The sequence below is a fragment of the Roseofilum sp. SBFL genome, assembly GCF_017746885.1.
GTDB lineage: Bacteria > Cyanobacteriota > Cyanobacteriia > Cyanobacteriales > Desertifilaceae > Roseofilum.
This window is the reverse complement of sequence record NZ_JAGHZH010000184.1, coordinates 1-56201: the sequence shown is the minus strand read 5'-3', so window position 1 is coordinate 56201 and position 56201 is coordinate 1. Positions and strand designations below refer to the sequence as shown.

Annotated in this window: 58 protein-coding genes, 1 other RNA gene and 3 pseudogenes (1 of these 62 running past the window's edge); 33 read left to right on the top strand and 29 right to left on the bottom strand. The window is 45.0% G+C overall.

What is annotated here, in order from left to right; all coding sequences use genetic code 11:
- The 3 genes from sufC to J7545_RS20250 all read right to left on the bottom strand — a co-directional run.
- Nucleotides 1-651, bottom strand: partial view of a Fe-S cluster assembly ATPase SufC gene (sufC, locus tag J7545_RS20260; protein WP_318701509.1) — the 5' portion only. Its footprint begins 117 nt before the window's first position; 651 of the gene's 768 nt are visible here — the first part of the coding sequence; the start codon lies at nt 649-651; its stop codon lies off the left edge, out of view.
- Nucleotides 652-653: 2 nt separating this feature from the next.
- The gene (gene sufB / locus J7545_RS20255) at nt 654-2090 is read right to left on the bottom strand and encodes a Fe-S cluster assembly protein SufB (protein ID WP_318701508.1); all 1437 of its coding nucleotides are present in this window, start codon (nt 2088-2090) and stop codon (nt 654-656) included.
- A gap of 147 nt (nt 2091-2237) precedes the next feature.
- Complete coding sequence (locus J7545_RS20250) at nt 2238-2609, bottom strand: ferredoxin-thioredoxin reductase catalytic domain-containing protein (protein ID WP_318701507.1); 372 nt, start codon at nt 2607-2609, stop codon at nt 2238-2240.
- 168 nt (nt 2610-2777) lie between these two features.
- On the opposite strand from J7545_RS20250, the gene sufR reads away from it, so the two are divergent.
- Both sufR and J7545_RS20240 read left to right on the top strand, forming a co-directional pair.
- On the top strand, nt 2778-3473 hold the full coding sequence (sufR, locus tag J7545_RS20245) for an iron-sulfur cluster biosynthesis transcriptional regulator SufR (RefSeq protein WP_318701506.1): 696 nt from the start codon (nt 2778-2780) through the stop codon (nt 3471-3473).
- A 114-nt stretch (nt 3474-3587) separates the two neighbouring features.
- Complete coding sequence (locus tag J7545_RS20240; RefSeq protein WP_318701504.1) at nt 3588-3968, top strand: hypothetical protein; 381 nt, start codon at nt 3588-3590, stop codon at nt 3966-3968.
- 28 nt (nt 3969-3996) lie between these two features.
- Here the strand turns inward: J7545_RS20240 and J7545_RS20235 are convergent, their stop codons facing one another.
- Nucleotides 3997-5253, bottom strand: coding sequence for an EAL domain-containing protein (locus J7545_RS20235; protein ID WP_318701503.1), 1257 nt, complete (start codon nt 5251-5253; stop codon nt 3997-3999).
- Between the two features lie 123 nt (nt 5254-5376).
- Between J7545_RS20235 and J7545_RS20230 the strand changes: the two genes are divergently transcribed.
- The 4 genes and pseudogenes from J7545_RS20230 (at nt 5377) to J7545_RS20215 (ending at nt 9911) form a co-directional block, all read left to right on the top strand.
- Nucleotides 5377-5943 (top strand): type II CAAX prenyl endopeptidase Rce1 family protein, encoded by a 567-nt coding sequence (locus J7545_RS20230; RefSeq protein ID WP_318701502.1) that lies wholly within the window; start codon nt 5377-5379, stop codon nt 5941-5943.
- A 23-nt stretch (nt 5944-5966) separates the two neighbouring features.
- Complete coding sequence (locus J7545_RS20225) at nt 5967-9098, top strand: DEAD/DEAH box helicase (RefSeq protein ID WP_318701500.1); 3132 nt, start codon at nt 5967-5969, stop codon at nt 9096-9098.
- A 73-nt stretch (nt 9099-9171) separates the two neighbouring features.
- Nucleotides 9172-9588: pseudogene (locus tag J7545_RS20220) on the top strand (XisH family protein).
- Complete coding sequence (locus tag J7545_RS20215) at nt 9576-9911, top strand: XisI protein (protein WP_318701499.1); 336 nt, start codon at nt 9576-9578, stop codon at nt 9909-9911. Before J7545_RS20220 ends, J7545_RS20215 begins: the two are co-directional and overlap by 13 nt.
- A gap of 71 nt (nt 9912-9982) precedes the next feature.
- Here the strand turns inward: J7545_RS20215 and J7545_RS20210 are convergent, their stop codons facing one another.
- Entirely contained in the window at nt 9983-10207 is a 225-nt protein-coding gene (locus tag J7545_RS20210; RefSeq protein ID WP_318701498.1) for a DUF4926 domain-containing protein, read from the bottom strand.
- A 120-nt stretch (nt 10208-10327) separates the two neighbouring features.
- Here J7545_RS20210 and J7545_RS20205 point away from each other — a divergent pair, with 120 nt between their 5' ends.
- The 5 genes from J7545_RS20205 to J7545_RS20185 all read left to right on the top strand — a co-directional run bounded on the left by J7545_RS20205 (nt 10328) and on the right by J7545_RS20185 (nt 12291).
- Nucleotides 10328-10618, top strand: coding sequence for a nucleotidyltransferase family protein (locus J7545_RS20205; RefSeq protein WP_413038710.1), 291 nt, complete (start codon nt 10328-10330; stop codon nt 10616-10618).
- Nucleotides 10619-10712: 94 nt separating this feature from the next.
- Nucleotides 10713-11129 (top strand): XisH family protein, encoded by a 417-nt coding sequence (locus J7545_RS20200; protein ID WP_318701496.1) that lies wholly within the window; start codon nt 10713-10715, stop codon nt 11127-11129.
- On the top strand, nt 11117-11470 hold the full coding sequence (locus J7545_RS20195) for a XisI protein (protein WP_318701495.1): 354 nt from the start codon (nt 11117-11119) through the stop codon (nt 11468-11470). Before J7545_RS20200 ends, J7545_RS20195 begins: the two co-directional genes overlap by 13 nt.
- 54 nt (nt 11471-11524) lie before the next feature.
- Complete coding sequence (locus J7545_RS20190) at nt 11525-11908, top strand: DUF433 domain-containing protein (protein WP_318701494.1); 384 nt, start codon at nt 11525-11527, stop codon at nt 11906-11908.
- The gene (locus tag J7545_RS20185) at nt 11896-12291 is read left to right on the top strand and encodes an ACP S-malonyltransferase (protein ID WP_318701493.1); all 396 of its coding nucleotides are present in this window, start codon (nt 11896-11898) and stop codon (nt 12289-12291) included. Before J7545_RS20190 ends, J7545_RS20185 begins: the two co-directional genes overlap by 13 nt.
- A 235-nt stretch (nt 12292-12526) precedes the next feature.
- Here the strand turns inward: J7545_RS20185 and J7545_RS20180 are convergent, their stop codons facing one another.
- Nucleotides 12527-12721 carry a hypothetical protein gene (locus J7545_RS20180; RefSeq protein ID WP_318701492.1) on the bottom strand — a complete coding sequence of 65 codons (195 nt, stop codon included), beginning with the start codon at nt 12719-12721 and terminating at the stop codon, nt 12527-12529.
- A 270-nt stretch (nt 12722-12991) separates the two neighbouring features.
- On the opposite strand from J7545_RS20180, the gene J7545_RS20175 reads away from it, so the two are divergent.
- From J7545_RS20175 to J7545_RS20160, 4 genes are all read left to right on the top strand, one after another.
- On the top strand, nt 12992-14365 hold the full coding sequence (locus J7545_RS20175; protein WP_318701491.1) for an NB-ARC domain-containing protein: 1374 nt from the start codon (nt 12992-12994) through the stop codon (nt 14363-14365).
- Nucleotides 14366-14417: 52 nt separating this feature from the next.
- On the top strand, nt 14418-15212 hold the full coding sequence (locus J7545_RS20170) for an SWIM zinc finger family protein (protein WP_318701490.1): 795 nt from the start codon (nt 14418-14420) through the stop codon (nt 15210-15212).
- Nucleotides 15213-15386: 174 nt separating this feature from the next.
- Nucleotides 15387-18614, top strand: coding sequence for an ATP-binding protein (locus J7545_RS20165; protein ID WP_318701489.1), 3228 nt, complete (start codon nt 15387-15389; stop codon nt 18612-18614).
- A 10-nt stretch (nt 18615-18624) separates the two neighbouring features.
- The gene (locus J7545_RS20160) at nt 18625-18858 is read left to right on the top strand and encodes a TIGR02450 family Trp-rich protein (protein WP_318701488.1); all 234 of its coding nucleotides are present in this window, start codon (nt 18625-18627) and stop codon (nt 18856-18858) included.
- Nucleotides 18859-18915: 57 nt separating this feature from the next.
- On the opposite strand, the gene J7545_RS20155 is transcribed toward J7545_RS20160, so the two are convergent.
- Nucleotides 18916-19569 (bottom strand): TIGR04282 family arsenosugar biosynthesis glycosyltransferase, encoded by a 654-nt coding sequence (locus J7545_RS20155; protein ID WP_318701487.1) that lies wholly within the window; start codon nt 19567-19569, stop codon nt 18916-18918.
- Between the two features lie 25 nt (nt 19570-19594).
- On the opposite strand from J7545_RS20155, the gene pgl reads away from it, so the two are divergent.
- From pgl to J7545_RS20130, 5 genes are all read left to right on the top strand, one after another.
- Nucleotides 19595-20320 (top strand): 6-phosphogluconolactonase, encoded by a 726-nt coding sequence (pgl, locus tag J7545_RS20150; RefSeq protein WP_318701486.1) that lies wholly within the window; start codon nt 19595-19597, stop codon nt 20318-20320.
- A gap of 56 nt (nt 20321-20376) precedes the next feature.
- The gene (locus J7545_RS20145; protein ID WP_318701485.1) at nt 20377-21051 is read left to right on the top strand and encodes an FHA domain-containing protein; all 675 of its coding nucleotides are present in this window, start codon (nt 20377-20379) and stop codon (nt 21049-21051) included.
- A gap of 76 nt (nt 21052-21127) precedes the next feature.
- Nucleotides 21128-21535, top strand: a complete 408-nt coding sequence (locus J7545_RS20140; RefSeq protein ID WP_318701484.1) for an FHA domain-containing protein — start codon at nt 21128-21130, stop codon at nt 21533-21535.
- Between the two features lie 104 nt (nt 21536-21639).
- Nucleotides 21640-21795 (top strand): hypothetical protein, encoded by a 156-nt coding sequence (locus tag J7545_RS20135; RefSeq protein ID WP_318701483.1) that lies wholly within the window; start codon nt 21640-21642, stop codon nt 21793-21795.
- Nucleotides 21796-22238: 443 nt separating this feature from the next.
- Nucleotides 22239-22667, top strand: a complete 429-nt coding sequence (locus tag J7545_RS20130; protein WP_318701482.1) for an FHA domain-containing protein — start codon at nt 22239-22241, stop codon at nt 22665-22667.
- Between the two features lie 62 nt (nt 22668-22729).
- Here J7545_RS20130 and pgeF read toward each other — a convergent pair whose 3' ends face one another.
- A complete protein-coding gene (gene pgeF, locus J7545_RS20125; RefSeq protein ID WP_318720064.1) occupies nt 22730-23503 on the bottom strand; it encodes a peptidoglycan editing factor PgeF in 774 nt (257 codons plus the stop codon).
- Between the two features lie 180 nt (nt 23504-23683).
- Here pgeF and J7545_RS20120 point away from each other — a divergent pair.
- Together J7545_RS20120 and J7545_RS20115 are read left to right on the top strand one after the other, a co-directional pair.
- Nucleotides 23684-24781, top strand: a pseudogene (locus J7545_RS20120) (IS4 family transposase).
- 26 nt (nt 24782-24807) lie between these two features.
- Nucleotides 24808-26064 carry a serpin family protein gene (locus tag J7545_RS20115; protein WP_318720063.1) on the top strand — a complete coding sequence of 419 codons (1257 nt, stop codon included), beginning with the start codon at nt 24808-24810 and terminating at the stop codon, nt 26062-26064.
- 188 nt (nt 26065-26252) lie between these two features.
- Here the strand turns inward: J7545_RS20115 and J7545_RS20110 are convergent, their stop codons facing one another.
- The 5 genes and pseudogenes from J7545_RS20110 to J7545_RS20090 form a co-directional block, all read right to left on the bottom strand.
- Nucleotides 26253-26669 carry a hypothetical protein gene (locus tag J7545_RS20110; RefSeq protein WP_318701633.1) on the bottom strand — a complete coding sequence of 139 codons (417 nt, stop codon included), beginning with the start codon at nt 26667-26669 and terminating at the stop codon, nt 26253-26255.
- 8 nt (nt 26670-26677) lie between these two features.
- The gene (locus J7545_RS20105) at nt 26678-27058 is read right to left on the bottom strand and encodes a phasin-related domain-containing protein (protein ID WP_318701635.1); all 381 of its coding nucleotides are present in this window, start codon (nt 27056-27058) and stop codon (nt 26678-26680) included.
- Between the two features lie 24 nt (nt 27059-27082).
- Nucleotides 27083-27179, bottom strand: an RNA gene (gene ffs, locus J7545_RS20100) — signal recognition particle sRNA small type.
- 113 nt (nt 27180-27292) lie between these two features.
- Nucleotides 27293-27427: pseudogene (locus J7545_RS20095) on the bottom strand (PKHD-type hydroxylase); the annotation flags it as partial.
- Complete coding sequence (locus tag J7545_RS20090; RefSeq protein ID WP_318701638.1) at nt 27399-28091, bottom strand: hypothetical protein; 693 nt, start codon at nt 28089-28091, stop codon at nt 27399-27401. The pseudogene J7545_RS20095 and the gene J7545_RS20090, both read right to left, overlap by 29 nt.
- A 339-nt stretch (nt 28092-28430) precedes the next feature.
- Here J7545_RS20090 and J7545_RS20085 point away from each other — a divergent pair, with 339 nt between their 5' ends.
- Nucleotides 28431-29129, top strand: a complete 699-nt coding sequence (locus tag J7545_RS20085) for a class I SAM-dependent methyltransferase (RefSeq protein WP_318701639.1) — start codon at nt 28431-28433, stop codon at nt 29127-29129.
- 89 nt (nt 29130-29218) lie between these two features.
- Here the strand turns inward: J7545_RS20085 and J7545_RS20080 are convergent, their stop codons facing one another.
- From J7545_RS20080 to J7545_RS20050, 7 genes are all read right to left on the bottom strand, one after another.
- Complete coding sequence (locus tag J7545_RS20080; RefSeq protein ID WP_318701640.1) at nt 29219-30421, bottom strand: ribulose bisphosphate carboxylase small subunit; 1203 nt, start codon at nt 30419-30421, stop codon at nt 29219-29221.
- A gap of 107 nt (nt 30422-30528) precedes the next feature.
- The gene (locus J7545_RS20075) at nt 30529-31347 is read right to left on the bottom strand and encodes a hypothetical protein (RefSeq protein ID WP_318701642.1); all 819 of its coding nucleotides are present in this window, start codon (nt 31345-31347) and stop codon (nt 30529-30531) included.
- A gap of 92 nt (nt 31348-31439) precedes the next feature.
- A complete protein-coding gene (locus J7545_RS20070; RefSeq protein ID WP_318720061.1) occupies nt 31440-33569 on the bottom strand; it encodes a tetratricopeptide repeat protein in 2130 nt (709 codons plus the stop codon).
- Complete coding sequence (locus J7545_RS20065; protein WP_318701646.1) at nt 33559-34914, bottom strand: P-loop NTPase fold protein; 1356 nt, start codon at nt 34912-34914, stop codon at nt 33559-33561. The genes J7545_RS20070 and J7545_RS20065 overlap by 11 nt, the downstream gene beginning before the upstream one ends.
- A 131-nt stretch (nt 34915-35045) precedes the next feature.
- A complete protein-coding gene (locus J7545_RS20060) occupies nt 35046-35387 on the bottom strand; it encodes a ribulose bisphosphate carboxylase small subunit (protein ID WP_271942267.1) in 342 nt (113 codons plus the stop codon).
- Nucleotides 35388-35439: 52 nt separating this feature from the next.
- The gene (rcbX, locus tag J7545_RS20055; RefSeq protein ID WP_318701650.1) at nt 35440-35826 is read right to left on the bottom strand and encodes a RuBisCO chaperone RbcX; all 387 of its coding nucleotides are present in this window, start codon (nt 35824-35826) and stop codon (nt 35440-35442) included.
- A 125-nt stretch (nt 35827-35951) separates the two neighbouring features.
- Nucleotides 35952-37382 carry a form I ribulose bisphosphate carboxylase large subunit gene (locus J7545_RS20050; protein WP_271942261.1) on the bottom strand — a complete coding sequence of 477 codons (1431 nt, stop codon included), beginning with the start codon at nt 37380-37382 and terminating at the stop codon, nt 35952-35954.
- 506 nt (nt 37383-37888) lie between these two features.
- Here J7545_RS20050 and gcvT point away from each other — a divergent pair.
- Nucleotides 37889-38986, top strand: coding sequence for a glycine cleavage system aminomethyltransferase GcvT (gene gcvT, locus J7545_RS20045; protein ID WP_318701652.1), 1098 nt, complete (start codon nt 37889-37891; stop codon nt 38984-38986).
- A 37-nt stretch (nt 38987-39023) separates the two neighbouring features.
- Here gcvT and J7545_RS20040 read toward each other — a convergent pair whose 3' ends face one another.
- Entirely contained in the window at nt 39024-40142 is a 1119-nt protein-coding gene (locus J7545_RS20040) for an aldo/keto reductase (protein ID WP_413038579.1), read from the bottom strand.
- Between the two features lie 158 nt (nt 40143-40300).
- Complete coding sequence (locus J7545_RS20035) at nt 40301-40807, bottom strand: bifunctional nuclease family protein (protein ID WP_318701656.1); 507 nt, start codon at nt 40805-40807, stop codon at nt 40301-40303.
- A 230-nt stretch (nt 40808-41037) separates the two neighbouring features.
- Between J7545_RS20035 and J7545_RS20030 the strand changes: the two genes are divergently transcribed.
- Nucleotides 41038-41700 carry a riboflavin synthase gene (locus J7545_RS20030; protein WP_318701658.1) on the top strand — a complete coding sequence of 221 codons (663 nt, stop codon included), beginning with the start codon at nt 41038-41040 and terminating at the stop codon, nt 41698-41700.
- 92 nt (nt 41701-41792) lie between these two features.
- On the opposite strand, the gene J7545_RS20025 is transcribed toward J7545_RS20030, so the two are convergent.
- Nucleotides 41793-43232, bottom strand: a complete 1440-nt coding sequence (locus J7545_RS20025) for a peptidoglycan DD-metalloendopeptidase family protein (protein ID WP_318720060.1) — start codon at nt 43230-43232, stop codon at nt 41793-41795.
- Nucleotides 43233-43322: 90 nt separating this feature from the next.
- Complete coding sequence (locus tag J7545_RS20020; RefSeq protein ID WP_318701662.1) at nt 43323-44153, bottom strand: biotin--[acetyl-CoA-carboxylase] ligase; 831 nt, start codon at nt 44151-44153, stop codon at nt 43323-43325.
- 240 nt (nt 44154-44393) lie between these two features.
- Here J7545_RS20020 and J7545_RS20015 point away from each other — a divergent pair, with 240 nt between their 5' ends.
- Nucleotides 44394-44603: a hypothetical protein gene (locus J7545_RS20015; protein WP_318720059.1), complete on the top strand. Its 210-nt coding sequence runs from the start codon at nt 44394-44396 to the stop codon at nt 44601-44603.
- Nucleotides 44604-44852: 249 nt separating this feature from the next.
- Here J7545_RS20015 and J7545_RS20010 read toward each other — a convergent pair whose 3' ends face one another.
- Both J7545_RS20010 and J7545_RS20005 read right to left on the bottom strand, forming a co-directional pair.
- Nucleotides 44853-45323 (bottom strand): adenylyltransferase/cytidyltransferase family protein, encoded by a 471-nt coding sequence (locus J7545_RS20010; RefSeq protein ID WP_413038580.1) that lies wholly within the window; start codon nt 45321-45323, stop codon nt 44853-44855.
- A 77-nt stretch (nt 45324-45400) separates the two neighbouring features.
- Nucleotides 45401-45733: a hypothetical protein gene (locus J7545_RS20005; protein WP_318701668.1), complete on the bottom strand. Its 333-nt coding sequence runs from the start codon at nt 45731-45733 to the stop codon at nt 45401-45403.
- A 116-nt stretch (nt 45734-45849) separates the two neighbouring features.
- On the opposite strand from J7545_RS20005, the gene J7545_RS20000 reads away from it, so the two are divergent.
- Nucleotides 45850-46128 (top strand): DUF6439 family protein, encoded by a 279-nt coding sequence (locus tag J7545_RS20000; protein WP_318701670.1) that lies wholly within the window; start codon nt 45850-45852, stop codon nt 46126-46128.
- Between the two features lie 8 nt (nt 46129-46136).
- Here J7545_RS20000 and J7545_RS19995 read toward each other — a convergent pair whose 3' ends face one another.
- Complete coding sequence (locus J7545_RS19995) at nt 46137-46571, bottom strand: anti-sigma regulatory factor (protein WP_318701672.1); 435 nt, start codon at nt 46569-46571, stop codon at nt 46137-46139.
- A 488-nt stretch (nt 46572-47059) separates the two neighbouring features.
- Between J7545_RS19995 and J7545_RS19990 the strand changes: the two genes are divergently transcribed.
- Nucleotides 47060-48283 (top strand): M20 family metallopeptidase, encoded by a 1224-nt coding sequence (locus J7545_RS19990; RefSeq protein ID WP_318701674.1) that lies wholly within the window; start codon nt 47060-47062, stop codon nt 48281-48283.
- A gap of 28 nt (nt 48284-48311) precedes the next feature.
- On the opposite strand, the gene tsaE is transcribed toward J7545_RS19990, so the two are convergent.
- Both tsaE and hisIE read right to left on the bottom strand, forming a co-directional pair.
- On the bottom strand, nt 48312-48827 hold the full coding sequence (gene tsaE, locus J7545_RS19985) for a tRNA (adenosine(37)-N6)-threonylcarbamoyltransferase complex ATPase subunit type 1 TsaE (RefSeq protein ID WP_318701676.1): 516 nt from the start codon (nt 48825-48827) through the stop codon (nt 48312-48314).
- A gap of 31 nt (nt 48828-48858) precedes the next feature.
- The gene (gene hisIE, locus J7545_RS19980) at nt 48859-49503 is read right to left on the bottom strand and encodes a bifunctional phosphoribosyl-AMP cyclohydrolase/phosphoribosyl-ATP diphosphatase HisIE (RefSeq protein WP_318701678.1); all 645 of its coding nucleotides are present in this window, start codon (nt 49501-49503) and stop codon (nt 48859-48861) included.
- A 204-nt stretch (nt 49504-49707) separates the two neighbouring features.
- On the opposite strand from hisIE, the gene hemL reads away from it, so the two are divergent.
- From hemL to J7545_RS24215, 5 genes are all read left to right on the top strand, one after another.
- Complete coding sequence (gene hemL, locus J7545_RS19975) at nt 49708-51006, top strand: glutamate-1-semialdehyde 2,1-aminomutase (RefSeq protein WP_318701679.1); 1299 nt, start codon at nt 49708-49710, stop codon at nt 51004-51006.
- A 145-nt stretch (nt 51007-51151) separates the two neighbouring features.
- On the top strand, nt 51152-52951 hold the full coding sequence (locus J7545_RS19970; RefSeq protein ID WP_318701680.1) for an ABC transporter ATP-binding protein: 1800 nt from the start codon (nt 51152-51154) through the stop codon (nt 52949-52951).
- 152 nt (nt 52952-53103) lie between these two features.
- Complete coding sequence (locus J7545_RS19965) at nt 53104-53832, top strand: hypothetical protein (RefSeq protein WP_318701681.1); 729 nt, start codon at nt 53104-53106, stop codon at nt 53830-53832.
- Between the two features lie 162 nt (nt 53833-53994).
- A complete protein-coding gene (pyk, locus tag J7545_RS19960; RefSeq protein ID WP_413038583.1) occupies nt 53995-55752 on the top strand; it encodes a pyruvate kinase in 1758 nt (585 codons plus the stop codon).
- 86 nt (nt 55753-55838) lie between these two features.
- A complete protein-coding gene (locus tag J7545_RS24215) occupies nt 55839-56054 on the top strand; it encodes an element excision factor XisH family protein (RefSeq protein ID WP_413038581.1) in 216 nt (71 codons plus the stop codon).
- The last annotated feature ends 147 nt before the right edge of the window (nt 56055-56201 follow it).

The window sequence follows — 56201 nt, the reverse complement described above, 5'->3', positions numbered from 1 at the left end:
ATAATCGGGGACAATATAATTCAACAACCGTTGATAGTGGGTAATCATCAACACTGCATTATCCGGACGCGTCAATTGATTAACCCCATTGGCAACAATTTTCAGCGCATCAATATCCAAGCCTGAATCCGTTTCATCTAAAATCGATAACGTCGGTTCTAGAAGGGCCATTTGCAGAATTTCATTCCGCTTTTTCTCCCCTCCAGAAAACCCTTCATTCACACTGCGGTCTAAAAATGCCGCATCCATTTTTACGACTTCTAACTTCTCTTCTACCAAGTCTTGGAAGTCGAACGTATCCAACTCGTCCAAACCCTCTTGTTTCCGTTTGGAATTATAGGCAACGCGCAAAAAGTCTAAATTACTCACGCCTGGAATTTCCAAGGGATACTGGAATGCCAGAAATACCCCAGAAGTTGCCCGATCTTCTGGTTCCATTTCCAACAAATTTTCACCTTTATAAATCACCTCGCCACCCGTGACTTCATAGGCAGGATGACCGGCAAGAATCTTAGAAAACGTACTTTTTCCAGACCCATTGGGTCCCATAATGGCATGGATTTCTCCCGCATTGATTTCCAGATTTAACCCTTTAAGAATCGATTGTCCCGCCACATTAGCGGTGAGGTTGCGTACTGATAAAATGCTCATCTTTAACCCACTGTTCCTTCTAATTTCAAACTCAATAACTTATCCGCTTCTACCGCAAATTCCATCGGCAGTTGATTAAACACATCCTTACAGAAGCCACTAATCATCATCGAGACGGCATCTTCGGCAGAAATTCCCCGTTGGGCAAAATAAAAGAGTTGGTCTTCCCCAATTTTGGAAGTCGAGGCTTCATGCTCCACTTTTCCAGAATTATTCTGCACCTGGATATACGGGAATGTATTGGCTTCGGCATTATCCCCAATCAGCATGGAATCACATTGGGAATAGTTTCTCGCCCCTTCTGCCTTCGGGTTAACCTTGACCAAACCCCGATAACTGTTGGCAGAACCACCGGCAGAAATGCCTTTAGAAATAATCCGGCTGCGGGTGTTTTTGCCCACATGAACCATCTTGGTTCCTGTATCGGCTTGCTGCTTATTGTTAGTGAGAGCAACCGAGTAAAATTCGCCGACGGAATTATCGCCGACTAACACGCAACTGGGATATTTCCAGGTAATTGCAGAACCGGTTTCCACTTGAGTCCAGGAAATCTTAGAATTGACTCCTTTACAAATTCCTCGTTTGGTCACGAAGTTATAAATTCCGCCTTTGCCGTTTTCGTCTCCTGCATACCAGTTTTGTACGGTGGAATATTTAATATCAGCATTATCTAACGCGACCAATTCCACGACTGCTGCGTGCAGTTGGTTCGTATCGTACATCGGAGCCGTACAGCCTTCCAGGTAGGAGACCTGAGACCCTTCATCAGCCACAATTAAGGTGCGCTCAAATTGTCCGGTATCTCCACTGTTAATCCGGAAATAGGTGGACAGTTCCATGGGGCATTGGGTATTTTTGGGAATATACACAAAGGAGCCATCACTAAATACGGCACTGTTGAGAGCCGCAAAGTAATTGTCTCCGACGGGAACTACGCTACCAAGATATTTTTCTACCAGTTCGGGATAGTCATGAACGGCTTCGGAAATGGAGCAGAAAATTACACCTTCTTTGGCGAGTTTTTCCCGGAAAGTTGTAGCAATAGAAACGCTATCAAAAACGGCATCAACGGCAACGTTAGAGAGGCGTTTTTGTTCGGACAGGGGAATACCGAGTTTCTCGAAGGTTTCTAGGAGAGCGGGGTCAACTTCATCGAGACTTTTCTTTTTATCTTGCTGTTTCGGTGCTGAATAATAGCTGATGTTTTGGTAGTCGATGGGGGGATATTGAAGATGGGGCCAATTCGGTTCCTTCATTTCTAGCCATCGACGGTAGGCTTTGAGACGGAAGTTGAGCATGAATTCCGGTTCGTTTTTCTTGGCGGAAATCAGGCGGACTACGTCTTCGTTTAGGCCGTTGGGGATTTTGTCGGTTTCAATGTCGGTGATGAAACCGTATTTGTAGGGTTGGTTGACTAGGGTTTTAACGCTAGTGGACATGGTGGGTGTTCTCTACTGACTGGTGGGACAAGGCTGGGTGTATTAAACTTCTTGCAGAAGTCAGGGAATAGGGATAAGAAGGCAAGATTAGTCCATTACTATTTATTTTCTACCCACTTATGCAAGAGGTCTATTCCTTGATGAGCTTTAGGATGTTGTGACGGAGTTGGTCGTACCACGAATTTGATCGATGCTGATATTTCTTTCTGTGCCAACAAAGGGATTATCTTCGGTGAGGAAGAGCATACAGTGGCATTCTTTGCGCTCGCGCATGGGGACGCAAGGGCAGTTCCAGTAAGCGGCTTTGGCTTCGGCTTCTTTGTCTTCATAGTGACGACAGGGGCATAGGGGAGCGCCAAGTTCGTCTTTGTGTTTGGCGAGTCCTTCGATGACGACGGCTGTGATGCTCAGGTCGGAACAAAAGTAAGTGCCGGTATTGTCCGCATATTTTTCGGAAAATTTCCGCATCGCTTCTAGACTATGCTCTGTGGCTTGTTGGGGTTGGGATGATAGGGTCATGGGCAAATTTTTAATGAACGAACAGAATTAAACTGAGTATAATGGGTTTAAACAACTTGATTGTTGCTTTACTTATGATTTTAGCGTAGTTTAGCAACAAGTTTGTTGTCAAATTCTAATTTTGGCATCATGTGTACGCTGTAGTGGTGATTAAGTTTTGTGATGATCATGGGAATCGCTCACCAAATCTCGACGAAACGGACCATTCTGGAGTACCTACTCAAGGATGGTCGAGCAACAGCTTTGGGCTTGGCCGAGGCGTTGGGGGTTAGTCCCCAAGCGATTCGGCGACACCTGAAGGACTTGGAAGGGGAGGAGTTGATTGAGTATGAGGTTGTGCATGGGGATAAGGAGGGAAATTCTTCGATGGGACGGCCCCAACATTGGTATTCCTTGAGTCGAAAGGGGCGCGATCGCTTCCCCAATAATCACGGTGAGTTTGCTGTGGCTCTTCTGGATACTTTAGCGGAAACGGTGGGCAAAGACCAAGTGAGGTCGATTTTACAGAAACAATGGCAGCGTAAGGCGCAAGTTTACCGCGATCGCCTCAGAAATGGAACGATCGCCGAACGAGTGGAGAAGTTGGTGGAACTCCGACAGCAAGAAGGCTATATGGCCCAATGGTATGCTGTAGAACCGGATGCCCAGAATCCGAATGGGGCGACTCGATTTATGCTAACTGAACATCATTGTGCCATTTCGGATGTAGCAGAATCGTTTCCGACGGTCTGTGGCCATGAATTGGAGATGTTTTCGGATCTGTTTCCTGATTGTGAGGTGGAACGCACCCATTGGATTATTGATGGAGAACATCGCTGTGGTTATTTAATTGCACCGCTGATGAATGCGGCTGAATCAGCTTAAGTTTGGGCGATCGTTCCAGAAATTTCAATTAAATAAACCTTACGTTTCTCAAGCTTCTGGGTTGGGTGGGAAAGAATAGTGTTGAATGCAAGCATTTTTAATTTTTAATCGATTATGAGTTCCCGCTTACCGGTCGAATTTCTCACTCAAGAAGAAGCGATGATGGTCGATTCAGCCTTATTATCGTCGGCTGATAAGTTTTCTACTCGACTAGCGATTTACGCCTGTCGCGCTCTGAGAGAGATTAGTCTACAGACCCATCAACCGGCAGAGTCGATTTCTGAGGAGGCGATCGCCGATTGGGTGAAACACGACTCCCATATTCAGAAGATTATCGATCTAGATGAGAGCTTTATCCATTTTTTTGCACGCTTGGTGAGTTCGGCACGGGTTCCCTTGAATGAAATTGCCCAGGAAATCCAAGTGAAGGTAACCGACTTAAAGGCGATCGATATTGTTTTCTGGTTTGAAAAAGACCGCCGCATTGAAGTCTAACCGCTCCCTATTCCCCATTCCCTATTCCCTATTCCCTAAACCGAGGGTCTTCAAAGAGGGCGATCGCCTGTTCCAAAGGAAGAGGTCGCGAAAAGAAATACCCTTGACCGTAAGTACAGCCAAAGGATTTTAGCGCTTGCAAATGCTCATAAGTCTCGATCCCTTCACCGACTACGGTCATGCCCAAGGTTTTAGATAAATCGACCATTGCTTGACAAATACTGCAACTTTTATTTTGCTCTTTGACATTCATTCCCTGGACAAATGACTTATCAATTTTTAGGCTATCGAGATGATATTCATTCAGATATTGCAAACTAGAATATCCTGTGCCAAAATCATCCAGAACTAAAGGAAATCCTAAAGCCTGGCATTGCTTCACCCAGGCAATCGCCCGCTCGCTATCAAATAAAGTCCGTTCTAAAATTTCTAGCTTTACTTGCTGATAATTGAGTCCATATTTATCGGTACAATTGAGTAAAAACTCTAGAAAATTAGGTTCTTCAATTTGACAATTAGCAATATTAAAACTCATGCTCACGGGATAGTTGACCCGTTTTTGAAGGGTCTTAAGTGCTTCTAACCCGGTTTCTATTACCCATTGACCAATGGGCACAATTAAAGAAGTCGATTCTGCCAAGGGAATGAATTCATCTGGAGAAACAAATCCTCGGTTGGGACTCTGCCAGCGAATTAAGGCTTCAAAACCGGTGATGGTGTGGGTTTCTAAATTAATGATGGGTTGATAAACTAGCTTAAATTGTTCTTCATCCAAGGCGGTGCGTAACTCATTTTCCATGCGGATCAAATCTACCGCTTCTGTGAGTCGAAAGGAGAGACCTTTTTGGGGATTGATGTTAGGGTAGAGTTTCTCTAGAAAAAATTTAGGGGCTAAAGAGTTAGTGCGCGATCGGAAATTTTGAGTTTCTGAGCGAAAATAGCGCATCACCATCAACAGTAACATTCGCAACAAAGGATCGGCTTCTTGAATGCGTCGGTTAACCTGTTCCTTGGTGACGACGGTGAGAATGACATCGGTTAAAGCGGTAGCGGAAGCAGAGCGGGGTTGACCATCAATTAGGGCAATTTCACCAAACATGGAGCCAGGATTAAGATGATTGAGAACCCGACGTTTTTCTTCTACCTGAGTCCAGATTTCTACCTCTCCCTCTTCGAGAATATAAGCGAAGTCTCCGCGATCGCCTTCATAAAAGATCGAGTCGCCGGACTGAACCCGGCGAGTTTGAAGCCGTTCGTAGAGTTTGGACTTCACGCTAAAGATCATGATGCTTCCCAAATATCGATCTGAGTTGGCTGGCAACTATTCATAAATTATAGTTTGCCCTGGACTATAGTTTTTGGGATCTTGGTCACCTAATTACCTTAAGAATTCATTACCTATTTAGAGATGATGATAGATACTATAGTCAGCGATCTTTCCCATCGGTTTAGTATAACCCTAATCCATTTACCGAGCCTGAGAAGTCTAGCGATCGCTGCCTTACTCCTAGGATTCTATGCTCTAATTGCCCTTCCCCTAGGATTTTATAGCCAATTTTTGAGTCGAACCCTGGTTAGGAATAAAAAAATCCAATTACAAGTTATGATTCAGGCGATCGCGACTCCCGCACTGTCCGAAGAAGTAGTCTTTCGGGTATTATTGTTGCCAAACCCTCAAAATTCTCCGACCTTAAGCCAATGGCTCCTTTGGGGAAGCATCAGCTTGATCCTATTTATTCTCTATCATCCCATTAACGGGTTGCTGTTCTTTCCTCCTGGACGAAAAGTCTTTCAACACCCCATATTTCTTACCCTAGCGGCTTTGTTGGGGGTAATCTGCACCCTATCCTATGCCTATAGTGGCTGTTTGTGGATACCCGCCCTGATCCATTGGGTCATTGTCGTGATATGGTTACTGAAATTAGGTGGCTATGAGAAATTGAGTGTAGTCGCCCCTGAAGTATCCTCACTTTGACTCAACTTTAAAAATACGATCGCATGGCAATTTTACACGGGAGTTGGTTAACTCAACATCAATTTGTGATTTGGGCAGAAACTTGGCGCAGAGTTGCCCCGGAAGAATGCACTCCCTCACCCTTTGCCATTTCGCCTCACCCTTTTGCCCTGAGTGCGACAGAACTGCAATCCTGGTTACAGTCAAGTCAGATCCTGGAGTCGGTGCCAAGGGCTTTACCTGATTTGGAGACAGTGGAGATCGCCCCCCTGCAACTGGCTTTACCCACCCTGCTCCAGTTTCCAGCATCTGCATCGAAATCAAAACGCAAGAAAACTCCCGGAATTATCTGTACTCCTCTATACTCGATCGCTGAGGAAGAAAATCCAGATATTACCCTTCACCCTTGGCAGATTGAAGCGCTCTGTCTGACTCCCCAGCAAACCCTGCCCTTTCTGCAAAGTCTGCCCCTAGGGTTATTAGATTCTAGCCCAGCTTGGTTAGGCTCCGATCTACGGTTTTGGTCTCATATTAGCCGCTGGAGTCTGGACTTATTAGCGCGGTGTAAGTTCTTACCTGCCCTCACGACTGAGGGGGAGGGTTCTTTCATTGCCCAATGGCAACCGTTACTCGATAGTCAGAGCGATCGCCACCGGTTTAGCCAGTTTAGCACTCTCATGCCGGGCAGTTGCCACACCTATCAACCGGCTGAAGAGTTCCTTAAACTGGATTTTCCCACTGCGCCCAAACCCTTGCTGTGGGATTTTTTGAGCCAAACTTTGAATGCCCAGATCCAGAAACAGGAGACTCCCTTACCGAATGTGAAAGGGGCGATCGCCCAATGGCTGCAAAGCTTAAATAGTAGCGGTAAACCCCTCTCCCCCACCCCAGAACTTGAAAAGTTCAAAACCACCCTCACGAAGTGGATGGCTCCTATCGAACACTTGGATCAGGAGAGCGCTTTTAGCACTGTCTTAAAACTCCATCCTCCCCAAGGAAAAAGTCAGGATTGGTTACTAGAATATGGATTACAATCGGTCGAAAATCCCGATTGTATTGTCGATGCCAATACCATTTGGAGCAATCCTGTAGAATCTCTCATCTATGAAGGCTATAGCATTCATTATCCTCAAGAAACTTTTTTAGCTGGATTAGGATTAGCCTCGCGCATTTTTCCTCCGTTAGAAGAGAGCTTAAACACTTCCCAACCCCTGTTTTGTCGGCTTAATCCCCAACAAGCCTATGACTTCCTTAAATCCATAGTGGGGCGATTGCGAGAAAGTGGATTGGGCGTAATTTTGCCCTCGTCTCTTGCACCGGAACAAGGCTTTTCTAATCGCTTAGGATTGAGCTTGGTGGCTGACACGCCCAAACGGAAGAAAACCGATCGCTTAAGTTTACAAAGTTTATTGCAATTTAAGTGGGAATTAACCCTAGGAGGACAGCGAGTTTCTAAGAAAGAATTTGACCAATTGGTAGCCTTAGATTCTCCCTTAGTGGAGATTAATGGGGAGTGGGTGGAGTTGCGTACCCAAGATGTGCGCGTTGCTCAGGAGTTTTTTACCAAGCGTAAAGACCAAATGAGTTTATCCCTCGAAGATGCTCTTCGCATCAGTACGGGGGATACGCAGATGGTGGAAAAGCTGCCAGTAGTAGACTTTCAGGCTTCGGAGCAGTTGGGGGAATTACTGACCCGTTTGATGGAGCCGCGTAGGATTGAGGCGATCGCCCCTCCAGAGACGTTTAACGGACAGTTGCGCCCCTATCAATCTAGGGGTGTGGGGTGGTTAGCGTTTTTGGAGCAATGGGGCTTAGGGGCGTGTTTAGCCGACGATATGGGACTGGGGAAAACCATTCAGTTTCTGGCGTTTTTGTTAGTTTTGAAACAGCAAAAAAAGCTCAAAAAACCGACATTATTGGTTTGTCCCACATCTGTTTTAGGCAATTGGCAACGGGAAGTTAAACGATTTGCCCCCAGTTTAAAAATGCTGCTTCACCATGGAATGAAACGCATTAAAAATAAGGAGTTTGTCAAAGCCATTGAGGGGAAAGATCTAGTGATTACCAGTTATCCCCTAGTCTTTCGAGACCAAAAAGAATTGCAAGCAGTAGAATGGCAAGGGATAGTTTTAGATGAGGCTCAGAATATCAAAAATCCAGAGTCCAAACAGTCTCAATCTGTGCGCGAGTTAACTTCAGAGTTTCGCATTGCCTTAACGGGAACGCCAGTAGAAAATCGCTTGCAAGAACTCTGGTCAATTATGGACTTTCTCAATCCTGGATACTTGGGCAATCGGCAGTTCTTCCAGCGCCGGTTTACGATTCCGATTGAGAAATATGGCGATCGCGAATCCTTGCAAACTCTGCGATCGCTCTCGCAACCCTTTATCCTGCGGCGCTTGAAAACCGATCGCACCATTATCGAAGATTTGCCAGAAAAACAGGAAATGACTGTTTTCTGTCCCCTCTCGGACGAGCAAAAACAGCTCTATCAAGAGGCGGTAGAGAAAGCCTTAGCCGAAATCGAGCAAGCGCAAGGCATTCAACGCCATGGGGAAGTATTAGCGCTGCTGACGAAGTTAAAGCAGATTTGTAACCATCCGGAACAATTCTTGAAGAAGCGCAAGCTGAAACAGCCGGAAAATTCAGGGAAACTGATGCGCTTGCGGGACATGCTCGACGAAGTGGTTGATGTTGGCGATCGGGCCTTGATTTTTACCCAGTTTTCTGAATGGGGTAAATTGCTCAAACCCTATTTAGAACAAGAATTTAAATCCGAAGTCTTTTTCTTATACGGAAGTACCAAACGAGCGCAACGGGAAGAAATGATTGACCGCTTTCAACACGATCCTCAAGGGCCAAAATTGTTTATTTTATCCCTAAAAGCCGGCGGTGTGGGCTTGAATTTAACCCGCGCCAATCATGTCTTTCACTTTGACCGATGGTGGAATCCAGCCGTAGAAAATCAAGCCACAGACCGAGTATTTCGCATTGGTCAAACTCGGAATGTGCAAGTGCATAAATTTGTCTGCGAAGGTACGTTAGAAGAAAAAATTAACGATTTGATTGCCAGCAAGCAGGAACTCGCCGAACAAGTCGTAAGTTCGGGAGAAAATTGGTTAGCCAGTTTAGATTCCAATCAACTGCGCGATTTGTTATTATTAGACCAGTCATAAGACTAGCAGAACATGGGTGACCAAAAATGTCAGTAGCAAGTAGGGTGGGATTTGAAATTGAGGAAGTGGAGTGATGCCTGCTAAGGATATGTACTACGATGCGGTCAGGAATGCTTTAATTAAGGATGGGTGGACAATTACTGACGATCCTTTAATTTTGTCTATCGGCAAGAAGGATTTATTTGTGGACTTGGGAGCAGAAAAGTTAATTGCGGCGCAGAAAGATCATCAAAGAATTGCAGTATAAATTAAAAGTTTCATCGGTCTATCGCGAGTCAACGATCTGGAAAAGGCGCTGGGTCAATATGTTCTTTATAGTGAGATTATACTGGATCAGCAAGAAAACAGGGATCTCTATCTGGCGATTAAACAATCAGCTTATGAGGATATTTTTGAGCAACCAATCGGGCAGTTACTTCTACGGCGAAACATTGTTAAATTATTAGTGTTTAATGAAATAGAGGAGGTGATTCTCGAATGGATACAATAGCTCAATATTATGCAATTATTTATCCGATTTTAAATGAATATGCCGACCTTCCCTATCGTTTTAGTGAGGTGGAACGCCGTTTGATTGTGAGTGATGATAAAACACATTATCTGTTTATGACTTGGGGATACGAACAGAGACGTAGAGTTCACGGTTGCATCGTTCATTTGGAGGTAGTGGGGGATAAAATTTGGATTCATGAGGACGGGTTGGAGGATGGAATCGCAGATGATTTGTTGCGCGCAGGTATTCCCAAGGAGAAGATTGTTTTAGGATTTCATCCCCCAGAGGTGCGTCCTCATACCGGGTTTGCTGTGGGTTAACGAGCTTTTAGATTCCATCGGTGACGCGGTGCGGTTGTAATTAGTATTCCCACTACAATATTATGTCTGAATTATGTCAGAACTCGTGCTTGGGCAATTTCCCTGTCACCGATCGCCCGAACTTGAGCATTAAATAAAGAAACAATCGCGATCGTTTTCCCGGCAATGGTTATAAACTCTACTTCATAGCCTAAGCCTTCTTGATGGACTAAAACCACTGTACCAATATCGCCAGTTTTTAAATGATATTCTGGTAAATCTGTGGTTAAAACAACTCGATCTAATTCACTAATCATTTTGGATAATTTGAGGAATTTTAGTTAGAGTGGATAGGCGCTGAGATGAATATCTTTGGTTTCGCTTTGGCTGGAAGGATAAAAACTAGTACAGCATATCATTCGTGAGGCTAGAGTATGATGCAACGGGACAAAGTATTGGAGGTTTTAGCACAACACCAGCAAGCCTTAAAAGAGTTCGGAGTAACTTCGCTGGTGATATTTGGCTCTGTTGCTAGGGATGAAGCCACACCGGATAGTGATGTGGATATTTTAGTAGAATTTGACGGATTGGTGACATTCGATCGCTATATGGATGTCAAGTTTTATCTGGAAAATCGTTTAGGGACGCGAGTAGATTTGGTGAGTCGAGTAATGCTCAAACCTCTGATTCGTTCTACCGTAGAACAGGAGGCAATTTATGTCGCGTAGTGTGCATCTGTACTTGGAAGATATCCTCACTTGTTGTGCCAAAGTCATTAAAATATGTAGTATACAATAAAATTACTACCAACTCCCTTGCACTATGCCTGCCAAAGACATTTATCATGATGCAGTCAAGAATGCCTTAATCAAAGATGGTTGGCTCATTACCGACGATCCTTACTTCATCAAATATGAAGATGCTGAACTTTATGCGGATCTAGCAGCCGAAAAACCAATTGCCGCAGAACGAGAAGGCAAAAAAATAGTTGTTGAAGTCAAAAGTTTTGTGGGAAAATCCCTAATGTATGACTTTCATGGGGCATTGGGACAATACATTGTATATCGAAATCTGATTCAACGTACTGAACCAGAATATACCCTGTATTTAGCGATTGATTGTCTGGTCTATGAAGATTTTTTTCAAAGAAAATCTGTGCAAGCAGTGATTAAAGATAATCGAGTTTTGTTAATGGTAGTAGATACAGTGAAGGAGGAACTGGTCAAATGGCTGACTTAGAAAATTACCGCTCGATCATAAAACGAATTTTGACCGAATATTATGGTATGAAAATCAATCAAGTTCAGAAAAATCCTGAATGTGAAGTCAGCGATCGCCTAGCTTTAGATGAAATTAGAGATGAATATCTTTGGTTTCGCTTTGGCTGGCAGGCTGAAAAGCTAGTACAGCATATCATTATCTATTTGAAAATTAAAGATAGCAAAGTTTGGGTGGAACAAGATGTAACGAATTTCTGTATTGTCGATGATTTACTCGCTGCGGGCATTCCTCAAAATGATATTGTTTTAGGGTTCCATCATCCTAGCAAACGGCAGTTCACCGAATTTGCCACAGCTTAATTTGTTGGCTTAAAATAAAATTGATCTTCAGCAACTAGACTTTCGGAAAAAATCATGACCAACCCATCCAATGAACAAACCGGAATTATCCGTACAGAACGAGGACTAACCATCGCCGGGACACGGATTACAATCTACGATATTATGGACTATGTGACCGCTCAATATCCCCCTAAGTTTATCCGGGGATTATTTGACCTGACTGAAGCACAAATTAACGACGCTTTAACGTATATTGAAGAAAATCGCGCTCTGGTTGAAGCGGAATATCAGCAAGTTTTGAAGGAAGCGGAAGAACTGCGGCTATATTATGAGGAAAAAAATCGCGATCTGATTGCCAAAATTGCCGCCATGCCCCCGAAACCCGGAACTGAAGCGGCATGGGAAAAACTGCGAGCAGCCAAAGCCAAACGCGAGGCTAAAGCATGTTTTTTTTGATCGACCATAATCTCAATGGACATGCACTGGTTTTCTTTGGCTCTATTGTCAATCAAGGATGGCTCGATATCGTTCCCATTCGTTTTTTCACTTTTGAACAAATGGAATTACCAATCAATAGTGACGATCGGGTTGTTTGGCGACTGGCACAAGAAAATGAGATGATTTTGCTCACAGCTAATCGCACGATGAAAGGCAATAATTCCTTAGAGCAAGTGATGCGGGAAGAAAATACCCCGAATTCACTCCCGGTAATTACGATTGGTAACGCGGATAAATTACTGAATGATTCGGAATATCGAGAAATTTGTGCAGAACGTCTGATCGAGATTGTGCTGACAATTGACAACTATAAAGGCTCTATGAGAATCTTCATTCCCTGATTTTTTTCAGCAGGTGCGGTGGGCAGGATATCTGTGTAGAATTTGAAGAATATTGTACCTTATCCTGCCCACCCTACCTTCAGACTGGAAGTGGTGCAGCGAATGATAGAGGCAGAGTTTGGGGAGAAATAAAGGTATACAGTAGATTTGAACAACATTGAGACATGGTTGTAGGGGCGAACGGCCGTTTCGCTTGACGACATGAAACGCCCCTACAGGTTTAGTGAATTAAAATTTAATTATTGCCTCCAGAAGCAGCAGCACCAGCACTACCAGCCGCAGCGGCAATGTGCAAAGCGGCCAAGAAGGGCGCAGGGTTCCCTGTTGCAACAGAACCAATAGCTCCTAAAGTAAGTTTTGTAGCTACACCAGCAGCAACACCAATAGCAACTTTTTCTCCGATTTCAGCACGTTTAGACTGTTTAGCCATCTTTATTCTCCTTAAATGTGGGAATCACTAGCTTGCTTACCCTGTTAGTAAATGTGTATAAAAGATTTACACCGATCAAAAACCTGATAAGCTTGAAATTTCACTAATCTTAGCGTGTAATATTTCTAGGCGACCACCCTAAAACAGGACATTTGGTACACAATTTTTCTAAATATCTTGAGTCAATTTAGTAGGATTTGGTACAATTGAGTTGACAAAGTAGGATTTAGTAGAGTATTTTACAAGAAATATCTAGATGTATCTTAAGTTATGAACGATCTTGAAGATATACTACAATGGGTTGACCAGTTGATGTTGGATAAAACGGGAAAAAATTTGACATCTATACAGTCAGCTATATTGAGAGGTTCGTGGGAAGGAAAAAAATATCCTCAAATTGCTCAAGATTTTCATTGTAGTGAATCTCATGTTAAGAAAGAAGCCGCTAAATTATGGGATAAGCTGCGGGAAGAATTAGGAGATAACCTGAAGAAATATAATTTTCGTTCTAAGGTAGAGAAACAGCATAGAGTTTCTCCATGTTCTCAATCAGGTCACTGTTTAGTACAAGTTGATAATGTGACTATTGGAGGTGAACTCATACAAACTATTCAAGATACCCAACAGCGATCGCCATCTTCCCCAGACTCACCCATCATCGACTTAACCGACGCACCAGAACTCACCGACTTCTACAACCGCACCACAGAACTCTCCACGCTGAAACAGTGGATATTAGAAGATCGGACGCGCTTGATCGCCATTTACGGTGTGAGTGAAATTGGCAAAAGCACCCTCACTCTCAAACTCATCGAAGAGATCCACACAGAATTTGACGCTATTATCTGGCGCAGTCTGAGCCATACTCCTACCTTATCGACGCTGCAAACCGAACTGAAAGAATTTTTGGCCCCATCTCAACCGAACCCATTCCCAACCCTTCTTGACACTTTTCGCCACACTCGCTGTTTAGTCATCCTCAATGATGTGCAGAGTCTTTTTCAAAGCGGTCAACTCGCGGGTGAATATTTAGCAAATTATAAAGACTATGGCAGATTCTTTAAACAAATAGCCAGAACACTGCACTACAGTTGTGTAATTCTCTTGAGTTGGGAAAAACCTAGAGAAATTGCCACCTTAGAAGAAACGCATCAACACACCCGCAGTTTGCACCTGAAAGGATTAGAATCTGAGGCTGAGGAAATTTTGAGAGAACAGAAATTAACCGATGAGGAAAACTGGCCAGAGTTAATAAGCTTGTATCAAGGACATCCCGTCTGGTTAACGATTATCGCTGCAACTATTCGGGAACTCTGTAATGGTCAAGTTTCCCAATTTTTAGAGAATGACGAGGAGATATTTTTAGGAGACTTAAAACCTATTCTAGAGGAGCAGTTAGAGCGATTATCAGACTTAGAACAACGAGTGATGACTTGGTTAGCGAGTCAGGAGGAAGGGGTCGATCTGGCAGCAAAATTGACCGATCGCCAGTTCTCGAAATCCGAGTTATGGGAGGCGATGCGATCGCTAGGAAGACGAGGATTAGTGGAAAAAAGAGGTGCAACAGAGCGATCGCACCTTTACCTCCATCCTCTGTGGCAACAGTATCTGCTTGGGATACAATCAGAAACAACCGAACACTAGCAGATGCTTTCCTACAAAAGGAAAGATTAATTCGTTAAACGAGGAGAGAAATATGAATTCCTATGGCATCGAGCGAGAATGGTGGACGCAGCAATGGTTAGACTTGCTCAATTCTTATCGGTTTAAGAAAAGACTAGAACGGGGTCGAAATTATGCGCGGGAAGGTCATGTATTATCCATTCAGTTTCAAGAGCAAAAAGTGGTGGCAGAGGTGCAAGGAACCGATCCCGAACCTTATCGCCTTTCCATTGGGTTAGATGCCTTTACCTCGGAAGATTGGGATAATGTGATTGAGACTTTATCGGAAAAAGCAATTTATGTGGCGAAATTGTTAGCTGGAGAAATGCCGGATAATATTGAATCGGTATTTGCTGCCAATGGGTTAAGCTTATTTCCGTTTACGCTGGGTGAAGTCCATTCACGATGTAGTTGTCCCGATCCCGCAAATCCCTGTAAACATATCGCTGCCGTGTATTATTTATTGGGCGATCGCTTCAGCGCCGATCCCTTTGTACTGTTTCAATTGCGCGGAAAGAGTAAGGATGATATTATCTCTGCGCTGCGCGAAAAGCGCGGAATTGGGCCAGAAAGTGCTAGCAGCAAACCCCCACCCCTGACTTACCCGAAGGTTGCTCTAGACCAGTTTTGGCGCTACGATCGCGAGTTAGAGTCATCCCTCGTGGTCATTGCCCCGCCAGTGAATCTAGAAACAGTGTTAGATGTGCTAGGGCCAATTGTAACCGAACGAACCAAAGCCCCAGAGTCTAAATCGTTAATGGCTTATTTAAAAACCTTATATCAGGAGGTGAGTCAAAGTGCCACACGATCGGCTTTACGAGGAGATTAGTGTAATCAAGATTTGATCGACAAAACCGTTTACCATTGTCATATCCTCGATTATGAAGATCGAGGTATAATGGGCATTTTAGGGATTGCTTAGAGCGCTTCAGGCTAGGGAATAGGAAATAGAGGAAATTAAGATACCATCTAAAGTAGCGCACCCCCGATCTATATCTGTCCCATGAAATCCTTGCCCTTGAAACCCCACTTTCCTCTGCAAGTGGTCTTAATCGTGCCCTTTCTCCTGCAAATTATGCTAGCCGTGGGTTTAGTCAGTTGGCTCTCCTTTCGCAATGCCCACGAAATGTTAGAAACGATGGTAGAACGATTGACCACTGAAATTGGTTCCGAAGTGGAACAGCGTTTATCTTCCTATTTAGAACTCCCTCATCGGGTGAACCGCTCCCATCTAGGGGCGATCAAATCAGGGTTACTGGAGGTGGAAAACCTGGACGGATGGGATTATTATCTATGGGAAAAAATCCAACAAGTCCCAGAGTTAAGTTTTACGGCTATAGCCAATAACCAAGGGGAACAACGAACAGGAGAACGTCTAGCGGATGGTACTTTGGTGATTAATACCGTTACTCCTAGCGATCGCCACACTTTCCGCTCCTACAACACTGATAACCAAGGAAATCGTACCACTCTAGCTACTCAATTAAGCGATCGCGATCCGCGCAAACGACCTTGGTATTTAACTGCCGTCGAGACCGGAAAACCAACCTGGAGCAATCCAGATATTTCCTATCTTGAGCCTGTCCTCTTAATCTCCGCCTTACAACCCCTTGATATTGATACCGATGGTAGAGTGGAAGGCGTTATTAACACCACCCTCAAACTCAATCAGCTCGGCCAATTTCTGAGCAAAATTAACCTAGGAGAAACCGGAAAAATCCTCATTCTCGATCGCCAAAACAACCTGATTGCCAGTTCCACCCAAGAAACCCCCTTTAATCCAGACACCAAAACGCTCCTACCCATTACCCAGAGTCAAGATCTCCTCACCCGTCAACTGATCGACCTTCTACACACTCACCAAACCGCCCTAAGCATCCCCACCTTAACCACACTGTCCTTAGATGGTGAGCATTACTTTGCCCATATTATCCCCTATGCCGACCCCTACGGCTTAGAGTGGAAAATTGTGCTTTTTGTCCCTGAATCTAACTTTAACGCCACTCTTGAGAGCCATAAACAGCACATCCTTGTCGTCTGCATTAGCGCATTGATTGTCGCTGTTGGATTGGGACTCTTGACTTCTCGGTGGATTGCCGATCCCATATTACAACTGCGGGAGGCCAGTGCTGCCTTTGCCTCTGGGAAACGCCGAAATTCCGTACAAGTTCAAGGCATACAAGAATTAGACACTCTTGCCCAAACCTTTAATGAGATGGCAGCTCAAATTGGCAATCAGCTTGAGATACTCGAACAACAAGTTGCCGAACGTACTCATCTGCTCACTCAACACAACCAGGTTTTATCTGAACTCGCTGGCGATTCCCAATTACACAAAGGGGACTTAAACCAGAGTTTACCAAAACTAACTGAGGCGATCGCCCAAATCCTCAAAGTTGACCGCACCAGTATTTGGCTCATTGAACCCGAAAGTACCCTATGGTACTGTGCTGACTTATTCATCCCGGCTCTAGGAAGTCACACCCAAGGCGATCTTCTCCCCATCCAAGATTATCCCCGCTATGCCCAAGCCCTAAAAACCCAAAATGTAATTTCTGTCAACGATGCTTGCAATGATGAGCGTACCTCGGAACTCAAAGAGACCTATCTTGCTCCTCTAGGAATCCATTCCATGCTGGAAATTCCCATTCGCCGACAGCAAACGCTCCTGGGCGTAATGTGCATGGAAACCACCCAACCTCGCCATTGGACTCAAGAAGAACCAAATGTCGCCCGTTCTATCGGCGATCTCGTGAACCTTGCCATTGAATCATACCATCGCCAGCAAGCCGAAATTGCCCTAAAAGCTGCAAAAGAAGCGGCTGATAAAGCCAACCAAGCCAAAAGTGAATTTTTGGCCAATATGAGCCATGAATTACGCACCCCCCTGAACGGTATCCTGGGTTATACCCAAATCCTGAAACGGATGAGTGACCTCAAACCCAAACAACGTGAAGGAATTATGGTTATTGAAGACGCCGGTTCCCATCTCCTAACCCTGATTAACGATGTCCTAGATTTGGCCAAAATTGAAGCCAGAAAAATGGAACTGCTCCCTAGAGAAATTCATTTTCCCTCCTTCATTAGTGGTGTAGCTGAAGTCATCCGTATCCAAGCTGAAGAAAAAGGACTGGCATTTGGTTGTGTCATCGATCCTAATTTACCCCAGGGAATTGATATTGATGATAAACGCTTACGCCAAGTCCTGCTCAATTTATTAGGGAATGCCACCAAATTTACCAATCAAGGAGAAATCGTATTTTCTGTTATTCATCTGAGTCAAATTTCTCCTGCATCTACCGCCACCTTACGCTTTGAAATTGGGGATACCGGTGTGGGTATGAACCCTGAGCAAATTCAGAAAATTTTCTTACCCTTTGAACAAGTAGGAGCCAATTCCCATAAACATGAAGGCACGGGTTTAGGATTGGCCATTACTCGTCAAATTGTACAAATGATGGGAGGAAAAATTGAAGTTCAAAGTCAGCTCGATGTAGGCAGTCAATTTAGTTTTGAAATCAATGTCCCAGTTGCCAAAAATTGGTCGATCTCTTCCACTCAAAACGAACAAGGAAAAATTATTGGTTATGTTGGTCAACGCCAAAAGATTCTCGTGGTTGATGATAAAATTGTCAATCGTAAAGTGATTCTCGAAGTTTTATCCCCACTGGGATTTGAAGTGGCACAAGCAAAGAATGGCCAATTGGGTTTAGAACACTATCATCAATTCCAACCTGATTTTATCATTACTGATTTAGTCATGCCAGAGTTAGATGGATTTGAAATGGTGCGTCAACTTCGTCAGAGTGGTGACAATCGAGTCATTATTCTGGCTTCTTCAGCGAGTGTATTAAAGCAAGATCAGGAGAATAGTTTAGTGGCGGGTTGCAATGATTTTCTCCCCAAACCTGTCGATATAGAGTTATTATTACGTAAATTGAAAAAGTATTTAAATCTGACCTGGATTTATGAAGAAGTTCCAGAGGCAAATTCGCCTCCCTCCTTGGGGTCTTCAGTGGAGTTGGTTTACCCTCCCCAGGAAGAATTGCAAGGGTTAGTAAAAACGGCGGCTGTGGGATATATTGATGGTATTGAAGCAGAAGTGGCTAGACTGCGAGCATTAGATACCATCTACTACCCGTTTTGCGATCGCATTATGGAATTTATCTCTGAATTTGATGACCAAGGCATTATCGCTTTTATTACCCAAGAATATCCTCTATCCATTTAACCTACAGATCATGCCTAAAAAACAAAAATTCCCTTTCCTAGTTGGCTCGAAATGGACCGCCCAACAAACGACTTGGGGATGGCGACATTTTCAAGTGATCAACCGTAAAAATCAAGGAAAGTTTATTTTTGCGGAAATAGTGGCTTCTTGTGACCCGAATGTTCGCTTTTGGTTAAATGCCGCCCAACTTAAAGACCGTTCCCTATGGCAACCGGGATGGAAAACGCTTCAGGAAATGGAGTAGGGAAGAGAGGAAAATGGAGACGAATAGACACAGAGAGGGACGATTCCTCAATGATTTTTAAGGATTAATTTTTAATTGACACTGTAAGTCTTCTGGGCGGTCAATATCGGGGAGAACCGGTAAGAGAACATAGGATAATTCTAAAGCATGGGCAATATTGAGGGTTTGGGAAAAAACTTCTGAGGTTCCCCAATGAATATTTTGAAATAATTCAGAGATGGGGCGTGATAGACCGATTAAATAATAACCCCCATCAGCGGCTGGGCCGAGGACTAAATCGTGGGAACCTAAAGTATGAAAGGCTTGGGCAAAAAGTTCTGGGGTGAGACTGGGGCAGTCTGTTCCGATAACAACGATATGCTCCATTCCTTCAGCAAAACTCTGCTCAATTGCCCTGTAGAGTTTTTCCCCTAGATCCCCTTGTCCCTGACTGCGATAAACTAGATCAGCACCTAACCAGGTCTGCATGGCCTGAACAGTTGAGCCTGTAAAATAAACCACGAGCTGTATTGCCCCTTTATGGCGATCTTGTAGCTGCCGTGCTTGGGCGATCGCCCATTCGGCCAGTTGACGATGTAATTCCGTCGCTCCCTGCACTCCTAATGCAGGAATTAAGCGGGTTTTGGCCTTACCCAATTCTGGATATCGAGTAAAGACTAGGAGTTGGCATAGGCTAGATAATGGGGAAGATAAATCGGGAAAATCGCTCACGCTTACCTCTTTTATTGTTGGGAACATGACTAAAATCATAGAAGTTTTACCGGATAAAGGCGCTCTCGTCAGCCGCGCCCTTGCCTTAGTGAAAGAAAAAATAGAAACGGCGATCGCCTCCCATGGCTACAGTACCATTGCCCTCGCTGGAGGCAGTACCCCTAAGCCACTCTATGAAGCTCTGAGTAAAGAAACTCTTCCCTGGGACAAAATTCATGTTTTTTGGGGAGATGAGCGCTATGTCCCCTGCACTCATCCGGATAGTAATGAAAATATGGCTCGCCAAGCCTGGCTTAATCAGGTTCCTATTCCCCCACAGAATATCCATGCCATGCCCACCAGAGCGCAAAACCCCCAACAGGATGCCGAAACCCATGATACTCACTTACAGCAGTTTTTTGGTAAGTCGTCTGGTGAGTTTCCGGCCTTCGATATTATTTTGTTAGGGATGGGGGATGATGGGCATACGGCTTCCCTATTTCCCCATACTGAAGCTTTAGCAGTCGGCGATCGCCGGGTCACCGTCGGTAATAAAGATGACCAACCCCGTCTTACTTTTACGGTTCCTCTGATTAATGAGGCTCGCTGTGTCATTTTTCTAGTCGCTGGAGCTAATAAAATCAACGCTTTAACCCAAGTCTTTGCTCCAGAAGGAGACAGCAAAGCCTATCCCTCTCGTTTAATTGCTCCTAAAGGAGAGCTTTGGTGGCTCTTAGATGAAGCAGCAGCAGGAGAATCAATTAACAATTAAATTATTAGATCGAATTCAATCTTTTTCCTATTGCCTCTTGCCTTTCCATTGATCCTATGATTGTTTGTCCAAATTGTACTCACCAAAACCCTGATGGCGCTCAAGTATGCGAAGCTTGTTATACTGAGCTTCCTGCTCTAACGACTTGTCCTAACTGTGGAGCAGCCGTTCAGCAAGATGCCACGTTTTGTGGTCAATGTGGAACCGCCTTAAAAGTTACGTCTGTTTCCACCGCCAATCTTGATGCAGAGGAAGAAGTCTTAGAAATTCCTCCCTTAGTCGAACCCGATCCTCTGGTGACTCCGGAACCCATTGCCAGCTCTAGCTCCGAATTATCCATAATAACAGAAGTGGAAGCCGAACCCTCCACTCCAGTCAAAATAAACCGGTTAACTGAACTGCAATCAGCCAGTGCCTCCCTGGTTCATCTCTCTACCAAGGATCGACTTGAGTTATCCAATCATCTTTCGGTTTTACATATCGGGAAACCCAATGACCGTATTCCCCCAGATATAGATGTTTCTGGTTTTGCCCACGCAGATGTAGTCTCGCGGGTTCATGCTGCTATTCGCATTGAAAACGGCGAGTATTACATCGAAGATCTCGCAAGTTCCAATGGAACCTATATTAATCACTTACCCCTAAGTCCAGGCAATCGCTATCGCTTAAAAACCGGCGATCGCATTACATTAGGTAAAAATGATCTGGTAAGCTTTGTATTTGAACTGTGATCATCTCCAGATTATTCCTTAACTCAACGAAAACAAACAGCAGACCCCTACTCCTCGTTATTTACCTGTTACTGATGTGATTACCCTAACCTTGTTACATCCTCTCAAAGATACCCCCATTCAGCATTGGCAATTTACACAAGAATCCCTTGTGCGAATTGGACGCTCTACAGATAATCATGTCGTTCTCTATAGTGCGGTGGTTTCCCGTCACCATGTGGAACTCCGCCTTGGCGAGGAATCTTGGGATGTGGTGAACCTGGGAACTAATGGTACATATCTCGACGATCGGCGGATTGAACAAATGCCGATTACTGGTGAAGTGGTGATTCGACTGGCTCGTTCTGGGCCGAAGATTCAGATTAAAACCGATTTTGACCAGGAGCAATCGTCGTCTTCTCCTCTGGATCGAAAATCTATCGATCCATCTATACCGGCAATTAAGGAGAAAATTAATAAAATGACGACGGCGATCGATCCATAGGGATTAGTCTCACTGGTTTATATCAGATGGATTAACAGTAATGAATCAGGAAAAATTTAAGGGGAAATATCGAGTTTCCTCAGCGCGGTTACAATCCTGGGATTATGGTTCAAATGGATGGTATTTTATCGATTATTGGAAGTTATAAATCTGCGGTAACCAAACCTGCACGCCGCTTAGGGTTTGAATGGTTTTGGCAATCTCGTTTTCACGATCGTATTATTCGGGATAAACAATCTTATTTACGGATTGGAGAATAGGTGGTCAATAATCCCCATATAGCGCTTTGCGCTAGGGAATAGGGAATAGGGAATAGGGAATAGGCTTTTGGTACATAGCTTTGAGGATTCAACACTGTCCCTCATAACAGCGCAAAGCGCTGTAATTGGCAAGATGATTGTTTCTATGGATGATTGTAGGTAATATAAAATCCAGATTATTGATGCGACACATTACTATCATAGTAGAGACAAGACAGACTTTGTCTCTACTTAAAATTTTCCTTCCTTTGAAGAAATTCTCTTAACAAAATTATTGCGTATCGAGATTAGAAATTCTGAGATCTCTCTATGTTTGTGAGGGTAGAAACCAATCGCCTGAGTCAGTCGAGTCGAGTTATAATGATTATCTATAATGAGTCCCTGTATTTTTCCTAATTGTTGACTATAGTTTTGCTTAATTTAAACTCTATCAGGATAATTTTATGTCAGCGCTTACAATATCTTTGATGCATCCGACTCAACCTGTAGCGATGCATAGTTGGACGTTTGAACCGGATCGAGACGAACCTATTCGTATTGGTCGTTCTCACGATAATGACATTGTAGTGTATAGTTCTGTGGTCTCCCGCCATCACGCAGAGCTATGGCCAAGTGAAGAGGGTTGGAATCTCAAGGGATTTGGTTCAAATGGTACGTTTGTTAACCAACAGTTGGTCACACAGGATGTCTTAGAGGATGGCTCGATCGTCCGTTTAGGCAATTCTGGGCCGAGATTGCGAATTCGTCTAGGAGTGAGCGATCCGAAGGCGAAGCTGGTGAGAAAATGCGATCGCAAACTGAATGCGGAACTGAGTGAAGCTGATAAACATAGTACGTTTATCAATACCCCTCAAATGCAATCGGATGATTAAGGAATGACTGAGAGCAACTTGCCTCTCAAGACTCCCTTGAAGGGAAGAGTCATTTTTAATATTTAATTTTTCATTGAAGTCAGGATACCTGACCACTGAACTGATTTGAGTCGATCGCGCCGATAAGAAAAGAACCGATGCTGATTTTGATAGGTACAATAGGGAGCGATCGCCACTTGTTCTCCATGGACTCCCAACTGTTGCAGTTGCCTGAGATTGACCTGGCGTACATCTAAGCGGATGCGATCGGGTTCAGAATCGGGCCATAAGACCGAATGTTTCCCTCCTGATAACTGCTCGATCCAATCTGGAGTACTCTCGCCTTGAATCAGAGTTTTTCCTACCTGTTGAGCCACATCTAATCCTACCTGATACTCTCCTCCAGAAATCGCCGGCCCTAGGGCAATCCGCAGATCTTCGAGCCGCGTCCCTAATGCTTGAAAACGGGCGATCGCCTCCGGGACAATTTCCGCCGCCGTCCCCCGCCAGCCTGCATGAAGAGCTGCCACCTGTCCTGTACCTAAATCTCCGATTAACACCGGCACACAATCAGCCGAACACACCCAAACCGAATCATGGGCATTTTCCGATAACAAACCATCGGCTTCTGGACGCTCAACCCCCAAACTTTCCACCTCTGAAGGGGTCAAAACCCGTGGCCCGTGGACTTGTTTTACCCGATATACTCGGGCCTGCTCATCCAGAAGAGGTGCTAAAGATTCAGGTGTTTGCGGCGCAAACTGGCGGGTAAAAAAACCATGCTTCCAAGGGTCGAGTAAGCTACAGGTCAGATAGGTCAACCCTTGAGCCATCTGCCAATGCCAAAGTGAGCTCATCAAAAATTTGGAGTCTGAAACCCCATCCTTTTAGGAGGGCCTTACTCTCGTATTTTACCACGATCACAAATTCTATGCTATTCTGAAAGGATTTATAGCTTCTCAGTACAGGACAAAAAACTTGAAAAGGATGCAAGGAGAGGGTTTGATAGAAGTTACCACAAAATCAATCAGACCCTCATGCAATACAGTAACTCGATTCGAGAGCAATTATGACCCCATCTCGGTTGGCATGGAGCCAGACTATCTTTCATCGCCTTGTTCATCATCGCTGTGTTCAGAGCCAAAACGGTGAACCTAGCTGAACTGGCAACAGTCTGGGGAGCAAGAGCGGCTGAAGCGTCAAATTATAAACAAATGCAGCGATTTTTCCGCTCTTTTGAAATGGAGATTGATAAGTTCGCACTGATGGTGATGAGCATTGCTCAAATTCCCCAACCCTGGGTGTTGAGCATCGATAGGACCAACTGGTCATTCGGCAAGACCCACTTCAATATCCTCATGCTGTCTGTGGTGCATGAGGGTATCGGCTATCCCTTGATGTGGACAATGCTGAAGAAAAACAAAGGCAACAGTAATAGTGAAGAGCGTATGGACTTGTTGGAGCGCTTGGAAGCCCTCTTTCCCGGAGTAAAGATTGCCTATTTAACCGGTGACCGGGAGTTTGTTGGTAAGCCTTGGCTCTCATTTGTGATGATAGACCAGCCAATTCCCTTCCGTCTGCGCATTCGTCAAACCGACAAGATTAGTCGAGGTCGGGGTCAACCGGCCATTGCTTGTGTTCATCTGTTTCGCTCTCTCTCCATCGGTGAGCAGCGAGTTCTACCGGGACGACGCTGGGTTTGGGGTCGCCCGGTTTATATCATAGGAGTGCGCCTTGAGCCCAAACAGAAGAAACAAAAAAGTGATGATGATTTTCTCATTCTCATCACCGAATACTCTCCCCGCACTGCTTTGGCCGACTATGGTCGTGGCTGGGGAATTGAAACCCTCTTTGGAGCACTCAAGAGGCAGGGATTTTGCCTAGAATCGACTCATTTTACCGAGCGCGAGCGTCTATCGAAGTTGCTGGCTCCTTTAGCCCTGGCCTTTGTCTGGGCGATGAAAGCCAGAATCTGGCGACATGCTCAAAAGCCAATTCGTCTCATTGAAGCTCAGGGTCGCCGTGCCCGTAGCCTGTTCCGCTATGGTTGTGACCTCCTGCGCCGCTTTTTCATTGACCCTCTCTCTTTTTCTGACTCTCTCTTTCAACCCATAAAACTTTTGTCCTGTACTTAGAGACCCCTTATGCTGGAGCGCTAATCATGACTGTACTAACTCTGAAAAAGCTCGGTATGCTGATGACAACGGGTTTAGTCCTCTTGGGGTTATGGGGATGTTTTCGCCCGACTACTCCAGGAGCGATCGCCTCATCTCCCATTGTATCTGCAACCAATACTGGTGTGAATCCCCAATTGACCGATGCTCATACCCGCTTTAGCTTTAAGCTATGGCAGCAATTATTAGCACAAGAAGAAACTAAAAATATCTTTATTTCGCCTTCGAGTGTGGCGATCGCCCTTACCATGACTTACAATGGGGCATCTGGAGACACTCAAACGGCTATGGCAAATGCCTTAGAGCTACAAGGCATGAGTTTAAATGACATTAATCAAGCCTATGCTACGCTCAAGCAGCGTTTAGAAAATACGGATGAGTCCATTGAACTGAGCATCGCTAATTCTCTGTGGGGTAGAAATGATGTGAACTTTAAGGCAGATTTTCTACAACAAACGAAAACCTATTACGATGCTAAGGTGCGATCGCTAGATTTTACCGATCCCGCTACTCCTAAGCACATCAATAATTGGGTGCAACGGCAAACTAAAGGCAAAATCCCCCAAATTGTCGATCGGATCAATCCTGACGATCTCCTATTCCTCATCAATGCCACCTATTTTCATGGACAATGGCAAAACGAATTTAACCCAACTCTCACCCAAGAGCGTCCTTTTTATCTCCTCAACGGGCAAGAAAAACAACATCCCATGATGTTCCAAACCGGGAGTTATGATTATCTAGAAAATGAGCAGTTTCAAGCCATTCGCTTACCCTATGGTGATGGGCGATTTAGTCTCTATGTATTTTTGCCTCAACCTGAGCAAAACTTATCCCAATTTTATGCCCAACTCAACAGTAGCATCTGGCAAACTTGGCTCGGTCAATTTCAAGAGAATGAAGGTTCGATTGCCCTACCTAAATTTCAACTCGAATATGGTGTAGAACTCAAACCCGTTTTGTCTGCATTAGGCATGGATCTGGCGTTTAGTCAACAAGCTGATTTTTCTGAAATTAGCGATATTTCTGCCAAGATCGATGGAGTCAAACATAAAACCTTTGTAGAAGTGAACGAAAAAGGAACAGAAGCGGCTGCGGTTACCTCCGTCGGCATTGTTGCTACTTCTATTCGTCCACCCTCTAATCCATTTGAAATGGTCGTCGATCGCCCCTTTTTCTGCGCTATTTACGACCACGAAACCCAAACGCCTTTGTTCTTTGGATCAATTGTTAACCCTGAATAATAAATCGATAATATAGTAATTCTCTCTTCTATGAAGTATAGCTTGAAGCCTTAGCCCCTAAGGAATACGAGCTATTCCCTATTCCCTAGCACGAAGCGCTATATCAAGAGTTGACAAGGAGACTCGATAGTAGAGAATAGGGGAGGAATAGGGAGAGGAAACTTGGTCATCCAATTCAAGAGACCTTTTTAGCTCCCGTCCATTCCTGCCCAGTCTCGACAAGAAGCATCTTCCGGTCCGTAGGGATGCATCCCACAAACCAACAGGTTACCCCCATACACTTGTCCGTGGTAATGACAACATCCCACGCAAGCTTGATGTTCAGGGTTTATCGGGAATTGCTCTAAATCCCCAAAAGGATTGTAATATGGCTCCTCTTCCCTAGACTCTAATGGGGAGTCTTCAATGGGTTCTAACCATTCATTTAAAGAAGCTTCTAGATCTCGAAAGAGCAGATCGTCGAGAGTTTCAGCAATCTCGATGGTGATTTCCGCCATCTCACTAACCCACTCTCCTAATTCTTCTTCGACTTCCTGAAAAAACTCTTCAACTCCAGTAGTAAAGCTTTCACAGAGATTCTGCCACTCTTTTTGCCAATCTTCCATAACTTTACTTAATCTTTCTGAAGGCGCTTCAGCTCCTCTTTGAGTTGATCGACTCGATCGCGCAACTCGTCAACTTGCTCCTCATCTGTAGAAGGTTCTGGCTCCTCATCATCCAAAATTTCGATCCGACGAGGTTCTTTGAGCGTTTCTCCTGAATAGGTTTCGGTTTCTTGCTGATTGACTTGTTGTTGAGCGCGATTGACAATTTCTTCGACCATGCGCTTGGCTTCTTCAGCCGTAATTTCTCCGCGCTCTACCATTTCATTGGCTAACTTTTGGGCTTGAGGGCGCAGATCGGCGATCGCACTTCCAGCCTTTTCCCCTGCATAGGATGCCACCCCAACTCCCATATAGAATGCTTTCTTGACGAAATCTCCTAAACCTGGCATCTCTGAATCCTCGTTCTGACACAGGGCGACCCGGAGTTTACGCCTATTACAAGCATCTCGTATTGCTGCTACCTTCCGGTCCTGACAAGGTTTGAGCGTTGTAATCGCATAAGTCCGGGTCTGGAATCTAGCATAACACTTTAATCGACAGTTGAGGAGATTTCTTTTAGAAAAAAGGGGATGTTTAAGAGAAAAGGGTTGATCCATTACCCAGTCTCTAGCGCCATAACTTGGTCACTCTGCCCATTTTCTGAGCAAATTAGCCACACTTTTGGCAATCAGATCGAATTCGCTCGTTTTACCCTCCCGAGCATATAACGAGCGTTTTACTGTTTCTAAGTCAAACAAAATTTCTCGCCGATCGCGATCGCTTCATTGTATCGGCAATGGTTGCATAAAGCTCATTGGCATAAACAACAAACCCTCTAGAATCTTGATATTCTATAATTTCTACAAATCGGTTATCGGCGATCGCCGCTTCATATTCGGCTGCTGCTGTTTCCAACACTCTACCGATGACTTCCAATACAAACTCTGGAGACTCCCTTAAATCTTTAGGGACTGCCATCATTGCGCCATCAATTGCCCTGACAGAGGTTTGGAACCGAGTTCTGAGTCGGGCACTCTGAGGATCGAATTTAACTAAATCATGAAGTTCATTTAGGGTCGTATCAAATTGGGGTACATTGCGATCGGTCAATTGTTCCTCTACATCACCATAGAGTTCTTCTACTGGATGTCCAATATGTGGCTCTGCCTGAGTGTATTCCCCTGCTTCGATTAATTCTTCCGCTACAATCAAATGGCCTTGCATCAGAGCTAGAGCAGTCATATAATCCACATCCGGATCGCCTGAACTTCCCCCTCCTTCGCCCGCTTCACCCCCTTGCTTACTATGTCCATGGCCCTGTTCGCTTGCCATATTCAGGGTTTCCAGGGTTGAAACCGATTCTTGGTTTTGACTTTGGCGATACACAGTTGCCCCACTACTCGCACCCATAGTTGTCACTAAACCGACCGGGAACTCTGTCATTTAAGTTCCAACTGATAAAAGTGACTACACTGAAGAACTAAGGGAAACACTTTATTAAGAATAATTTCTAAGAGTCAAAATGCAAAGTCGGATAAAGGGTTGGGGAAAGAGCGATCGCCAACCGAGCAATAAAATTCTATACTCATTGAATGAAGATGGTGAAGATTGTTACTAAAATCACCTCTTTTAGTGAACAATTGCCATCATCTCGCTGTAGAATAGAGGAAATAGAGTTTAATTCTCTCTCACGATGTACCACCAGGCTATTCCCTAGAACTTTTCCTGTCTACGATAGCCCAAAGCAGTATATCTCATGACCACTAGCTGGGAGTAAATACGATGACATCTCTTAAAGACTGGATCTGGAACGAGCGCCAACAAATTGGTAAAGATTACGAATCTATTGAAGAAGTTGCTTTATATGATGAAAGCCACTCAAAGTTTCGTGACCTCAAGCTAGAAAGCCATGAAATACTCAAGTTAATTGGGGCAAAGCCCGGAATGAAACTTCTTGATATTGGCTGTGGCACTGGCATCTTTGCCATAGAAGCCTCCAAGAAAGGATTGGACGTAACGGCTATTGATGTTTCTAACACCATGCTTGAATACGCTAAGGCAAAGGCTAATGAAGCAGAAGTCTCAATCACCTTTGAGGAAGGTGGATTTCTGACTCATACCAGTCCCCCAAGTCATTACGATCTAATCACATCTTCTTTTTCCTTTCACCATCTCCCAGACTTCTTCAAATTCATTGCTCTCGATAGATTGCGAAGATTGATTAAAAGTGATGGTAAATTATTTATTCAGGACGTAATCGTTGAACAGAATAACTATGAACCTAATGTGAACCAGTTTATAGATCGCCAGGAGTCAGTTGGTGGCGACTTTTTAAGAGAGGATGCAATTGTCCATTTCCAGGAAGAATATTCTACTTTTGACTGGATTCTTGAGGAACTCTTTAGGAAGGCTGGCTTTCAGATTGTAGACAGCTCCATTCAAGGTGGATTGCTGGGTCGATATCTATGTAGCCTTGCCTAGCCCTTTATAAGTTCTACGCGCTAGGGAATAGCTTGTATTGCTTAGAGTTTAAAGATTTAAGCTGTATTCTTCCAGAAGAGAGAAGCGCTCTACGGTTTTTGAATTAGGGTCTCTAGAATGCGCTGTTTGCGTTGGCGATCGATCGCAATTAACCGGATATATTCATGGGGATGCTCTTCTAAAATACCGCTCAATTGGAAAAGTGCCTCTTGCAGACTTTGAGCCGATATGGGGCCAGCATTTTGCCACGATCCCGTCCGAAATCTGCGAGAATCAGCGATTTCTACACCTAAACTGTAGCCTCCCTCTAGAATCTGTTGCACTTGTTGAGTAACCTCTGAGGGGAGATTAATAGAGGGAGAATTTGGGGATAATTCCTCTGTCACTCTGGGAGAGGGTGCTGTTGTAGATTCGGGTTTGGGTTGATAAGTGTGGGATAATTTCAGCCGGTTAATGTGCTGCTGCTGTTCTTGCAATTGTTCTGCCATTTGCAGCAGTTGCTCTAAACTCCAGGTTTGGCTGGGAAATTCGGGCGGTTTTTCTTTACTATTAACCAATCGTTTGCCAATTTGGTCATAGCCGACGGTTTCGAGCAGGTGTAAAATTTGGTCATCATACAGGCGCGATCGCAGAACGGCGAAGAAATCAATCGGTTGTTCGGGGAAGCGATCGATTAACTGTTCAATAGTTGCACTGGAAAGACGATCTGGAGCAAAGATACCACTAACAATGCCTACTTTATCTTGGCGATCGGGTTCCCAATAGAATTTTTCCATCCGTCCATCCCGAATGAGGGGAGCGTAGAGCGTGGAAAAGTCGTTTCCCGTGACAATAATGGGGACGCGATGTAGGGGGGTGGGATCGTAGCTTCCGGGAAGTTGCACATCCGTGGGGCGATCGGCAATATTCATTAATGTCCCATGTACCAATTGCGTATTTACCGTATACTGGGTACGCTCATCTAAACGACCTGCCCCCGCATCCAAATCATTAATCATTAATACCGTCATCTTCCCCCGCACCTTAATTAATTCAGCCGCTTCCCGATAGCGCAACCGAATTAACCGAGACGGATCTCCTGCATCCGGACTTTCCAATTCTCCCGCAGACATATGGATAACTTCCACCCCCATCTTCTCAAAGATTAATTCACATTGAAACGTTTTCCCTTCTCCCTTGCGTCCATGAATCCCTAAAATCAGAGGAACCGGCACTTGAGGTAAATCTAAGAAATTCTTGGTGATATGGATAGCAACTTTATTGAGAAATTGAGGCGCAATATAATAAGTCATACAGATTCTGATGCCATCTATCCGATACAGGGACTGAACTTCAGTATTGTATCAGGAAACATGCTGGCTGTATTACTTGCAGGAAGTTGATGATTAAATTGTTGACTTCAGTTAGCAGAAGCTAGTGATATTTTTGCCCAAACAGTCTCATGATTTTCATCCATCATCACAGTTGTGATCTCTTCAACCTTCAGCCTAGAATTAGGAGGAATAATACCCTTAATACTTGCCAACCTTGTACCTCGCTCCCTTAAATTTATCGAAGTCATTGTTTCAATAGTGTTCTGCGTTTCAGGAATTGTATCTTGCTTAATCGTTTTAGTATTATCGTCCTCCAACGTTTGACTACCAGACCGGATTTTACCCAAATAAATCCATCCCTCTACATTCGATTGCTCTTCCGTGAGCTTTTGCAAAAGTTCTTTATCCGGACGATTGGCTATTTCTGCGTTACTATAGAACTCCATCTCAGGATTTTGGGCAGTTTGCACACTGCTCAATTTATCGCGAATATAACCCTTAAATTCGTCGGTCACAGAGTCATCATCAAGGATTAATCCCGATATAGTTTGAGTAAGTGCTTGATTCTGACTGGATATAGGAATCGTGAACAAAATTCGTTTTTCATCATCATCTTCAGCTAAATTATAAAGACTAATCAGGGCAATTTTAGCTTTAGTGTTGTCTTCCCCAGCTAAATTTTCCAACTGTGCCTGAATTAGCTCAACAAACTTTTGCACTCTTTGATTTTCTTGTGCCTGTTCTTTAAGCTCTGTCTGTATTTCTGCTGAATTTCTTGCCGCTATAGTCGCTTGCCACGATGTGTAAATCCCAAAAATAGCGACGATGATACTGACCCCAATCTGTAATTGTTCTAACAATACTTTAGGATTTCCAGATGGAGATCTGCTCTTTGGCTCATTCATAAAATGCATTCCTATGAATTAAATAAAATCGACTAAGTGTTAAAATTTTATATATCTCTTCTCAATTATTGGATCGGGATTTAGGTTGCGTTTTATCTATCCGATGAGTTTTGCTCTAAGCTCCACAGTAATATCTTGTTGTTCGTTGCTTTAGCATAGTTATAAACCTCTTGCCATTCAGGTGTACTGCGATCCAGCTTAGATAAGCTTTGTGAATACTTAAAATTACTTAAGCATTGTTTAAAAGCTTTCCCCCATTGTCCTGTTCTCAACAGTTGCCTGAATAGTACACCTCGGATGCCTATATTGTACGGTTTGAGTTGTAAAATTGTTTCGTAACAGGCGATCGCCTCTTTACGACTTTTAAGTTTAATTAAGCTTAAGGCCAAATTGTTGTAAGCTAGAATATAATCTGCTTTGATTTCTATCGCTTTTTCATAATTAGATACCGCTTCTTCATGCCGTCTTAGTTTACCCAAAGCAACACCACGACTGTACCAAGAATTTGAGTTGTTTTTGTCAATCTGTATGGCTCTATCAAAGCAGTGAATTGCTTCTTCATATTTTCCTAAGTCATCGCAAAGTATTGCACCCATTGTATTCCAAGCATCAAGGTATTCCGGGTTCAGTTCTATCACTTTTTTGCAACTAGATATAGCTTCCTCATATCGTTCTAGCTTACGCAAAGCAATACCATGATTGTGCCACGCAGAAGGGTAGTTTGATTGCAGCTCTATTGCTTTTTCGCAACTAGATAGAGATTCTCCATACCTTCCTGATTTACGCAAAGCAACACCACGGTTGTACCACGCAGTAGAGTTTTTTTTATCAATTTTTATAAGCTCATCAAAGCAGTAAATTGCTTCTTCATACCTCTCTAAATTATCACAAAGTATTGTACCAAGATTATTCCAAGGATTAGTGTAGCCTGGTTGTGTCTCTATCGCTTTTTTGTAACTATCTATAGCCTTTTGATCTTGTCGCAATTTCTGTAACGCAACACCACGGCTATGCCAAGAAGCTGAGAAATTTGGTTCAATCTCTATCGCTTTATCAAAACTCTTAATTGCTTCCTCATATCTCCCTAAATCATCACAAAGAATTACACCCATATTATTCCAAGTAGAAGCGTCATCTGGTCGCATTACAATTGATTTTTCACAACTTTTTACTGCCTCCTCATACTGTCCTAGTTCACGCAAAGCTTTACTGCGATTACGCCATGCAGAATAGTCGTCTGGTTCCAGTTCAATTGATTTGTCATAACTCAATAAAGACTCTTCATATCGTCCCAATTTACCCAAAGCAACACCACGATTGTGCCAAGCCGATGAAAAACTTTGATCTTTTTCTATCGCTCTATCAAATTTAGAGATGGCCTCTTCAACTCGTCCTAAATCATCGCACAAAGTTGCTCCCCACGTATTCCAAGCTCTCACATAGCTTGGATCGAATTCAGTAGCTTTCCTATAGCAAGAAATAGCATTCTCATAACTTTCTTCACTGTCAAATAATAATCCTTGCTTGACTAATAAATTAGCTTTTTGTTCGGCTTCCATATCAGAAGATGTTATGATATTCTTCAGCTCTGCAATTCGCTCTAGGCGTTCTGCACTGGAGAGTTGGCAATACTCCTTATATTTAGATTCCAGTACCCAGTCAATCATTGCACGATCGCTCTTGTCTTGAGGTAAAATAAACAAGCCTACCCGCCAATCATAAAAATCGGGTGCGCGAAATCTAAAATATTGCACTGCAAAATAAGGCAACAGAAAGACAATAGCACAAGGAACATTTGTCCATAGATTTTCTCGGACTTGATTTAAATGATTTAATAAGGGGGGGACATCCTGAAGACTATAATTAGAAATTTTGTCGTCATCCCAACCTAACGAGCGTTTCGCATCCTCATAAGTAAATAAAGCTTCCTCAATTCTTCGTACAACCAAGACTCTGAATTGTTCTTGGTCATATCTAGCTTTTGCTTCGGCATAAAAGGTTCTGGTTTGAGCCTCCAAATCCATGAGTGCAACCCGATTGACACCAAAACTATTTTGCAATCGCTCAATTACTTCTCTTTCTTTATCTTGTCCGCATTGGACAAAAAACCAGCCTGCACCCTCATTATTACGAACGGCACGGATTAACTCGGCAAAAACCTCTTCTTCCGTTTCGGGTTCTAATTCATCTTCATCCCAATCCAGAATATCTTCAACTTTCATTTTTTTCCTCCCGATACTTTTGCCAACGCTCTTTAAATAGTTTAGATCCACGAATTAAAGGATGCACAGTATGCCAAGGATTTGGCGCTTCATACTCATCAACAAAACAATATTCTAAAATGCAACGCCTATAGAGTAAGTCGCGATACTCTGGCTCGTTATATCTGCGTTTAACGCGATAAACATTAAAGAGCAACGGCCAATCAGACTCTTGTAAGGTCTCCATATATCCCCGTCGATATCGACCAATGGCTCGTTTGACTGCTTTTTGCTTAATCGGTAATTCGGTACTTTGATTAATCGCATCTCGTACCATATGCATCAAGTCCCGCAAATGTCCGCCACAACTAATACACAACAATTGTATAGTTTCTTCAGAATCAAAAATATGGGGCACTAATTCTAAATCGCTCGCGCAGGCGGCTCGTTTCTCTAGAGCTGTTCGTAACTTGTTCATTCCAGCTTCTAAAACTTGACCATCCTGAGATTCCACCATAATCATGGGCAGAACTTGAGGAGTTCCGTAGATATCTTGCAGTTCACTAGCTGCCCTAGAATAGAGTAAAGCAATGGGTGCGGTGTAGATGATATCGCATTTTAACCCCCGCATTAATTCGGAGCGGTTAATATAAATATCTTCTAGATTCGTTTGTCCATTTTCATCAACCTGAATCGGAACAATCCGGTCGAGATTATCGGCAATAATAACTACCTTATTTTCCGAATTCTGACTAGATGCTTTAGCACTTTCAATAAATTCGTTCAGTGCTTTAACTAAGGATTCGGTATTGGGTTCAACTAGCTCTCGAATTTGCCTTCGCTTGCTCGGCTCAGTTCGCATCACTGCGGTAATTCGAGTAAATTGAGAAAGAGCAATGCTGACATTAAAATTATCGAGTGAAACTTCAGTTAAAGCAAGCTCGGTTAGTTCTTTCCAGCGAGATCTTAACCAATTGGCGATTGGCAATGGATCTGCCTTATCTTCTAACTCCTTGAGAAGTTGCCGTGTACAAGAAAGGAGGATATCTTGATATTGGGTATCTTGAAAGCTTAAATCTCCTTCATCCTCAGTCGCAGCAGCGAAATAGACCACTACAAATCCATAGTCTTCTAAGTCTTTTTTTAACCGTTTTAACTCTGTGGATTTGCCACCCCCTCGATGTCCGGAGTACAGCAGGCAAGCATTATTCTCCGCCATTTTGATGGGGCCGCCCAACTGTACTAAAATATCTTCATCTCCTCGCACGGAGTTACAATCGACATAGCGAGGATCGTCCGGTTCCAAGGGTACATCCGGTCGGAATGAATTAAATAAGGCTTTGAGGAGACGGTCGGTTTTATTCATGGGGCATCTTCTGAGGTGGCTGTGTGAATCCTGTAGTCGATGTGCTGATTATAGCGTAAGACAAAGGAGGGGCAAGTGACTTACCCCTCCTCAAATCCGACTAATTTACTAATTTATCGCGTCTTTATAACTTAGTAACGACGGAGATTAGCATTAGGTTTGTGAACAATGAAGCTCAGAACTTGACATTGTTTGATGTTGTCAAATCCCATAACGCGAACGTAGCTTTCGCGATATTCTGCACGACAAGCATCAATTTCAGCCATTACTTCGTTAACAGTTTTAGCGTGGAACAGGGGAAGTTTCCACAGCGTCCAGTAGCGCATTTCGGGGCTGGAATCTTCACTAAATTCCACACCAGCAATATAGCCTTGATCCAAAATGTACTGAATTTGCATTTTGATCTGGGCATCAGTCAGGGGAGGCAGGTAAGAAAGCGTTTCGTAACGGCGCTCTTTAGGTAAAGTTTGCATGGTTTTTAAGCAGTTGTGTCTAGAATTTGGACTCGAAGTGATCCAGCAATCATCAATCTGAATCGGTTGGTGATTGGGTATCAGAAGAAGAATCAGGGATATTAAGTTGCGTTACTCGTTCGAGATATTGACGGCGATGTTCTATATTGCCTTGTTGAATATTACTGCGAACCATTTCGGGTAAGAAATCAGTAACTTCTTCAGCTAGATGTTCTCGTACCGTCATTACCCGGAATGCCATCTCTGGTTTGGCTTGGAAAAGCTCATCAAGATAAGCTTCTCCATCCTGAATTTTTCCGGTTGAGGAAAATCCACTGAGCCAAATCGCTTCACCGGGATTGGTTTCTCTTAACTGATTCGTCACTACTTTGACCGCTTGATAGGTGAGATAACTCGCCATTACACGGCTAGTAGCTTTGGCAACGTTTTTAATATCCATGTCCTGATCTCGGCCGCTAGGATGAAAGAATCCCCGATTTTAGAGGGAGATTTGGGGCAAGATTGTGATCGACAACACTCTTGCCTTTTCTTCCTCTTAACGGATGCTCTAACTCTGGGCAGAGATTAGAGGGTATCCATGGCCTCGAACTCGAACTTGATTTCTTTCCACAGTTCGCAAGCAACGGCCAATTCGGGAGACCATTTACAAGCTTCGCGGATTACGTCGCCACCTTCACGGAAGAGGTTGCGACCTTCGTTACGAGCTTGGATACAAGCTTCGAGAGCAACGCGGTTAGCGGTTGCACCAGGAGCGTTACCCCAGGGGTGACCCAAGGTTCCACCACCGAATTGTAAGCAGGAGTCGTCACCGAAGATTTCTACGAGAGCTGGCATGTGCCATACGTGAATACCACCGGAAGCAACGGGCATTACACCAGGCATGGAAGCCCAATCTTGGGTGAAGTAGATTCCGCGTTGACGGTCTTGTTCGATGTGGTCTTCGCGCATGAGGTCAACGAAGCCCATGGTGATGCCTTTTTCACCTTCGAGTTTACCCACAACGGTTCCAGAGTGGAGGTGATCGCCGCCGGACATGCGTAAGCATTTGGCGAGAACACGGAAGTGAATTCCGTGGGCTTTCTGACGGTCGATAACGGCGTGCATGGCACGGTGGATGTGCAGTAGTACGCCGTTGTCGCGACACCATCTAGCGAGGGTGGTGTTGGCGGTGAATCCTCCAGTGAGGTAGTCATGCATGATGATGGGGGTACCGATTTCTTTGGCGAATTCGGCCCGTTGCATCATTTGTTCAACGGTAGGAGCGGTTACGTTAAGGTAGTGACCTTTGATTTCACCGGTTTCTGCTTGAGCTTTTTCGATCGCTTCTTGAACGAATAGGAAGCGGTCTCTCCAGCGCATGAAGGGCTGAGAGTTGATGTTTTCGTCGTCTTTGGTGAAGTCTAGACCACCACGGAGACACTCGTATACTGCACGACCGTAGTTTTTAGCCGATAAACCGAGTTTGGGTTTGATGGTACAACCGAGTAGGGGACGACCGTATTTGTTGAGTTTGTCCCGTTCTACGGTGATACCGTGGGGAGGCCCTTGGAAGGTTTTCAGATAAGCGATGGGAATCCGCATATCTTCTAAACGTAGGGCGCGTAGGGCTTTGAAACCGAATACGTTACCTACGATGGAGGTTAACATATTGGTTACAGAACCTTCTTCAAACAGATCCAGGGGATAAGCTACATAACAAATGTATTGGTTATCTTCTCCAGGAACTGATTCAATATCGTAGCAACGACCTTTGTAGCGATCGAGATCGGTTAATAGGTCAGTCCATACAGTCGTCCAGGTTCCGGTGGACGATTCCGCAGCTACCGCAGCGCCTGCTTCTTCGGGAGGAACGCCCGGTTGGGGGGTCATCCGGAATGCGGCCAGAACGTCGGTATCTTTCGGTGTGTAATCTGGTGTGTAGTAGGTTAATTTGTAATCCTTTACACCAGCTTGGTACCCAGCTTTAGACTGAGTTTGAGTTTGAGCGTAAGACATGAAATCCCTTCCTAAAAACTAGCACTTAATACGTTTTGTGCCGATTGGCTAGATGTTTAAGAATATATCAAGATTTGGGCCACTTTACGTTCACTTCTACTTGTTTTGCAAATAATCCTTACTTATATTTACAGCTACCATTAAGCTTTATGACGAAAATCTTGACAAAAGTCTACAATTATTAAGAAGATATTAGACTTATTTTTTTTGATTTGGGTTGGCGATCGCCAGTAAACAGAACTCCTCTGGGGATCGGTGGGTAAAAAGCCCTATGCTTGAGCCATACGTAATGCAATATAACTTTATCTGGCTGGGGAGGAAGACTAGAGTGTATTGTTACGATATGGACATTATTTGTGACAAAAGGATATAGCGATTTCCCCTTGAGGAATAGGAAAGGTGCTAGTCCCTCATCAAGTAGGGGCGAAAAATTTTTCGCCCTCATGCTTTTCTAGGAGGAGGGCATCTTTTGGTATAGTGCCTGTAGGATCATTGAGACGGTAATCATGGCTTTACTTCATACTCCACTGTTTGACTCGTGCGTAAAACTCAAGGCAAAGATGACTGAATTTTCCGGTTGGGAAATGCCAGTACAATTTTCAGGAATCAAACAAGAACATGAAGCAGTCAGAACCCATGTCGGAATGTTTGACATCTCCCATATGGGCAAATTCTTCCTCAGTGGCGCTTCAGTAATCGCCAGTTTACAAACTCTTGTTCCCTCAGATCTTGCTCGTCTAAAACCGGGCCAAGCGCAATATACGGTACTTCTGAATTCAGAAGGAGGCATTATTGACGATATTATTGTCTATCTGCAAAGCCAAGAAGACAACGGAGAGGAAAAAGTCGCTATTATCGTCAATGCTGCTACTTGTGAGGGCGATCGCCAATGGATACAGCAACATCTCGATCCAGATAAAATCCAATTCGACGACCAAACCCTCAACCAAGCACTGATTGCTCTGCAAGGCCCCAAAGCTCTCGAAACCCTACAAACCCTTGTCACCACTAACCTCTCTTCTATCCCTCGCTTTGGTCACATCCCCATTCCCCTGCTCGGTAGTTGGTCTTTCCTCGCTCGCACCGGCTACACAGGCGAAGACGGAGTAGAAATTATGCTCGATCCAGACACGGCTCTTCAACTCTGGGATACCTTACTGCAAACCGGTGTTATCCCTTGTGGTTTAGGAGCTAGGGATACCCTACGCTTAGAAGCCGCCTTAGCGCTCTACGGTCAAGATATCGATCTCACCACCACCCCCCTAGAAGCGGGTTTGAAATGGTTAGTCCATTTGAAAACTAAAGGCGATTTTATCGGTCGATCGGTGTTAGAAGAGCAGCAAGCAAACGGAGTTTCTAAGCGCTTAGTGGGACTACAAGGAGAAGGTCGTCATATTGCTCGTCATGGCTATCCCCTGTTGGCTAGCGGGGAAGTCGTCTCTGAAGTCGCCAGTGGAACGCTTTCCCCTACCCTCGGTTATCCCATTGCCATGGCATACCTACCGAAAAAATGGGCAAAAATTGGGCAAGAACTTGAAGTGGAAATTCGTGGAAAACGGTATCCGATGAAAGTGGTTAAAAAACCGTTTTATCGTGCTGGGTAATGGATCAACTCAGCAGTTCTGATATAGCATATAGTGCTTAATCTTCCCAAAGTCTGCGGCTTTGTTTTCCCTTTAGTAACTCATGGGTTTCATTCAAGAGTTGGGGAATATTGAGCTGGGTGGGACATCGGGGTAAACATTCTCCACATTCAGTACATCGGGAGGCTTTGTTTCCGGGAAACCAATGACCCGCATTTTCAAACATGCCATAGCGATATTTTCCATATTCCACCAAGTCATAGGCAAGAGCTAAATTTCGTAGGCGTAAGACTTCCGGGATATTAATTTCTTCGGGACAGGGTAAGCATTGATAGCATTGATGACATTGGGTTTTTCCCAAGGTGTCGCTCATTTGGCGTTCTAGATGGGATAAAACCTGCTGTTCTGCTTCTGTGAGGGGACGATCGCCCATTTCTAGGAATGAGCCTAACTCTTCTACCGTAGCTGGCCCTATACTTAGGGTCGTAATCCGACGATCGCCCAATAAAAACCGATAACTCAATTCCAAAGGCGAAAACGGTTGGCACAAGGCTTGCAGTTGAGCCGGTGGAGAATACAAGCGCCCTCCCTTATCGGCGGGAGAGATAATAAAAACGCCCATATCTAATTCATTGGCGATCGCCAACAGAGGAGTATGACGTTGAAACGACCAATAATAATGTAAATTTACAAACTCAAATAAACCGGTTTCTAAGGTGGATTGGATTAACTCTAGGGAACCATGGGTAGAAAAACCCACATGATTTACCTTATCATTGGCGATCGCCTCCTGCACCGCCTGCATACACCCGCGATCGCCCTGTATCCATTCCAGATGCTCCCCAGTATTAATCCCATGGATCGCCAAACAATCGATTCGTTTTACCCCCAAACGGGACAAAGACTCATCTATCCACCCTGCCATTATTTTTGGATCGGGAGTTGGTGGCAGTTTCGTAGTTAAATAAACAGACTCGCGGTCTAACTGACGCAATATCCTGCCCAAATAGACCTCACTTGCACCATATCCCCTAGCCGTTTCAATATGATTGATACCTCTTGAGAGTGCCTGTAAAACAATCTGGCCAAACCCTTCCTCCGATCCCAATGGTCGCATTGTCCCCAGGGAAAACACTGATAAATCCAGATTTGTTTTACCAAAGCGTCGATATTTCACGCTACTAACTGTTTCAACTCAACTTGGTGGACGATAATGGGAATCGAATTTTTGCCATTCTCCCCATTCTCCTCATCCTCCCCATCTCCACCTCCCCGCGTCTCCGCGTCCCCGCGTCTCCGCGTCCCCGTGTCCCCGTGTCTCCGTGTCTCCGTCCGCTACTCTCCATTCACCGATCGCCCTTTACCCCGTTGGGCAAAATCTTCAGGTCGCAAACCCGATAGAAAATCGCGGAATGCTTCTTGTTCAGCTTCATCTGCCTCTTGATCGACTGGAATTGAGGCATCCGCGATCACCTCTTCCATCACCCAAATAGAAGTTCCCGTTCGTAGAGCTAAGGCAATAGCATCAGAGGGCCGAGCATCAATTTCATGGACAACATCCCCTTGACGCATCGTCAGCAGGGCATAAAAGGTATTATCATGGAGCGCGTGAACTACCACTCTCTCTAGGGACATCTCCCAAGTGTCTAAGACATTCACCATCAAATCATGGGTCAGGGGTCGAGGAGGTTTTTGCCTCTCCAAAGCATTAATGATCGCCCTGGCTTGGTCTTGACCAATGTAAATGGGCAAGGCACGGCGCTCCGTCGTATCCTTTAATAGAACAATGGGACTGCGCGTGCCCGCATCTAATGCAATTCCAGCAACTCTCATTTCAATCATCGGGTAAAGCCTCTAGATCACTCTCTGGCAAGGGATGCTTATCCTTGGGCTGCGTTGCTCGTAGATAAGATCGGGTGTTGTCTGGGGTTTCCTAAAGGATAAACTGATTCAGGAAACCCATACAGTATTCTCTACCTTAAAATCGATTATCCTAATTAGACCATAAGTTTATATAAAATCTGTAATCTGTCTTCTTCTCATCTTAAGCTCACTTTTCTTGAACGTTACCCGTGTTTACCGGATTAATCCAAACCTTAGGGACACTCACTCCTCTGAATGATTACCAAGTCCAAATTATCTGTTCTCCTGAAGGGAGAGGGCTAATTTTGGCGGATTTAGCCATAGGCGATAGTGTCGCAGTCGATGGCGTATGCCTGACAGTAGAAACCCTGCTTTCCCAGGGGTTTATTGCTGCTGTCTCACCAGAAACTCTCAGTCGCACTACCCTGAACCATCGAGCCATGAGCCAAGTCCCTGTAAATCTCGAAACCTCTTTGAAGGTGGGGAGTAAATTAGGGGGTCACTTTGTGACGGGTCATGTGGATGGTACGGGGGAAGTTCTGTCGGTTATACAGACGGCGATCGCCTGGGAAATGGTTTTTCACCTGAACACCCCCAATCTAGCCCGCTATATTGTCCCCAAAGGCAGTATTGCCGTGAATGGGATTAGCTTAACTCTCGCTCAAGACCAAGGCGCAACCCATACGTTTAAGGTCGCGGTGATTCCCCATACTTTCGACCATACTAATTTACAGTATCTACATCCCGGAGATGTAGTCAATTTGGAGGGAGACATTTTAGGTAAATATGTGGAAGGATTATTGCAATCGCCACATAAAAAACCCGAAAACCCCATTACTGCGGACTTCTTAAGCGAACATGGGTACGGGTAGATAGGGGGATAGGGAGGTGGGGGATCTTACAAGTAGAAGTATCTTATTCCCCGCATCCCCGCGTCCCCGCGTCCCCGCGTCCCGAGCGTCTCCTACATCGGGCGAATGTTCACATAGGGCAACTCTTCAACCGCCAGTTCCGGAGCTGGTAATTGTTGCAGTTCCTTGGCATTGCCACCGGTATAAGGAGTTGCTGAGGCCGTTTCCCAGGATTGGATAAACCGAGCTAAGGCATATTCCAACTGTGCCCCAGCGTCCAAAGCTACCCAACCGTCTTCTGTTTGTTCTCGCAATTCAAAATGCAGGTGGGGTCCTGTAGAATTTCCTGTGCTGCCCACACTTCCAATGACCGTACCTTGTTCTACTTCTTCACCTGGTTCAACAAATACTTCAGACAAGTGGGCATAGAGGGTTTCTTGGGTTCCATTACTATGTTCGAGAACCACAGTTAAGCCGTATCCACCCAAGAAATTGGCGATCGCCACCCGTCCAGCCAACGCGGCTAACACATGGGTTCCCGTAGCTGCCGCAATATCTGTACCGCTATGGAATCTCCAATCTCCATAAATCGGATGCAATCTCCAGCCAAAATGGGAGCTAACTTGAGCAGGAATCGCCAGAGGATACAATAAACTCACATTGCCATTACCCGGCAAACCCATGGGTTTTTGAGTATTAAAATAAGACCGACCGCTCGCTGTCGTTCCCCCAACCACTGGAGCAGGTGCTGGCGCTGGTGCATACTCTTCATTGCTCGTTCCATAGGAGGGCGCTGGCTGATAATTTTCTGGAGACCAAGCAGGAATAGGTTCAGAAGGGGCACTAGGAGCAGCAGCCGGAGCAGCAGCCGTATAATCCCGAGATTCCGGTGCCGAAACAGTAGGAGCAGAGTTCTCATAAACCACCACTTCCGTCGGTTCTTCATAAGCAGCCGTTGCACCTGTATCAAAATCGTTAGAAGTATCAATATAGGCACTTTCTTGAGCCGTATTCTCTTGAGCCGTCGTTGTATTTTCTGGCATCAAGTCCGAAGCAGAATAGGAAATGGGAGCCTCTTGATGGGTTTCAATCACCACTGGTACAGAAGCATCATCAAAGGTTTCTGGCTCATAGGCGGCTGGTTCGGGAGTCCATTCTGGCTCATAAGCCGCCGGTTCAGGTTCAGGAGTCCATTCTGGCTCATAGGCGGCTGGTTCAGGAGTCCATTGCGGTTCATATGCTGGCTCATAAGCCGGCTCATAAGAGGGTTCATAAGCCGGCTCATAAGAGGGTTCATAAGCCGGTTCATATGCTGGTTCTGTCCATTCGACTTCAGGAACCGCATCATAAGCAACCGGATCAATGGAGTCTTGTTCGTAGGCAGCGCCTCGATTGGGAGTCCAAACCATGCTAGCACTGAGTAAACCTAGGGCCCCTAACCAACCGAGTCCTTGCATGAGCAGGGAACGGTGACAGGTGAGGCAAAATAAAGTGCGGGTATATTGGCGATCTGGGCTGGGATTGGGAGTGGGTGTTGTCTTATCCGTACTCATCTGAATTCGTTGGCGGTTAAGTGTTTTCACGATTAGTGGCTCGATCTCTATCCCATTATTGGGTCTCTGACAAGTTTTATCATATATTTCTTAACTTCTGTAGGAGTTCTTATAGCCTAATTGAATTTCGCCCGGGTTGAAGAGGACTTGGGAGGAGTTCAGGTCAATACAGAGCTGACCTGTCTCCGTAATCCCTTGAATCTTGCCGTTTTGTCCTTGGATAGTGATGGGTTGCCCAATATGGGTCAGCAGTTGATTGTAGGCAGAGATGAGAGTTGCTCCTTTTTTCCGATCGATCGCCTCGTATCCGGAGATTAATCCCCTTAAGGTTAGGGCTAAAAGATCTTCTAGACAAGTGAGATCGCTGGCAACCGATCGCTCGTTGAACCCTTCTTTGAGGCTAATTCCCGGTTCAGGGACTGGGTTTTCCCAATTTATCCCCACCCCAACAACAGCCTGGTGAATCTGGTTTTGATGCACGCGAGTTTCGGTGAGAATACCTCCCACTTTTCTTTGATTAAGGATTAAGTCATTGGGCCATTTGATTTGTATGGGGAGTTGGGTTTCTGAGTTGTCGGGTTGATGATATTGACGCAGGAGAGTTGCTATTCCCCAAGCGCTACTAATGGTGAGCAATATTGCTTTCTCAGTGGGCAATTTAGGGGCGATCGCCCAAGACAGATACAGCCCTCCATCACCAGAAGACCACGATCGCCCCCATTGTCCTCGCCCAGAGGTTTGCCGACTGGCGATCGCCACTGTACCAGTTGGGGCCCCTTCCCTGAGCAGTTGCCACAGGGTTTGATTCGTCGATTCTAGGGTCTCGAATGGGTGGATAGGCGGCAGGGGAAGAGGTTCTAGATTTAATTGGTTGGCGATTTTTTCCCAGGTTTGGTGAATTCGGTCTTGATTCAGGTTCATTTAGTTAAGGCTGAAGTCGCATATTCTGTCATTTCTTTACCCTTTAGGTTAATTATTAATGCAAAATATTGGTCTTCTTTTTAACGCCAAACCCGCATCTAATTACAAGCGACTACAAAGATTTTTTCGAGGGTTTGACCTCGATTATACTGAAATCGCCCAGATTATAGTCTGTTGGATGCACATACCCCAACCTTGGGTTTTGAGTGTAGACCGTACCAGTTGGGAATTAGGAAAGCATTGCTACAAATCCTCACCTTGGGTATTATCGATCAGGGAGTTGCCATGCCCGTATTGTGGTGGATACTGGAAAAGAAAGGCAATAGTAACAGCGATCAGAGAATGAGATGGCTCGAAGCCTTTCATCGTCTCTTCCCTGAGGCTGAGATTGCCTTCATCTGTGGGGACCGAGAATTGATCGGACAGGCTTGGGTGAGGTACTTGCTTTGAGAACCGTCTCTGGCTTTCCGACTGCGAATTCGACAGAGCGATCGCATTGAACATAAAGGAAAGTATTTACCCGCTCGAGTGCTTTTTGTTCATTTGAGAAAGGGGGAATCTCAACAATTACAAGGGGTCTATACTTCTCAGCATGTCACAAGGGTTTTCTGATTTCTGAAGTGTTACCCTTTCTGTAACCAACAGAAGACTTGCCTATTGCCTATTGCCTAATAACAGTAAAAACTGTTCTCAGTAACCTCAATTCAACAAAATCTTATTAATCATACCACTCGTAGAAGTGGCTACTTCAATCTGAATCAGTTCTAGACGACAACCACAGGCTCTAACGACTGGCATTTCCGGTAAAGTATCTGGTGTATAGTCTCCTCCTTTGGCATAAATATCAGGTTTTAGGGTTTCAATTAAGGGAATAGCCGTTAAAGAGTCAAAAATGATCGCCCCGTCAACAGGTTTTAAGCCCATCACCAGTTCTGCTCGTTGAGATTCAGGTACAATCGGGCGATTAGGTTTAAGGTTGCCCACGGAGCGATCGCTATTAATGCCAACAATGAGCGATCGCCCAAACGACTTTGCCTGTTGTAAATACCGTAAATGACCAATATGAAGCAAGTCAAAGCAGCCATTCGTTAGAACCAACGGCCGCCAATTTTGTGGAGAGGCTATAATTTGGGTTTCTAATTGCTCAAGGGTAAATATCATAAGACCCATTATCAAAGATTAACACTGAGCTTTATCGCCGAAAACCGTACTCAAGGGTAAAAAACTGAGGATTTAAAAAGGTGACCTTATCGTCTCAACCACCAGTGTAAACCCCAGCCGATCGCAAAGCCTAATCCCCCAAACCGCACCGCTTGCCAAAAGGGTTCTTTGACCGTTAACCAGGACAGGAGGCGACTTTCTAGCTCTACTTCCAAGGTTGCTATTTGTTCTTTAATGTGTTTAAGTTCCGTTTGCAGTTGCCCTAACCGGTGCTGAAGATCCTGTTTTTGCTGCTGTCCTTCTTTGACTTGGGTATACCGTTGTTTGAGACTTGATAGGCTCTCTTCTAAGTCCATCAAGCTCTGTTCCCAGTCAGGTTGGGGATCGGTTTCAGAGGGGGGAGAGCGATCGTCGGACATGGGAGAATGCTTTCAGAGGAAGACAGAGGGACACGGAAAATGGGATGATTTTTGGAATTTAGGACTATTCCGTTACAATCAAGAACAACGGTATTCTATCAAGGTTATCTGCTCCAATGTCTAATTTTTCCACTACACAGACCCCGATCGCCGATCGCCTCTCAGATCTGACGACTCTGGAGATTGCACAAGTCTTAGCTCAACGGTTAGCCATTTCTTCAGCCGATTGGCATAAGCTCAAGTCTAACCGTACCGCGAGGGCCCAGGAACAGGCGATCGCTGCTCTAATTTTCCTATTAAAAAACCAAAAAGAAGAAGCACTTCCCCGATTGCAACAAGCTACCGGTTGGCTCGATCGCTCTATTAGCGCTCCTCCTTGTCCCGATCATCGCTAAAGCTTGGACTATCTCCAACTTTTGCACAGTCGCAGTTCTCGATCTTCCGGAGACCAATGGACTTGATCGAAAATTTGGTGGAGAATAAACAAACCGCGCCCACATTCGGACTCATGCTCAGGAAGCCCCGCCGAGTCAACGGGAATACAGGAACAGTTCTCCCTGCTTTGGCATCCTTGATCTGAAATCACCCACCAGTGATAGCCTTCGGATACTGAAAACCTCACAGAAACTTGCTTACCCGGATCGAGATTATTACCATGTTTAGCTGCATTTACCAGGGCTTCTTGTAGTCCGAGTCTAACCTGTGCTTGCCAGTCGAGAGGCACATGGGAAGGGATGTGAGTGAGGAGTAGATCGAGTACAGGACACAGGTACAACGTAGAAGCGAAACTAATGGTATTCCATTGCCGGCGCACGGGACGAGGTGAAATAGCAATCACAACTTCAAATCCTTAATCATTACAAAGGGACAGTATCTGAGCGGAGCAAATAGCATGGTTTTGAAAGTCAGATGACCTGAGTGTAAATGGCGATCGCGTTAACCTAATTTTGATGATTCATAAGAAATTAAAAGCTTTTCCTCGATTAAAATGATGGGTTGACGGTTCAATTGGTGAGGCTTTGATTAATATTTTAGTTCTCCATTCGCATCACCTAGATTGGGAAGAATTGGGGGTTAGCAATTGCTCCAGAAAGGATAAATTAAAGTTCTTCTACTATCTAATTATATCAAAACGGCTTTAAAAAGACATCCGTGTAGCAGATATATCCAGGACGATCAAAGAATCTGTAACCGAATTTCATGACCCGTTATACTATAATTAAGGATCTTTTCCTTGCTTCATTTTGGCAACACAAGTGGTTATTCAGGACAAGAAAGTTCTCAATATTACTTTGAATCCTACATTTTATCGGGCCAGCGAACCTCATGATTTCATCCACCCTTCTTCCTCCTTCCGTCAATCTTGAGTCAGTTAGATTAGAAATTCGAGCCTTACAGCCTGAACTGGTCCAATGGCGAAGGCAAATTCATCAATGTCCTGAGCTGGGTTTTGAGGAATATTTGACCTCAGCTTTTGTGTCAAAACTGCTGACCCAATGGGGGATTGAGCATCAAACGGGGATTGCCGGAACTGGTATTGTCGCCACCCTTACCGGCCAAACCCCTGGCCCTGTTTTAGCGATTCGCGCTGATATGGATGCTTTACCCATTAACGAACTCAATCGAGTTCCGTATCGATCGCAGCATGAAGGTAAAATGCACGCCTGCGGCCATGACGGTCATACGGCGATCGCCCTAGGAACTGCCCACTATTTAGCCAAACACCGGCAGGACTTTTCCGGAACCATAAAAATCATTTTCCAGCCCGCAGAGGAAGGGCCAGGGGGCGCTAAACCCATGATTGAAGCCGGGGTGCTAAAAAACCCTGATGTCGATGCTCTCATCGGTCTGCACCTGTGGAATGTCCTACCCATGGGTAAAGTTGCCCTTCGCAGCGGCCCATTTATGGCAGCCGTAGAATCGTTTAAACTCTTGATTATGGGCAAAGGCGGCCATGGAGCCATGCCCCATCAAACCATAGATTCAGTCATGGTCAGCGCTCAAATTGTCAATACGCTCCAGACGATTGTCTCCCGCAACGTCAATCCCTTACAATCGGCTGTCGTTACTATTGGAGAACTCCATGCAGGGACTCGCCATAACGTCATCGCAGATACGGCAAAACTGAGCGGAACGGTCCGCTATTTTGATCCCCAATTCCAAGGTTATCTACAAGAGCGGATTGAACAAACGATAGCTGGAATCTGCCAGATCCATGGTGCAACCTACGATCTGAACTACTGGCAGCAATATCCAGCCGTCATTAACGATCGCCGCATGTCCAGTTTTGTATATTCTGTCGCCCAAGGAGTCGTAGAAACCTCCAATGAACTCCTGCCCGACTATCAAACCCTAGCGGCCGAAGATGTCTCTTTCTTCCTGCAACAGGTTCCTGGATGCTACTTCTTTCTGGGATCGGCCAACCCAGAGCGAGATCTTGCCTATCCCCATCACCATCCCCGGTTTGACTTTGACGAGATTGTATTACAGATGGGCGTAGAACTCTTTGTACGCTGTGCCGAGGAGTTTGGCCGGTGTTTCCCGCTCTAGGAGAAGATAGGGAGATAGAAATAACCTCCTATTCCCTATTCCCCGATCGACAAGAGAGACCAGCAGAAGGACACTGATAGGCTTGGGAAATCGCCTCTAGAACAGCAATCGCTAAAGGGCCTTTCGCCCACAGCTCGACCCGTCTTTGGTTTTCCTGATAACTCAAATCCAAAATCAACACCTCTGGCGGAGAATAGGGCAACTTCTCCGCCCACTCAATAGCTACAATACCCAGAGGGACTTCTACACCTTCCCAATATAATTCTGGATTCAGGCTAGGCACTTGGGCGGGACTGAGGCGATAGAGATCGAAATGGTAGAGAGGAACTCTGCTATCAAGATATTCATTAATTAAGGTAAACGTGGGACTGTCAATGAGATCCTCAATACCCAGTCCCTTACCGAGTCCCTGAATTAACGTCGTTTTCCCCGTACCCAAATCCCCATTGAGAAGGACGACACTTCCGGGGGCTAGAATTTGACCGAGTTTGATCCCCAATTCTTCGGTGGATTGAGCATCAGGCAGGTCAAGAGAAAGATGCATAGTTGAAAGTTAATGGTTGAGAGAATGGATGTTATCGGCGACGCTGTTGTAGTTGTTGATAAACCGCCTTTAAGGGCACACGATGATAGGCAAGGGCAACCAAGGTGTGATAAAACAAATCGGCCACTTCTGAGGCAATAGATTCAGGATCGTCGTCCTTACAAGCCATCACCACTTCTGCTGTTTCCTCACCCACTTTCTTTAGAATCTTATTATCCCCATCGGCCAATAATTTACAAGTATAGGATTCTGAGGTAGGACGATCGCGGCGATCGCAAATTACCTCATACACTTGAGAGAGCATATCCGCAGGGGGCGCAGTAATGGTTCCTTCCACCTGATGAAAACAACTGCGCTCTCCCGTATGGCAAGCAATATCACCAATTTGCTCGACTCCAATTAACAAAGCATCGCTATCACAATCATAACGAAGCGATCGTACCTTCTGGAGATGACCCGACGTTGCCCCCTTATGCCACAACTGGGAACGGGAACGACTCCAAAACCAGGTTTCTCCCGTCTCCAAGGTTTTTTGTAGGGATTCCTGATTCATCCAAGCCATCATCAGCACCGTACCATCAAGATCGTCTTGAACAATGGCAGGAACCAAACCTCGATCATTATATTTAATGCGATCGACCGGGATCGCCTGGGAAGGAAAAGACTCAACAGACATAAAACTTAATCAATTACCCCAACAAACAACAGATCGCTTGCAGTAGCTCTAAAACCCTTGTAAGCATCCTTACTCAATCTTACCCCTTCTCTAACGGAGGAAGTGATGAAGGAGCTAAGTTTTAGTGTAATCTAGCCCTTATTGCTAAAAAACACTTGAGCATTTAGCCCAAAATTATCCGTATTTTCGCGCCTGGAGATTACCTTGACTGTAACACCACTAAACACCACCAAATCTCAAGAAATCTTTACTGCTGCCCAAACCCTGATGCCTGGAGGAGTCAGCTCTCCCGTGCGGGCGTTCAAATCTGTGGGCGGCCAACCTATTGTTTTTGACCGTGTAAAGGGAGCCTATATCTGGGATGTCGATGGCAACCAATATATTGATTATGTAGGCACTTGGGGCCCTGCTATTTGCGGTCATGCCCATCCAGATGTAATTAAAGCGCTGCACGAATCCCTAGACAAAGGAACCAGCTTTGGCGCTCCCTGTGCCCAAGAAAATATCCTCGCGGACATGGTAATTAACGCCGTTCCCAGCATTGAAATGGTTCGGTTTGTCAACTCTGGAACCGAAGCCTGTATGTCCGTCCTGCGACTGATGCGAGCCTTTACCGGACGGGAAAAAATCATCAAATTTGAAGGCTGCTACCATGGCCACGCCGATATGTTCCTGGTTAAAGCCGGTTCTGGGGTCGCGACCCTAGGCTTACCGGACTCTCCAGGAGTTCCTAAATCCACCACCACCAATACCCTCACCGCCCCCTACAATGACCTAGAAGCGGTGAAAAAACTGTTTAATGACAATCCTGACGAAATTGCTGGAGTCATCCTAGAACCCGTCGTAGGTAACTCTGGCTTTATTCCCCCAGATGCCGGATTTTTAGAAGGATTGCGCCTGCTCACTCAAGACCATGGTGCTTTATTGGTTTTTGATGAAGTGATGACCGGATTTCGGATTTCCTACGGTGGAGCGCAAGCCAAATTTGGCGTAACACCTGATTTAACAACCTTGGGTAAGGTCATTGGTGGCGGATTACCGGTTGGAGCCTATGGCGGTCGTAAGGAGATTATGTCCCTCGTCGCTCCGGCTGGCCCCATGTATCAAGCGGGAACCCTTTCTGGTAATCCTCTGGCAATGACGGCTGGGATTAAAACCCTAGACATCTTGAATAAGGAGGGCCAGTATGATGTTTTGGAGAAGATTACTAAAAAACTGATTGATGGCTTGCTCGCTATTGCCAAAGAAACCGGCCATGAGGCTTGCGGCGGTTCTATTAGTGCCATGTTTGGCTTCTTCTTTACAGCCGGCCCTGTCCATAATTTTAGCGATGCGAAACAGTCGGATACCGCTAAGTTTGGCCGCTTCCATCGGGGAATGTTAGAGGAGGGCATTTATTTAGCGCCTTCTCAGTTTGAGGCTGGGTTTACGTCTTTGGCTCATACAGAGGAAGATATTGACAAGACTCTAGAGGCGGCTCGGAAAGTGATGAGTACTCTTTAGGTTTTGCCGTTGATCTCCTTTTGTCAGTCAATGGATAGTGGAGTGTCTCAGCTAAAGTGGTGGATTAGAAAAATCGGTTCGTTGTTGCACTAAAGCGCTAGAATGTTCAAAGCGCTAAAGCGCAACAATATCCCTCCTTTAGCCAGTGTCCTTACGCTTTTTTTCTGTCCTCAGCAATACGCCTCGACTGTTGCGCTTAGTGTGGTCTGCGAGTCCCCGGTGGCTACTCTTGTCTTTGCTGACCACCCTGAGCGCTTCAGTATTACCTGCGATCCAGCTTTATATTGGTAAGCTGATTATCGATCGCATCCTGAATACCATTGGACTACCCAGTTCCGAGTGGTCTCCCATCTTTATCTTGGTGTTTACGGTCTTTTTGCTGCATCTGTTGAGTGATAGCCTCAAGTCATTATCGACTTATACTGCTCAAATTTTAGGCGATCGTTTTAATCTCTACGCCAGTCAACTCCTGCTTAAACAAGCCGTTTACTTAGATTTAGCCCATTACGAACTGCCCGAATTTTACGATTTGTTAAGCCGGGCCCAACAAAGCGGTAGCACTTATCCCGTTCGTGCCCTAACCTACTTCACCACCTTTGTCGGCCAAGGTCTGAAATTATTCGCCCTATTGGGCCTGATTATTAGCTTTAGTCCCCTGGCAACGGTTATATTGCTGCTCAGTGCCCTACCTGCATTTATGATTAGCGTCCAATTTTCAGGTCGGCGCTTTAGAGTCCTCCGCAAACAAACTCAGAGTGGTCGATTTGCCGATTATTTACAGCAAGTTTTAACCCATCAAGATTTTGTCAAAGAAATTCGTCTGTTTAATTTGAGCGATCACCTATTAAAGAAATGGCGAGAGATTCGCTGGCAGTTTAATGCAGAAATAGAAGAAATGTCTCGCCAGCAAGTTGTTTCCCTGCTCAGTTCAACTCTGATCTCTAAACTGGGATTTTATTTGACCTATTTTTGGATTGTTGCGGCAACCCTGAGTGGTGAAATTACGATTGGTTCTTTGACGATGTATTCGGGGGCATTTCGTCAATCGCAAACAGCGATTCAAGGACTGCTCGAAGAAATTGCGAAATTATATGAAGTGAATCTGCATGTTAGCCAGTTTTTTGATTTTTTAGCCCTTCAACCTTATGTGATCAACCCCCAAAATGCCCAACCCTTTCCTTCTCCTTTGCGCCAAGGATTAACGTTCAAGAATGTCAGCTTCACCTACTCAGGAGCGAGCAAACCCACCTTAAAGAATATTAATTTATCCATTGCACCACAGGAAAGTATTGCTTTAGTCGGCATGAATGGAGCCGGGAAAACGACTTTACTCAAGCTGTTGACCCGGTTTTATGATGTCACGTCTGGAGAGATTACGATTGATAATATTCCCATCACTCAATTAAATCTGAAGGAATTACGGCAGAATATTGGAGTGATTTTCCAAGACTTTGCCCGTTATCATTTGAGTGTCAGTGATAACATTGGGTTTGGTAATATTGATGAATATAATAATCGCGATCGCATTCGCAAAGCCGGGATTGATTCTGGGGCGGATAGTGTAATTCAAGGATTAGACCATGGGTATGAAACCTTGTTAGGAAAAATCTTTCCAGGAGGAAGTGAATTATCGGGGGGACAATGGCAAAAAGTGGGGTTGGCACGGGCGTTTATGACTCCTGCACAAATCCTGATTTTAGATGAACCGACAGCCGCTTTAGATGCGATATCTGAATACGATCTCTTTCAGCGTTTCCGAAAATTGGCATCGGGTAAAATGACCTTCTTGGTTAGTCATCGATTTTCCACTGTACGCATGGCCGATCGCATCATTGTCCTTGAGCAGGGGTCAATTCGAGAAATGGGTAGCCATGAGGAACTGATGGATTTGAATGGCATGTATGCCCAGATGTTTCGACTACAATCGTCTACCTATGAAATTTAGACGCGAGTGCAATCAATTTTTTAGCGTTGGAGGGTCAATCGGGTCTAACGATTTTGAGCCGCATTTTCTCTGAATGTTCTGCGAACTCAGGTTATCAGGTTAAGATAGACAGAGCAAATTGAAAGCAACTATGAAAGGTAAAGGTTAACCTGATGAGGAAATCCCTATTTCAGGGGTCAGGAAGTTGGTTGTTTTTCCTCACCCTGATTGCTGTATTAATGGCCTGGAACTGGCGACTGGTATTGGCAACCGGTTTAGGGATGACGATGATGGTGGTTCTCTATCGGATGCAATCCTGGAACTGGGAATGGCGATGGGCCCAAATGCGACGCTGGGTAACTGGGCCGAATCGTCAGTTGGCATTCGCGGTTACGGGTGGTGGTGGGGTGACTTTAGTGACTTATATGGCGATCGCGGTCTGGATAGAGGCAGAAAATGGTTGGATAGCAGCCAGCCAAATTCTGGAAGGATTGGGCATTTTAGCCATTTTAGGGCTGCTGGTGGGGCGATCGCTACTTTCCCAGTATAAGCAGCAAGAACTGGAGCTAGATCGAGTCCTGATGGATTTAACTCACCCCGAACCTCTACTACGGTTATTGGCAGTGCGTCGGGTGAATCGGTTGCTCTATACCCGCTCTGGACAAAAAGAGTCGGAGATGATTTTTAATGCTCTGCGATTGATGCTCAGTCGCGAACAAGAACCGGTGGTGCGCGAGTCCCTTTTGCAGAGTCTGAAGGGAATGCAATCCCCTTTATCTATGGATTCCTCTGCTCGTCGTCCCCTGTCTATTCCCCTAAATCTAGAGTCTAAATCTTCACCGACCACACCCCCATTAAAATATCCCCAGTCTCCTGAAATCCGTCGTCGCCAGTCTTTTTGACAGACGCTTCAACTGTTGTGGTCGAATCAAAAACCTATTCTAGGGATAGACAACAAATACCAATGGTAGCTGAATCGGATACAGAATGGTTAGACTGAACTGATCCATTGGCCTAGGTTGCTCGGTACAATGAACAACGACTTCATCGTTGATAAACACTCCATGCGATCGCAGTATTCTCCCCGTCGAACCAAGATTGTTGCTACCATTGGCCCAGCTACCAGCAGTGCAGACGTGCTTCGCCAGTTGATTTTAGCGGGCGCAACGACTCTCAGACTGAACTTTTCCCACGGAACCCACGAGGATCATCAGCGCAATATCCGTCTGATCCGCCAAGTCTCGTTTGAGCTGAATCGACCAGTGGGCATTTTACAGGATTTACAGGGCCCAAAAATCCGCTTGGGTAAATTCGAGCAAGGATCGGTGGTGCTGAAAAAAGGCGATCGCTTTACCTTAACGAGCGATCGCATCCTGGGCAAGCAAGATATTAGTTTTGTCAGCTACGATCGCCTTGCTGAAGAAGTACCTGTTGGCTCAACCATTCTCCTCGACGATGGTCGGGTAGAAATGAAAGTGGAAGAGATCGATCGAAAAACTGAACAACTTCACTGTCGCGTCACGGTTCCCGGAATCCTCTCCAATAACAAAGGGGTGAACTTTCCAGGCGTTTATCTCTCCGTAAAAGCCTTAACCGACAAAGATCGGGTTGATTTAGCCTTTGGCTTAGATCAAGGAGTAGACTGGGTCGCGCTCTCCTTTGTCCGTAATCCCCAAGATGTTCTAGAAATTAAAGAAATTATCTCCAATGCGGGTAAACAGGTCCCCGCGATCGTCAAAATCGAAAAACATGAGGCGATCGAGCAAATGGACGCAATTCTGAGCCTATCCGATGGCGTGATGGTCGCTCGTGGGGATCTGGGGGTAGAAGTCCCTGCCGAAGATGTACCCATGCTGCAAAAACGCCTGATTGCCACCGCTAACCGTCTCGGTATTCCCGTCATTACAGCAACCCAAATGCTCGATAGCATGGTTAACTCTCCCCGCGCTACCCGTGCAGAAATTTCCGATGTTGCCAACGCCATTCTAGATGGAACTGATGCGGTGATGCTCTCCAATGAAACTGCGGTGGGTAAATTTCCGGTGGAAGCTGTGGCTACGATGGCGCGCATTGCCCAACGGATCGAAAAAGAACCCCATACCCGCAACGCAGAGACCCAAGGTCGTCAGTCCATTCCCAGTGCCATTTCCAAAGGGGTCAGTCGGATTGCGGAACAGCTCAATGCAGCCGCCATTATGACTCTGACTAAAACTGGAGCAACAGCCCGTAATGTATCTAAATTCCGCCCCGAGCCTCCTATTTTAGCGATTACTCCGCAAGTTTCTGTGGCGCGGCGATTGCAGTTGGTTTGGGGAGTGGACACCCTTTTGGTGCTAGATTTACCTTCGATGAATCAGACCTTTCAAGCCGCCATTAATGCAGCCCAAGAGCAACATTTACTCCAGGAAGGGGATTTAGTCGTGATGACGGCGGGAACGTTAACCGGCGTTTCTGGTTCAACGGATTTGATTAAAGTCCAAATCGTTACGGCCGTCTTAGGTAAAGGAACTGGTATCGGTCAAGGATTAGTCAGCGGTCGAGCTAGAATTGCTCAAAATGGGTTAGAGGCTACCCATTTTCATCCCGGTGATATCTTAGTTGCTCCAGAAACCGGAGCCGATTTTATTGAAGCGATTCGCAAAGCGGGGGGCATTATTGTGGAAATGGATAATACCACTTGTCATGCTGCGATTATTGGTTTACGTTTAGGTATTCCGGTTATTGTGGGCGTTGAGCGAGCCACACAGGTCATTCGCGATGGAGAATTTGTGACGTTGGATATGGGACGGGGTTTGGTCTATTCTGGGTCATCAAGAATGTAATTAACCTGAGATGGCAAAGGATACTTTTCACGAACAAGTTAAGAGGGGAAAAAGAAGGCTGGACAGTTACTGACGACCCGTTGTGTTTGAAGTGGGGAAATACAACGACCTATATCGATCTGGCAGCAGAAAAATTATTGATGGCAACCAAAGAAGAGCAAAAAATAGCGGTTGAGATCAAAACATTTTCCGATCTTTCTCCCATGTTTGCTTTTCATGTGGCGGTTGGACACTTTGTTAACTATCAAGTTATGCTTGAGAAACTAGAACCCGATCGCCGCCTTTATAGCGCTTTGCGCTAGGGAATAGGGAATAGGGAATAGGCTTTTGGTACATAGCTTTGAGGATTCAACACTGTCCCTCATAACAGCGCAAAGTGCTGTACCCCTCTTCTGTCACTCTGGGAAATTCTAACGAATTTCCGTCATTACAGCCCGCGATCGCTAACG

Excerpts from the sequence above, each read along its gene's own strand:
- J7545_RS20090 (WP_318701638.1), bottom strand. The coding sequence starts at position 28,091 with ATGACAGAGTTCCCGGTCGGTTTAGTGACAACTATGGGTGCGAGTAGT.
- J7545_RS20160 (WP_318701488.1), top strand. The coding sequence starts at position 18,625 with ATGCCTAAAAAACAAAAATTCCCTTTCCTAGTTGGCTCGAAATGGACC.
- J7545_RS20005 (WP_318701668.1), bottom strand. The coding sequence starts at position 45,733 with ATGTCCGACGATCGCTCTCCCCCCTCTGAAACCGATCCCCAACCTGAC.
- J7545_RS20250 (WP_318701507.1), bottom strand. The coding sequence starts at position 2,609 with ATGACCCTATCATCCCAACCCCAACAAGCCACAGAGCATAGTCTAGAA.
- J7545_RS20145 (WP_318701485.1), top strand. The coding sequence starts at position 20,377 with ATGATTGTTTGTCCAAATTGTACTCACCAAAACCCTGATGGCGCTCAA.
- J7545_RS20065 (WP_318701646.1), bottom strand. The coding sequence starts at position 34,914 with ATGAATAAAACCGACCGTCTCCTCAAAGCCTTATTTAATTCATTCCGA.
- J7545_RS20020 (WP_318701662.1), bottom strand. The coding sequence starts at position 44,153 with ATGAACCTGAATCAAGACCGAATTCACCAAACCTGGGAAAAAATCGCC.
- rcbX (WP_318701650.1), bottom strand. The coding sequence starts at position 35,826 with ATGGATATTAAAAACGTTGCCAAAGCTACTAGCCGTGTAATGGCGAGT.
- J7545_RS20000 (WP_318701670.1), top strand. The coding sequence starts at position 45,850 with ATGTCTAATTTTTCCACTACACAGACCCCGATCGCCGATCGCCTCTCA.
- J7545_RS20115 (WP_318720063.1), top strand. The coding sequence starts at position 24,808 with ATGACTGTACTAACTCTGAAAAAGCTCGGTATGCTGATGACAACGGGT.
- J7545_RS20175 (WP_318701491.1), top strand. The coding sequence starts at position 12,992 with ATGAACGATCTTGAAGATATACTACAATGGGTTGACCAGTTGATGTTG.
- J7545_RS20205 (WP_413038710.1), top strand. The coding sequence starts at position 10,328 with ATGCAACGGGACAAAGTATTGGAGGTTTTAGCACAACACCAGCAAGCC.
- J7545_RS20085 (WP_318701639.1), top strand. The coding sequence starts at position 28,431 with ATGACATCTCTTAAAGACTGGATCTGGAACGAGCGCCAACAAATTGGT.
- J7545_RS20130 (WP_318701482.1), top strand. The coding sequence starts at position 22,239 with ATGTCAGCGCTTACAATATCTTTGATGCATCCGACTCAACCTGTAGCG.
- J7545_RS20215 (WP_318701499.1), top strand. The coding sequence starts at position 9,576 with ATGGATACAATAGCTCAATATTATGCAATTATTTATCCGATTTTAAAT.
- J7545_RS20240 (WP_318701504.1), top strand. The coding sequence starts at position 3,588 with ATGAGTTCCCGCTTACCGGTCGAATTTCTCACTCAAGAAGAAGCGATG.
- sufR (WP_318701506.1), top strand. The coding sequence starts at position 2,778 with ATGGGAATCGCTCACCAAATCTCGACGAAACGGACCATTCTGGAGTAC.
- J7545_RS20225 (WP_318701500.1), top strand. The coding sequence starts at position 5,967 with ATGGCAATTTTACACGGGAGTTGGTTAACTCAACATCAATTTGTGATT.
- J7545_RS20210 (WP_318701498.1), bottom strand. The coding sequence starts at position 10,207 with ATGATTAGTGAATTAGATCGAGTTGTTTTAACCACAGATTTACCAGAA.
- J7545_RS19965 (WP_318701681.1), top strand. The coding sequence starts at position 53,104 with ATGAGGAAATCCCTATTTCAGGGGTCAGGAAGTTGGTTGTTTTTCCTC.
- pgl (WP_318701486.1), top strand. The coding sequence starts at position 19,595 with ATGACTAAAATCATAGAAGTTTTACCGGATAAAGGCGCTCTCGTCAGC.
- J7545_RS20200 (WP_318701496.1), top strand. The coding sequence starts at position 10,713 with ATGCCTGCCAAAGACATTTATCATGATGCAGTCAAGAATGCCTTAATC.
- pgeF (WP_318720064.1), bottom strand. The coding sequence starts at position 23,503 with ATGAGCTCACTTTGGCATTGGCAGATGGCTCAAGGGTTGACCTATCTG.
- J7545_RS20180 (WP_318701492.1), bottom strand. The coding sequence starts at position 12,721 with ATGGCTAAACAGTCTAAACGTGCTGAAATCGGAGAAAAAGTTGCTATT.
- J7545_RS19990 (WP_318701674.1), top strand. The coding sequence starts at position 47,060 with ATGATTTCATCCACCCTTCTTCCTCCTTCCGTCAATCTTGAGTCAGTT.
- tsaE (WP_318701676.1), bottom strand. The coding sequence starts at position 48,827 with ATGCATCTTTCTCTTGACCTGCCTGATGCTCAATCCACCGAAGAATTG.
- J7545_RS20060 (WP_271942267.1), bottom strand. The coding sequence starts at position 35,387 with ATGCAAACTTTACCTAAAGAGCGCCGTTACGAAACGCTTTCTTACCTG.
- J7545_RS20050 (WP_271942261.1), bottom strand. The coding sequence starts at position 37,382 with ATGTCTTACGCTCAAACTCAAACTCAGTCTAAAGCTGGGTACCAAGCT.
- J7545_RS20075 (WP_318701642.1), bottom strand. The coding sequence starts at position 31,347 with ATGAATGAGCCAAAGAGCAGATCTCCATCTGGAAATCCTAAAGTATTG.
- J7545_RS20025 (WP_318720060.1), bottom strand. The coding sequence starts at position 43,232 with ATGAGTACGGATAAGACAACACCCACTCCCAATCCCAGCCCAGATCGC.
- J7545_RS20010 (WP_413038580.1), bottom strand. The coding sequence starts at position 45,323 with ATGGGTCTTATGATATTTACCCTTGAGCAATTAGAAACCCAAATTATA.
- J7545_RS20165 (WP_318701489.1), top strand. The coding sequence starts at position 15,387 with ATGAAATCCTTGCCCTTGAAACCCCACTTTCCTCTGCAAGTGGTCTTA.
- sufB (WP_318701508.1), bottom strand. The coding sequence starts at position 2,090 with ATGTCCACTAGCGTTAAAACCCTAGTCAACCAACCCTACAAATACGGT.
- J7545_RS20195 (WP_318701495.1), top strand. The coding sequence starts at position 11,117 with ATGGCTGACTTAGAAAATTACCGCTCGATCATAAAACGAATTTTGACC.
- J7545_RS20035 (WP_318701656.1), bottom strand. The coding sequence starts at position 40,807 with ATGATTGAAATGAGAGTTGCTGGAATTGCATTAGATGCGGGCACGCGC.
- J7545_RS20185 (WP_318701493.1), top strand. The coding sequence starts at position 11,896 with ATGTTTTTTTTGATCGACCATAATCTCAATGGACATGCACTGGTTTTC.
- hisIE (WP_318701678.1), bottom strand. The coding sequence starts at position 49,503 with ATGTCTGTTGAGTCTTTTCCTTCCCAGGCGATCCCGGTCGATCGCATT.
- J7545_RS20230 (WP_318701502.1), top strand. The coding sequence starts at position 5,377 with ATGATGATAGATACTATAGTCAGCGATCTTTCCCATCGGTTTAGTATA.
- J7545_RS20105 (WP_318701635.1), bottom strand. The coding sequence starts at position 27,058 with ATGCCAGGTTTAGGAGATTTCGTCAAGAAAGCATTCTATATGGGAGTT.
- J7545_RS20135 (WP_318701483.1), top strand. The coding sequence starts at position 21,640 with ATGGTTCAAATGGATGGTATTTTATCGATTATTGGAAGTTATAAATCT.
- J7545_RS20070 (WP_318720061.1), bottom strand. The coding sequence starts at position 33,569 with ATGAAAGTTGAAGATATTCTGGATTGGGATGAAGATGAATTAGAACCC.
- J7545_RS20110 (WP_318701633.1), bottom strand. The coding sequence starts at position 26,669 with ATGGAAGATTGGCAAAAAGAGTGGCAGAATCTCTGTGAAAGCTTTACT.
- J7545_RS20080 (WP_318701640.1), bottom strand. The coding sequence starts at position 30,421 with ATGACTTATTATATTGCGCCTCAATTTCTCAATAAAGTTGCTATCCAT.
- J7545_RS20190 (WP_318701494.1), top strand. The coding sequence starts at position 11,525 with ATGACCAACCCATCCAATGAACAAACCGGAATTATCCGTACAGAACGA.
- J7545_RS20170 (WP_318701490.1), top strand. The coding sequence starts at position 14,418 with ATGAATTCCTATGGCATCGAGCGAGAATGGTGGACGCAGCAATGGTTA.
- pyk (WP_413038583.1), top strand. The coding sequence starts at position 53,995 with ATGCGATCGCAGTATTCTCCCCGTCGAACCAAGATTGTTGCTACCATT.
- J7545_RS20235 (WP_318701503.1), bottom strand. The coding sequence starts at position 5,253 with ATGATCTTTAGCGTGAAGTCCAAACTCTACGAACGGCTTCAAACTCGC.
- gcvT (WP_318701652.1), top strand. The coding sequence starts at position 37,889 with ATGGCTTTACTTCATACTCCACTGTTTGACTCGTGCGTAAAACTCAAG.